Origin of the sequence: Candidatus Symbiopectobacterium sp. NZEC127 (assembly GCF_025962675.1) — a bacterium.
GTDB lineage: Bacteria > Pseudomonadota > Gammaproteobacteria > Enterobacterales > Enterobacteriaceae > Symbiopectobacterium.
Map to the genome: position 1 here is coordinate 346029 of NZ_JAGFPG010000003.1, position 57671 is coordinate 403699.

Annotated in this window: 54 protein-coding genes (2 of these 54 cut by a window edge); 28 read left to right on the top strand and 26 right to left on the bottom strand. The window is 54.4% G+C overall.

From position 1 onward, the window contains the following. The 5 genes from J5069_RS14945 to J5069_RS14965 all read left to right on the top strand — a co-directional run. Nucleotides 1-444: the 3' portion of an SDR family oxidoreductase gene (locus J5069_RS14945; protein WP_264644629.1), read on the top strand. The gene continues 267 nt to the left of window position 1, outside the view; only the last 444 of its 711 coding nucleotides appear in the window; its start codon lies beyond the left edge, outside the window; the stop codon is at nucleotides 442-444. 172 nt (nucleotides 445-616) lie between these two features. Beyond that, nucleotides 617-940 (top strand): Rieske (2Fe-2S) protein, encoded by a 324-nt coding sequence (locus tag J5069_RS14950; protein WP_264644773.1) that lies wholly within the window; start codon nucleotides 617-619, stop codon nucleotides 938-940. Further along, nucleotides 937-1245, top strand: coding sequence for a recombinase-like helix-turn-helix domain-containing protein (locus J5069_RS14955; RefSeq protein WP_264644630.1), 309 nt, complete (start codon nucleotides 937-939; stop codon nucleotides 1243-1245). The genes J5069_RS14950 and J5069_RS14955 overlap by 4 nt, the downstream gene beginning before the upstream one ends. 11 nt (nucleotides 1246-1256) lie before the next feature. Next, nucleotides 1257-2279, top strand: a complete 1023-nt coding sequence (locus tag J5069_RS14960) for an aromatic ring-hydroxylating oxygenase subunit alpha (RefSeq protein WP_264644631.1) — start codon at nucleotides 1257-1259, stop codon at nucleotides 2277-2279. 111 nt (nucleotides 2280-2390) lie between these two features. Further along, complete coding sequence (locus tag J5069_RS14965) at nucleotides 2391-2912, top strand: hypothetical protein (RefSeq protein ID WP_264644632.1); 522 nt, start codon at nucleotides 2391-2393, stop codon at nucleotides 2910-2912. 103 nt (nucleotides 2913-3015) lie between these two features. Here the strand turns inward: J5069_RS14965 and J5069_RS14970 are convergent, their stop codons facing one another. After that, a complete protein-coding gene (locus J5069_RS14970) occupies nucleotides 3016-3558 on the bottom strand; it encodes a single-stranded DNA-binding protein (protein WP_264644633.1) in 543 nt (180 codons plus the stop codon). A gap of 305 nt (nucleotides 3559-3863) precedes the next feature. Here J5069_RS14970 and uvrA point away from each other — a divergent pair, with 305 nt between their 5' ends. Together uvrA and J5069_RS14980 are read left to right on the top strand one after the other, a co-directional pair. Further along, the gene (gene uvrA, locus J5069_RS14975) at nucleotides 3864-6695 is read left to right on the top strand and encodes an excinuclease ABC subunit UvrA (RefSeq protein ID WP_264644634.1); all 2832 of its coding nucleotides are present in this window, start codon (nucleotides 3864-3866) and stop codon (nucleotides 6693-6695) included. A 654-nt stretch (nucleotides 6696-7349) separates the two neighbouring features. Continuing rightward, nucleotides 7350-9017 (top strand): methyl-accepting chemotaxis protein, encoded by a 1668-nt coding sequence (locus J5069_RS14980; protein ID WP_264644635.1) that lies wholly within the window; start codon nucleotides 7350-7352, stop codon nucleotides 9015-9017. 54 nt (nucleotides 9018-9071) lie between these two features. Here J5069_RS14980 and J5069_RS14985 read toward each other — a convergent pair whose 3' ends face one another. The 4 genes from J5069_RS14985 to J5069_RS15000 form a co-directional block, all read right to left on the bottom strand. Then, nucleotides 9072-10691 (bottom strand): sensor domain-containing diguanylate cyclase, encoded by a 1620-nt coding sequence (locus tag J5069_RS14985; RefSeq protein ID WP_264644636.1) that lies wholly within the window; start codon nucleotides 10689-10691, stop codon nucleotides 9072-9074. Between the two features lie 355 nt (nucleotides 10692-11046). Continuing rightward, a complete protein-coding gene (locus tag J5069_RS14990) occupies nucleotides 11047-12240 on the bottom strand; it encodes an aromatic amino acid transaminase (RefSeq protein ID WP_264644637.1) in 1194 nt (397 codons plus the stop codon). Nucleotides 12241-12336: 96 nt separating this feature from the next. Continuing rightward, on the bottom strand, nucleotides 12337-12951 hold the full coding sequence (locus tag J5069_RS14995; protein ID WP_264644638.1) for a YitT family protein: 615 nt from the start codon (nucleotides 12949-12951) through the stop codon (nucleotides 12337-12339). A gap of 263 nt (nucleotides 12952-13214) precedes the next feature. Next, the gene (locus J5069_RS15000; RefSeq protein WP_264644639.1) at nucleotides 13215-13679 is read right to left on the bottom strand and encodes an Lrp/AsnC family transcriptional regulator; all 465 of its coding nucleotides are present in this window, start codon (nucleotides 13677-13679) and stop codon (nucleotides 13215-13217) included. A gap of 360 nt (nucleotides 13680-14039) precedes the next feature. Here J5069_RS15000 and J5069_RS15005 point away from each other — a divergent pair, with 360 nt between their 5' ends. Next, on the top strand, nucleotides 14040-15422 hold the full coding sequence (locus tag J5069_RS15005; RefSeq protein WP_264644640.1) for an amino acid permease: 1383 nt from the start codon (nucleotides 14040-14042) through the stop codon (nucleotides 15420-15422). 45 nt (nucleotides 15423-15467) lie between these two features. On the opposite strand, the gene alr is transcribed toward J5069_RS15005, so the two are convergent. Both alr and dnaB read right to left on the bottom strand, forming a co-directional pair. Then, nucleotides 15468-16547 (bottom strand): alanine racemase, encoded by a 1080-nt coding sequence (gene alr / locus J5069_RS15010; RefSeq protein WP_264644641.1) that lies wholly within the window; start codon nucleotides 16545-16547, stop codon nucleotides 15468-15470. Between the two features lie 38 nt (nucleotides 16548-16585). After that, the gene (dnaB, locus tag J5069_RS15015) at nucleotides 16586-17992 is read right to left on the bottom strand and encodes a replicative DNA helicase (RefSeq protein ID WP_264644642.1); all 1407 of its coding nucleotides are present in this window, start codon (nucleotides 17990-17992) and stop codon (nucleotides 16586-16588) included. Between the two features lie 128 nt (nucleotides 17993-18120). Here dnaB and J5069_RS15020 point away from each other — a divergent pair, with 128 nt between their 5' ends. Next, nucleotides 18121-19110 carry a quinone oxidoreductase gene (locus tag J5069_RS15020; RefSeq protein WP_264644643.1) on the top strand — a complete coding sequence of 330 codons (990 nt, stop codon included), beginning with the start codon at nucleotides 18121-18123 and terminating at the stop codon, nucleotides 19108-19110. A gap of 393 nt (nucleotides 19111-19503) precedes the next feature. Here the strand turns inward: J5069_RS15020 and pspG are convergent, their stop codons facing one another. The 4 genes from pspG to J5069_RS15040 form a co-directional block, all read right to left on the bottom strand. Beyond that, the gene (pspG, locus tag J5069_RS15025) at nucleotides 19504-19725 is read right to left on the bottom strand and encodes an envelope stress response protein PspG (protein ID WP_264624700.1); all 222 of its coding nucleotides are present in this window, start codon (nucleotides 19723-19725) and stop codon (nucleotides 19504-19506) included. Nucleotides 19726-19887: 162 nt separating this feature from the next. Then, nucleotides 19888-20892: a tRNA dihydrouridine(20/20a) synthase DusA gene (dusA, locus tag J5069_RS15030; RefSeq protein WP_264644644.1), complete on the bottom strand. Its 1005-nt coding sequence runs from the start codon at nucleotides 20890-20892 to the stop codon at nucleotides 19888-19890. A 109-nt stretch (nucleotides 20893-21001) separates the two neighbouring features. Continuing rightward, a complete protein-coding gene (locus J5069_RS15035; RefSeq protein ID WP_264644645.1) occupies nucleotides 21002-21658 on the bottom strand; it encodes a DsbA family protein in 657 nt (218 codons plus the stop codon). Then, on the bottom strand, nucleotides 21646-22524 hold the full coding sequence (locus J5069_RS15040) for an MBL fold metallo-hydrolase (protein ID WP_264644646.1): 879 nt from the start codon (nucleotides 22522-22524) through the stop codon (nucleotides 21646-21648). Before J5069_RS15040 ends, J5069_RS15035 begins: the two co-directional genes overlap by 13 nt. Nucleotides 22525-22658: 134 nt before the next feature. Here J5069_RS15040 and J5069_RS15045 point away from each other — a divergent pair, with 134 nt between their 5' ends. Beyond that, nucleotides 22659-23570, top strand: a complete 912-nt coding sequence (locus tag J5069_RS15045; protein WP_264644647.1) for a LysR family transcriptional regulator — start codon at nucleotides 22659-22661, stop codon at nucleotides 23568-23570. Between the two features lie 8 nt (nucleotides 23571-23578). On the opposite strand, the gene J5069_RS15050 is transcribed toward J5069_RS15045, so the two are convergent. Together J5069_RS15050 and J5069_RS15055 are read right to left on the bottom strand one after the other, a co-directional pair. Then, entirely contained in the window at nucleotides 23579-24502 is a 924-nt protein-coding gene (locus J5069_RS15050; protein WP_264644648.1) for a LysR family transcriptional regulator, read from the bottom strand. A 220-nt stretch (nucleotides 24503-24722) separates the two neighbouring features. Beyond that, nucleotides 24723-24857 (bottom strand): hypothetical protein, encoded by a 135-nt coding sequence (locus J5069_RS15055; protein ID WP_264644649.1) that lies wholly within the window; start codon nucleotides 24855-24857, stop codon nucleotides 24723-24725. A 97-nt stretch (nucleotides 24858-24954) separates the two neighbouring features. On the opposite strand from J5069_RS15055, the gene J5069_RS15060 reads away from it, so the two are divergent. From J5069_RS15060 to J5069_RS15100, 9 genes are all read left to right on the top strand, one after another. After that, a complete protein-coding gene (locus J5069_RS15060) occupies nucleotides 24955-26025 on the top strand; it encodes an ABC transporter substrate-binding protein (protein ID WP_264644774.1) in 1071 nt (356 codons plus the stop codon). 85 nt (nucleotides 26026-26110) lie between these two features. Next, complete coding sequence (locus tag J5069_RS15065) at nucleotides 26111-26953, top strand: ABC transporter permease (RefSeq protein ID WP_264644650.1); 843 nt, start codon at nucleotides 26111-26113, stop codon at nucleotides 26951-26953. Nucleotides 26954-26973: 20 nt separating this feature from the next. Continuing rightward, a complete protein-coding gene (locus tag J5069_RS15070; protein ID WP_264644652.1) occupies nucleotides 26974-27759 on the top strand; it encodes an ABC transporter permease in 786 nt (261 codons plus the stop codon). A 1-nt stretch (nucleotide 27760) separates the two neighbouring features. Further along, nucleotides 27761-28753: an ABC transporter ATP-binding protein gene (locus J5069_RS15075; RefSeq protein WP_264644653.1), complete on the top strand. Its 993-nt coding sequence runs from the start codon at nucleotides 27761-27763 to the stop codon at nucleotides 28751-28753. A gap of 108 nt (nucleotides 28754-28861) precedes the next feature. Then, nucleotides 28862-30124 carry a diaminopimelate decarboxylase gene (gene lysA / locus J5069_RS15080; protein ID WP_264644654.1) on the top strand — a complete coding sequence of 421 codons (1263 nt, stop codon included), beginning with the start codon at nucleotides 28862-28864 and terminating at the stop codon, nucleotides 30122-30124. A gap of 495 nt (nucleotides 30125-30619) precedes the next feature. Beyond that, on the top strand, nucleotides 30620-31933 hold the full coding sequence (locus J5069_RS15085; RefSeq protein ID WP_264644655.1) for a GntP family permease: 1314 nt from the start codon (nucleotides 30620-30622) through the stop codon (nucleotides 31931-31933). Between the two features lie 16 nt (nucleotides 31934-31949). Beyond that, nucleotides 31950-33095: a glycerate kinase gene (locus tag J5069_RS15090; protein WP_264644656.1), complete on the top strand. Its 1146-nt coding sequence runs from the start codon at nucleotides 31950-31952 to the stop codon at nucleotides 33093-33095. Between the two features lie 30 nt (nucleotides 33096-33125). Beyond that, complete coding sequence (gene pyk / locus J5069_RS15095; protein ID WP_264644657.1) at nucleotides 33126-34568, top strand: pyruvate kinase; 1443 nt, start codon at nucleotides 33126-33128, stop codon at nucleotides 34566-34568. Nucleotides 34569-34862: 294 nt separating this feature from the next. Beyond that, the gene (locus J5069_RS15100) at nucleotides 34863-36017 is read left to right on the top strand and encodes a CdaR family transcriptional regulator (RefSeq protein ID WP_264644658.1); all 1155 of its coding nucleotides are present in this window, start codon (nucleotides 34863-34865) and stop codon (nucleotides 36015-36017) included. Between the two features lie 21 nt (nucleotides 36018-36038). On the opposite strand, the gene J5069_RS15105 is transcribed toward J5069_RS15100, so the two are convergent. Beyond that, complete coding sequence (locus J5069_RS15105; RefSeq protein WP_264644659.1) at nucleotides 36039-36359, bottom strand: PTS lactose/cellobiose transporter subunit IIA; 321 nt, start codon at nucleotides 36357-36359, stop codon at nucleotides 36039-36041. Nucleotides 36360-36572: 213 nt separating this feature from the next. Here J5069_RS15105 and J5069_RS15110 point away from each other — a divergent pair, with 213 nt between their 5' ends. From J5069_RS15110 to J5069_RS15130, 5 genes are all read left to right on the top strand, one after another. Continuing rightward, nucleotides 36573-37919 carry a PTS sugar transporter subunit IIC gene (locus tag J5069_RS15110; protein WP_264644660.1) on the top strand — a complete coding sequence of 449 codons (1347 nt, stop codon included), beginning with the start codon at nucleotides 36573-36575 and terminating at the stop codon, nucleotides 37917-37919. A gap of 20 nt (nucleotides 37920-37939) precedes the next feature. After that, the gene (locus J5069_RS15115; protein ID WP_264644661.1) at nucleotides 37940-39376 is read left to right on the top strand and encodes a glycoside hydrolase family 1 protein; all 1437 of its coding nucleotides are present in this window, start codon (nucleotides 37940-37942) and stop codon (nucleotides 39374-39376) included. 18 nt (nucleotides 39377-39394) lie between these two features. Further along, a complete protein-coding gene (locus J5069_RS15120) occupies nucleotides 39395-39712 on the top strand; it encodes a PTS sugar transporter subunit IIB (protein WP_264624717.1) in 318 nt (105 codons plus the stop codon). Nucleotides 39713-39837: 125 nt separating this feature from the next. Further along, nucleotides 39838-40605: an FCD domain-containing protein gene (locus J5069_RS15125; protein ID WP_264644662.1), complete on the top strand. Its 768-nt coding sequence runs from the start codon at nucleotides 39838-39840 to the stop codon at nucleotides 40603-40605. Between the two features lie 49 nt (nucleotides 40606-40654). Beyond that, on the top strand, nucleotides 40655-41110 hold the full coding sequence (locus J5069_RS15130) for a GNAT family N-acetyltransferase (RefSeq protein ID WP_264644663.1): 456 nt from the start codon (nucleotides 40655-40657) through the stop codon (nucleotides 41108-41110). Nucleotides 41111-41265: 155 nt separating this feature from the next. On the opposite strand, the gene J5069_RS15135 is transcribed toward J5069_RS15130, so the two are convergent. Next, nucleotides 41266-42933, bottom strand: coding sequence for a methyl-accepting chemotaxis protein (locus J5069_RS15135; RefSeq protein WP_264644664.1), 1668 nt, complete (start codon nucleotides 42931-42933; stop codon nucleotides 41266-41268). A 687-nt stretch (nucleotides 42934-43620) separates the two neighbouring features. Between J5069_RS15135 and aas the strand changes: the two genes are divergently transcribed. From aas to J5069_RS15150, 3 genes are read left to right on the top strand one after another with little or no spacing between them, the layout of a single operon-like run. Beyond that, on the top strand, nucleotides 43621-45777 hold the full coding sequence (gene aas / locus J5069_RS15140) for a bifunctional acyl-ACP--phospholipid O-acyltransferase/long-chain-fatty-acid--ACP ligase (protein ID WP_264644665.1): 2157 nt from the start codon (nucleotides 43621-43623) through the stop codon (nucleotides 45775-45777). Beyond that, nucleotides 45774-46994 carry a lysophospholipid transporter LplT gene (gene lplT, locus J5069_RS15145; protein ID WP_264644666.1) on the top strand — a complete coding sequence of 407 codons (1221 nt, stop codon included), beginning with the start codon at nucleotides 45774-45776 and terminating at the stop codon, nucleotides 46992-46994. The genes aas and lplT overlap by 4 nt, the downstream gene beginning before the upstream one ends. A gap of 32 nt (nucleotides 46995-47026) precedes the next feature. Continuing rightward, the gene (locus J5069_RS15150; RefSeq protein WP_264644775.1) at nucleotides 47027-47482 is read left to right on the top strand and encodes a GNAT family N-acetyltransferase; all 456 of its coding nucleotides are present in this window, start codon (nucleotides 47027-47029) and stop codon (nucleotides 47480-47482) included. A gap of 23 nt (nucleotides 47483-47505) precedes the next feature. Here J5069_RS15150 and J5069_RS15155 read toward each other — a convergent pair whose 3' ends face one another. The 8 genes from J5069_RS15155 to J5069_RS15190 all read right to left on the bottom strand — a co-directional run bounded on the left by J5069_RS15155 (nucleotide 47506) and on the right by J5069_RS15190 (nucleotide 53459). Further along, nucleotides 47506-48099 (bottom strand): hypothetical protein, encoded by a 594-nt coding sequence (locus J5069_RS15155; protein WP_264644667.1) that lies wholly within the window; start codon nucleotides 48097-48099, stop codon nucleotides 47506-47508. Between the two features lie 286 nt (nucleotides 48100-48385). Then, on the bottom strand, nucleotides 48386-48979 hold the full coding sequence (locus J5069_RS15160; RefSeq protein WP_264627891.1) for a hypothetical protein: 594 nt from the start codon (nucleotides 48977-48979) through the stop codon (nucleotides 48386-48388). Nucleotides 48980-49130: 151 nt separating this feature from the next. After that, entirely contained in the window at nucleotides 49131-50267 is a 1137-nt protein-coding gene (gene hemW, locus J5069_RS15165) for a radical SAM family heme chaperone HemW (RefSeq protein WP_264627893.1), read from the bottom strand. After that, complete coding sequence (rdgB, locus tag J5069_RS15170; protein WP_264644668.1) at nucleotides 50260-50865, bottom strand: RdgB/HAM1 family non-canonical purine NTP pyrophosphatase; 606 nt, start codon at nucleotides 50863-50865, stop codon at nucleotides 50260-50262. Before rdgB ends, hemW begins: the two co-directional genes overlap by 8 nt. Before the next feature lie 82 nt (nucleotides 50866-50947). Next, entirely contained in the window at nucleotides 50948-51241 is a 294-nt protein-coding gene (yggU, locus tag J5069_RS15175) for a DUF167 family protein YggU (RefSeq protein ID WP_264644669.1), read from the bottom strand. Beyond that, nucleotides 51238-51792 (bottom strand): YggT family protein, encoded by a 555-nt coding sequence (locus J5069_RS15180; RefSeq protein ID WP_222158092.1) that lies wholly within the window; start codon nucleotides 51790-51792, stop codon nucleotides 51238-51240. Before J5069_RS15180 ends, yggU begins: the two co-directional genes overlap by 4 nt. Nucleotides 51793-51836: 44 nt before the next feature. Further along, complete coding sequence (proC, locus tag J5069_RS15185; RefSeq protein ID WP_264644670.1) at nucleotides 51837-52658, bottom strand: pyrroline-5-carboxylate reductase; 822 nt, start codon at nucleotides 52656-52658, stop codon at nucleotides 51837-51839. 90 nt (nucleotides 52659-52748) lie between these two features. After that, the gene (locus J5069_RS15190) at nucleotides 52749-53459 is read right to left on the bottom strand and encodes a YggS family pyridoxal phosphate-dependent enzyme (protein WP_264644776.1); all 711 of its coding nucleotides are present in this window, start codon (nucleotides 53457-53459) and stop codon (nucleotides 52749-52751) included. 22 nt (nucleotides 53460-53481) lie between these two features. Between J5069_RS15190 and J5069_RS15195 the strand changes: the two genes are divergently transcribed. Then, complete coding sequence (locus tag J5069_RS15195; RefSeq protein ID WP_264644671.1) at nucleotides 53482-54528, top strand: type IV pilus twitching motility protein PilT; 1047 nt, start codon at nucleotides 53482-53484, stop codon at nucleotides 54526-54528. Nucleotides 54529-54589: 61 nt separating this feature from the next. Here the strand turns inward: J5069_RS15195 and J5069_RS15200 are convergent, their stop codons facing one another. The 3 genes from J5069_RS15200 to J5069_RS15210 all read right to left on the bottom strand — a co-directional run. Beyond that, the gene (locus tag J5069_RS15200) at nucleotides 54590-55705 is read right to left on the bottom strand and encodes a glycoside hydrolase family 105 protein (RefSeq protein ID WP_264644672.1); all 1116 of its coding nucleotides are present in this window, start codon (nucleotides 55703-55705) and stop codon (nucleotides 54590-54592) included. 102 nt (nucleotides 55706-55807) lie between these two features. Next, nucleotides 55808-57094: an ABC transporter substrate-binding protein gene (locus J5069_RS15205; protein WP_264644673.1), complete on the bottom strand. Its 1287-nt coding sequence runs from the start codon at nucleotides 57092-57094 to the stop codon at nucleotides 55808-55810. 58 nt (nucleotides 57095-57152) lie between these two features. Further along, a protein-coding gene (locus J5069_RS15210; RefSeq protein ID WP_264644674.1) for a zinc-binding alcohol dehydrogenase family protein crosses the window boundary here: on the bottom strand, nucleotides 57153-57671 show its 3' portion. The gene runs 495 nt beyond the window's last position; 519 of the gene's 1014 nt are visible here — the last part of the coding sequence; its start codon lies beyond the right edge, outside the window; the stop codon is at nucleotides 57153-57155.

A 57671-nucleotide genomic window follows, 5' to 3' on the forward strand; every position in this document is an offset into this window, starting at 1 on the left:
TTTCAGGAGGGGAGCATTGAGACCAGCGAAGCGCTGTTTCAGGCAAAATTTTGGGGGCAATATTGGGCGGTGTATGCCGCGTTGCCCTCGCTGTTGCCGGATGCGGCGGTGGTATTGATGTCGGGAGCCGCTTCTGCGCGTCCCCTTGGTGCGCCCGCTTATGCGGCGTGCAATGCCGCCCTGGAAGGATTGGCGCGCGGGCTGGCGGTTGAATTGGCGCCACGCAGGGTAAACTGTTTGTCTCCGGGCACCACCGACAGCACGCTGTGGCAGGGTCGTCCGGCGCAGGTGCGCGAGGCCGCTTACCAACAGTGGGGCAAACTCAACGTATTGCAACGTCCTGCAACGGTGGAAGAGCAGGCCGATGCGGCGCTGTTCCTGCTCGACAACACGCACATGACGGGCAACACGCTCTATTGCGACGGGGGATATACGTTGCGTTAGCATGAGGCAACGTCAATTTTTTGGCGTTGCCCTTGCAGTATCTGCTTTTCTCGCCTTTTAACAAATTCCACTCTTGATTTGCCGCCTTCCTTGACGATTTAAGCATCAATTTTATAGTTGTTCGAAGACGATAGCGTCTATTTCACTAATGAAACCGATGTCGGAGAGAGCGATGTGCTGGATTGGTGTCTGCGAGGCAGATCAGATACAGGAAAACAGGCCGTTTAGTGGCAGCGTGGAAAATAACGCCGTCGGTATTTACCTGCTTGATGGCAAGTACTACGCCCTTGAGGATATTTGCCCGCACGCTTATGCCTTGTTGAGTCAGGGATTTATTGAAGACGGTAGCGTTGAGTGCCCCTTACACGGCGCAGTGTTTGATATTAAAACCGGGCAATGTCTCGGCGGGCCGGGTGAGCGTGACCTGCATTGCTACCGGGTGCGGCGCGTTGAAAATCACATTCAAATCAGGCTAACGGAGGAGACCATCGCATGAAGGCCGATCAGGAATTTAATCCGGCGCTCGCAGCGCAGCTGCCGACTATCTCGTCCATTGGCGGCGGTAACGGCTGCATCCATGCTCCTGGTGGATACCGCAATCTGGTCTGGCAGAGTCGAAGCAGCGCGCCAACGCCCTGGACGCTGACCTTTATCGCCGGACTGGAAATCCTGTTTGATCAAGGTATCGATACCCTGCCCGCGTTGGTGGAAGGGTTGAATTCAGCAGCACTGTACGATCAGCAAGGTCAGCCCTGGCAGGAAGCAACGCTGCGGGCCTTTTTGCAAGAAAACGGCAAGTAAAGGAGGGCGCAATGGATTCAACGGTGCAGCAATACCTCGATCGCGGGTTACGGGGCTTATGGTATCCGGTACTGGCCAGTTGGGAAGTGCAGGCCAATCCTGTCGGCATCACGCGGTTGGGGGAGCAGATTGTGGTGTGGCGCGACAGCGACGGCCAGGTTCAGGCACTGGAAGACCGCTGCCCGCACCGGGGTGCTCGTCTATCGCTTGGCTGGAACCTTGGCGATCGCATCGCCTGCTGGTATCACGGCGTTGAGGTTGCGGGAGATGGTGTGGTCAAGGATGTACCCGCCGTTGAACGCTGCCCGTTAGTCGGGCAACGGGTGGTGGTGAGCTATCAGGTTAAAGAAGCCTATGGTGCCATTTTTCTTTGGTTCGGTATTACCGCCAACCAGGAAGCGGAGCCGTTGGTGTTTCCTGAAGAGCTGACCGACGGAGAAACTTTCAGTCATTTTCTCTGTACTGCCGCCTGGCGGTGTAACTACCAGTATGCGCTGGAAAATGTGATGGACCCGATGCACGGAACTTACCTGCATTCCGCGTCTCATTCCATGGCGCAGGGGGCGCGTAAAGCGGAGATGGTGCTCGATCCGACATCAAGCGGTTTTATCTTCAGGAAAAAAAATCAATCTGGGGTTAATTTTGATTGGGTGGAGTTAGGTATCAGCGGTGCTTACTGGATGCGGCTCTCGATCCCCTATCAAAAACGTTTCGGCCCCGGCGGCCCTTTCTGGATTGTCAGCATGGTGGTGCCGGAGGATAACGATAACTGCCGCGTTTTTTTCTGGCGCATTCGCCGTGTGGTCGGCTGGCAGCGTGATATGTGGCGTTTTATGTACCGAAACCGTTTGGAGAAATTGCATTGGGCCGTGCTGGAACAGGATCGCATCTTGCTGGAGAACCTGGCGCCGGACGCGAGCGCTTACGAATACCTCTACCAGCATGATGTGGGGCTCTCTCGCTTGCGCCGAATGATGCAAAAAACGGCAAAAACACAGGTGGCAGAGCGGGAAACACAGCCCGCGTTGCGCTGATCGGTGAAGATGCGGTGCCTTGCTCATATTGTGAACAATAAATGAAAGATTATACGTTTATCACCCTATAGCATTATCGCTGGATTTAATAACGGAAAGGTATCAGCGGTAATGATGAGTATTTCGGCAGTAAACAGTAATCAAATCAGTGCGGTGAATAGAGAGACGGTTACCAGTGCTAAAACTGTCCACATTAAAGATGTTTCCACACTAAAGGCAACGTTGAAAGATGTGAAGAACAGCATAGAGGATTTTTGTAAGGGTCTTGATAAACCAGGGATCTTTAAACCGGGTGAAGAGAGTTTTAAACGTCTAAGGGCCGCTTTGGAACGCGTGAACGAGGGCGCAACGACGTTGTTGAGTAAACTCGACGGCTCCTCATATCAGCATCATGCGTCGAAACGGACCAACCTGGAAAAAATAAATGTCGACGTTGATCTTTTGCTTAATAAGATCTGTTCTAAATTCAAGGGTTCACAGCAACAAGCGCAATTTAATCGAGAAAATGAAGACAGGTACAGAGCAAATCAAGCGGAACGCGCAAAAGCGAACTTTGAGCGTAAGCAACACGCCAATCAGATGATTAAAGCAGGAAGAGGCGATGAGCTGTATAACGGCGGTATGGTGAAATAACGGGCTGTTAGCGCAGTTGTACCCTTGAGAATATCTTGAACGTAACGCCCTGCTAAAGTAGGGCGTTACGTTTTGACTGGAGCTTGTTTTACCTACCCCAGGCTTAAAACGGAATATCGTCGTCAAAGTCCATCGGGGGTTCATTGCCGCCAGGCATCGGGGCATTGTTTTGCTGGCGCGGTGCTTGCTGTGCGCCACCGCTGAAGGCCTGACCGCCCTGAGGCTGCTGCGGTTGTCCCCAGCCACCCTGCGGTGCGCTGTTGCCTGCGTTGCCGCCTGCCGGTGCGCCACCGCCTTGACGGCCGCCCAGCATCTGCATGGAGCCGGAAATATCGACCACCACTTCTGTAGTGTAACGATCCTGTCCGCCCTGATCCTGCCATTTACGCGTGCGCAGTTGACCTTCGACATACACCTGTGAGCCTTTGCGCAGGTATTCTCCAGCCACTTCAGCCAGCTTTCCGTACAGCGTGACGCGGTGCCATTCTGTGCGCTCTTTCTGCTCGCCGGTCTGCTTGTCGCGCCAGGTATCTGACGTGGCCAGAGTCAGGTTAGCAACGGCACCACCGTTCGGCAGATAACGGACTTCCGGGTCTTGCCCCAGATTCCCGACAAGAATCACTTTATTAACGCCTCTGCTGGCCATGCTTGTGTCTCCTGATGAGTCAATACGTAAAGTCTAAGCCAGAAATCATAACATGCCAGCACAGTGCTGAGTACCCGCGATGTTGCATCCACACTTTTTTTATTGGTTACATTGTTGCATCAGAGTACTGGATATTTATTCAGTTTTTTGTTAGCGTATTTTTTCTGCTTGTCCCCCCACTGAGCCGCCGTCTGCGGTGCTAAAAAACGCAGCGGGTGATTTTTTGTGTCATAATTGCACGTTTCGTACCGGTTATCTCCGCCTGCGGGATGATGAAAATAGCGTTAACTCCGGGATGTATGTGAATGGATAAGATCGAAGTTCGTGGTGCCCGTACTCATAACCTCAAAAATATCAATCTGATAATTCCGCGCGATAAACTGATTGTGGTCACCGGGCTGTCGGGGTCCGGTAAGTCGTCGCTGGCGTTCGATACCCTGTACGCGGAAGGGCAGCGGCGCTACGTTGAATCGTTGTCTGCCTATGCGCGCCAGTTTCTCTCGTTAATGGAGAAACCGGACGTCGACCATATCGAAGGGTTGTCACCGGCGATTTCCATCGAGCAAAAATCCACGTCTCATAACCCGCGCTCAACCGTGGGCACCATCACCGAGATTCACGACTATTTGCGTCTGCTCTTTGCCCGCGTGGGTGAGCCGCGCTGTCCGGATCACGATGTGCCGCTGGCGGCGCAGACGGTTAGCCAGATGGTGGATAACGTGCTGGCGCAGCCGGAAGGTACTCGCCTGATGCTGCTTGCGCCCATTGTTAAAGATCGCAAAGGGGAGCACACCAAGACGCTGGAAAACCTGGCGACACAAGGCTATATCCGCGCCCGTATCGACGGCGAAGTGTGCGATCTTTCCGATCCGCCCAAGCTGGAATTGCAGAAGAAACACACCATTGAAGTGGTGGTCGATCGTTTCAAAGTGCGTGAAGATTTGGCACAGCGTCTGGCGGAATCGTTTGAAACCGCGCTGGAGCTTTCCGGCGGTAGCGCTATCGTGGCGGATATGGATGACAGCAAGCTGCCTGAACTGCTGTTCTCCGCCAACTTTGCTTGCCCGCAGTGTGGCTACAGCATGCATGAGCTCGAGCCGCGTATGTTCTCCTTTAACAATCCGGCAGGCGCGTGCCCGAGCTGTGATGGGTTGGGCGTGCAGCAGTTCTTCGATCCGGCGCGCGTGGTGCAAAACGGTGAGCTGTCACTGGCGGGCGGTGCGATTCGTGGCTGGGATCGACGTAACTTTTACTATTTTCAGATGCTGCGCTCCCTGGCGGAGCATTACCGCTTTGATGTCGAGGCACCTTACGACAGCCTGAGTGAAAAAATTCGTCACGTCATTCTTTACGGCTCTGGTAAAGACACCATCGAATTCAAATACATCAACGATCGTGGCGATACGTCCGTGCGACGCCATCCCTTCGAGGGCGTGTTGAATAACATGGAGCGGCGTTACAAGGAAACCGAATCAAGCGCAGTGCGCGAAGAGCTGGCCAAGTTCATCAGCAACCGCCCTTGTGCCAGTTGCAGCGGCACGCGTCTGCGTAAGGAAGCGCGCCATGTGTTTGTCGAACAGACCACGCTGCCGCAGATTTCCGACATGAGCATCGGCCATGCGATGACGTTCTTCCAAAACATGAAGCTGAGTGGGCAGCGCGCGCAGATTGCCGAGAAAGTGTTGAAGGAGATCGGCGATCGCTTGAAGTTCCTGGTGAACGTCGGGTTGAACTACCTGTCGCTGTCGCGTTCTGCCGAAACGCTTTCCGGCGGTGAAGCGCAGCGTATCCGACTGGCGAGCCAAATTGGTGCCGGGCTGGTCGGGGTGATGTACGTACTGGACGAACCTTCCATTGGTCTGCATCAGCGGGATAATGAACGCCTGCTGGAGACATTGATCCATCTGCGCAATCTGGGCAACACGGTGATTGTGGTGGAGCATGATGAAGACGCCATTCGCGCGGCGGATCATGTGATTGATATCGGACCGGGCGCGGGGGTGCACGGCGGTCAGGTGGTGGCAGAAGGCTCGGTAGAACAGATTATGGCGGTGCCAGAATCATTGACCGGCCAGTACCTGAGCGGTGAGCGGAAAATCTCAGTGCCGTCGCAACGTGTGCCTGCCGATCCGACCAAAGTGTTGAAGCTGGTGGGCGCAAAGGGCAACAACCTGAAAGATGTCACGCTGACGCTGCCCGTCGGACTGTTCACCTGTATCACTGGTGTCTCCGGTTCCGGTAAATCGACGCTGATTAACGACACGCTGTTTCCGCTGGCGCAACGTCAGCTCAATGGCGCAACGCTGGCGGAACCGGCAGCGTACCGTGAGATTCATGGCCTTGAACATTTTGATAAGGTGATCGATATCGATCAAAGCCCGATTGGGCGCACACCGCGTTCCAACCCGGCGACCTACACCGGCGTATTTACTCCTATCCGTGAACTGTTTGCCGGTGTGCCAGAGGCGAGAAGCCGCGGATACAACCCCGGGCGTTTCAGTTTTAACGTGCGCGGTGGGCGCTGTGAGGCCTGTCAGGGCGATGGCGTCATCAAAGTGGAGATGCACTTCCTGCCGGATATCTATGTGCCTTGCGATCAGTGCAAAGGCAAACGCTACAACCGTGAAACGCTGGAAATCAAATACAAAGGTAAAAGCATTCACGAAGTGCTGGAAATGACCATTGAAGAGGCGCGTGATTTCTTTGATGCCATTCCTGCGTTGGCGCGTAAGCTGCAAACCCTTATCGACGTGGGGCTTTCCTATATCCGTCTTGGCCAGTCGGCGACCACGCTCTCCGGCGGTGAAGCCCAACGTGTGAAACTCTCCCGCGAGTTGTCCAAGCGAGGAACGGGTCAGACCCTGTATATTCTTGACGAGCCGACCACCGGGCTGCATTTTGCCGATATTCAGCAACTGCTGGACGTGTTGCACCAGTTGCGCGATCAGGGCAACACCATTGTGGTGATTGAGCACAATCTGGATGTGATTAAAACCGCAGACTGGATTGTGGACCTGGGGCCGGAAGGGGGCAGCGGTGGCGGTCAAATACTGGTATCCGGCACCCCGGAGACGGTAGCCAATTGCGAAGCGTCGCACACTGCCCGTTTCCTCAAGCCGATATTGGCACGCAAGTAGCGCTGTTCACGACGCCCGGTGTTGCGCCGGGCGTCGTGATTATAAAGGGGGCCACGTTTACTTTTTATTTCGATAAGCACCGCTTTCGCTGTCATGCGCTTATTTCACGCTATTCCTCTCAGCAATAAATATCCTTTCGAACAGAATCACACGAGAATTATTTTCTATTTTCTCTGTGTATGACGCGCCACTTATCCTATTAAAAAATAGCCGCAGAGGTATCTTTTACTTATTGCATGATTCTGTCGATCGATCCACTCATATTGATAGGTTTTGACTTTTATTTGTTAATTTTTAAGTGATTAAAACGATCAATGGTGTAAAGATGATATGCTTACTGCCGATAAACCTAGAGACATCAGGGGTAATCTGGGGCGAAACGAAGCAGACAACAACATCAGCAACGTATTATGACGGCGATTGCTGGGTAACATTAAGCCGCAATTCTTAGCGTCAGATTTTATTTTTTCGATGATAGCACTGAATAATGGGTGAGGGGATGCTATTTCCCTAACATCGACAAAACAGCCATTTATATTGCTTAGTGTTAACGCGAGACAGGCTTCGCCAGCAACAGATCATCACTCATTCTGATGGGATTTAACAATGGAAGAATAACCTGGCTGTGATACGCAATATGGGAAGGAGTGAAGAATGAATATCGCTAACTGGCGCATCGGTTATCGTCTCGGCAGTGGATTTGCTTTTCTGGTACTGATGCTGTTTGTGGTCAATGCGTTCTCAATCTCGAAACTATCGTTGTTTCATGAAGATGCGAAGCTGATTGTCACGCGGGTTTATCCTGATACGGTGACAACCACCGATCTTATCGATGTGGTGAACAGCACGCTGGTTGCCTACCAGCGACTGCTGCTGGTTACCGATCCGGCTCAAGTGAAAAGCACGCTGGAGATGCTGGGCGATCTGCGCAAACGTGGCGGCCAGCTGCTGGATAAATTGGTCGCCAGTAATAGCCCCGAGGCGTCGCAACAGATTATTCGGGATATCCAACAGATTCGCCCACAGTTTCTGGCATCTGGCGATAAGATTATCGCGTCATTGAACGCCGGGGATCGTGAGGCGGGTGTGCGTGAATTCACTACTGCCATGAATGACATACAGCGCAACTACCGCGAGCAAGTGCGCAAACTGGTCGCCTTTCAAAACGGCACCATGTCCAAAACCCTCGACACCATGACGGCCACATACAATCAAACGCGTTTGCTGCTGGTGCTGATCTGCCTGGCGGCGGCAGCGGCGGGCGGTATGATCGCCTGGCTGATTACGCGCAGCGTGACCCGCCCGATTCATCAGGCGCTGGAGTTGGCCGATCGCGTAGCGCAGGGCGATCTTACTTACCACGTACAGGCTGTCCATCAGGATGAAACCGGTTTGCTGCTCAAGGCATTGGATAACATGAACAGCAGCTTGCGTCATATTGTGGGTCAAGTGCGCGACGGCGCCGAGGCGATTTCTACTGCGGCTTCGCAGATTGCCGCCGGTAATCAGGATCTCTCGGCGCGTACCGAAGAGCAGGCCAGCTCGCTGGAGCAAACCGCCTCCTCCATGGAAGAGCTGACTTCAACCATCAAGAACACCGCCGATAACACCCGTCAGGCAACGTCGGTTTCGCATCAGGCATCGGATGCGGCCAAAAACAGCAGTGAAGTGATGCTCTCGGTGACGCAAAAAATGCGCGGTATTCAATCGTCATCGCAGCGCATGGCTGAGATTATCGGCGTTATCGACAGCATTGCGTTTCAAACCAATATTCTGGCGCTCAATGCGGCGGTTGAAGCGGCGCGCGCGGGTGAGCAAGGACGCGGTTTTGCCGTGGTTGCCAGCGAAGTGCGTTCACTGGCGCAGCGCAGCGCGACGGCGGCCAAGGAGATTAAGACGTTGATCGATGATTCCGTCAGCAACATTCAGGACGGGATGAATCTGGTAGACAGTGCCGATGAAACCCTGGGTCGTTTGACCAACCATGTGCAGGATGTTAACGCGATCATTGCGGAGATTTCCCAAGCCAGCCAAGAGCAGAGCGATGGCGTCAGCCAGATTAACGTCGCCGTTGGACAGATTGATACCACGACTCAGCAGAATGCTGCGTTGGTGGAAGAGTCAGCCGCGGCGGCGATGTCGCTGCAATCCCAGGCGTCGGCATTAACCCATACGGTGAGCGCATTCAAACTTAACGCCGGGGAGACGGTTGCCACACCGTTGACCGCGCGGGAATCAACGGTTACCCGGCCTGCCAAGCCTACGCTGGCGTTAGCTACAGGCACCTCCGCGCAGAATAATCAGGACTGGACCTCGTTTTGATCTCTCTTCTGGGCGCAGCATTGGCAGCGCCCAGTTTTTCTTTCCCCTCCAGCACTAATCATTTTGCTGCTTATGCAGCATCAGCGCCAAATCCTCAGGGATATCCTGCACGATCACTTTATTGCGCCCAGCCTTTTTAGCGCGATACAGCGCGTTATCAGCGGTTTTTAGTGCGGCATCGATAGGCACTTCTTTCGGCAGGAAGGAGGTTACGCCAATCGAAATGGTGATGTGTTGGCAGATGGGAAAACTCATTTCTGCGACATTTTTGCGAAGCCGCTCGGCGATGACCACGGCCAGATGGATATCAATGCCGGGCAGCAGCATCAAAAACTCTTCACCGCCGGTTCGGCACACCAGATCCGTTTTGCGCGAGTTGGTTTTAAGATGCCGTCCCAGCATTTTAATCACTTCATCACCCACATCGTGCCCGTAGGTGTCATTCACATTTTTAAAGTGATCAATGTCGATAACAATCACTGAAACGACGCTGTTGTTGAGCAGCGACATTTCAATGTTTTCATGCAATCCACGCCGATTGAGCAGGCCGGTGAGCGGGTCGGTGTGAGCCTGCGAGCTGAGTTTTCCAATACGTTTGTGCAGCAGAATAGTGCCCCACAGGATAACGCGCTTTAGGTGCTCAACTTCGAAATACCAGGAGGATACTGCGCGAATCTTGCTGATGACATCGGGATCGTCCATACGGCTGGCTGCCAATCCCAGCATGCGCAGCGGTTTGGCGATATAGATGGTCAGCAAGGTAATCATAAATAAAGTGATGAGCAGCACCGGAGCGCTTTTCTTGGTCACATCAATCATTACGTTATTTAATGCCTGAGTGACAATATCTTCGGTTTGTAGCGTAAGAATAATCCAATCCGCGCGTTTAACTTTGGCAAACCCGGCTAAAAATGTTGCGCCTTGTGAATCTGTCAGACGAAAATTGCCTTTATTCCCTAATAGCGCCATCTGTTTTAAAGAGTTGTCGTCTATTTTTTGCCCAATTCGATTTTTATCATGATGATAAATAATTGTGCCATCTTTATTGAGGACAAAGGTATCGTAATTATCGTCATCAAACTGCGAATTCATAAATTCATTTGTAGCATTGCGGTTGTTGAGATAAATAGAACCGCCAACGTACCCTAACTGTTCACCTTCGGCATTGTGGATAGGAACAGAAATATAGACAATCAGGTTGCCAATCAGAGAAACATAGGGCTGGCTGATAAAAAAGGTGTTGGCCTGAATGGCGGCTGCATGGGAAGGGGATGTCAGCCGCGCATCAATGACCCCTGGTTGTAATGGCGAGAACGCGCGAACATAGCCCTGTTTATCAATGACCGACACGGAGTTGAAGCGATGGCCAATCTGCCGAATTCGCTCGATCTCATTTTGCAGCGTGTCGGCATTTTTCATGTTATCGGCGAGCAGTTGGGCGCTAAAACTGAGCTGTGACTGGGAAGAGGAAAAAAAAGTTTCGACGGTATTTGCGAGTTTTAATGAATAGTTAAGGTTTATTTTAAAAAACTGATCGGTCAATAATTTTTTTTGCGTGTCGTAGAAGGCGAAATAGCTATTTACAAAAATAACTGACATACCGGAAAGTGCGATGAATAGAATGAGACGTCGTAAATTGACTTGAAGAATAAAATGCTTCTGAAATGATTTCATCTATTATTTTTCTGCTTATTATTGTTGTCGCAAATCAGCGAGCGATCGGCTGTTCAACATCATGATGTAAGTTAATGATTAAGAAAGTGAATGTGAAAAATACCCTTTCTCTTTCACTGTAGGGGGAGACTGGCTCCCGTACACCTCAGACTCAGCTGAGGACTGCGCCCTATCCATCGAAATCTGTTGGGTAATAAAATATGGGATATGTCTTAAGTAGTAGTTCAGCGCAAGCGGGGTGTCAATGTCGCGCTATATAAAAATTTCTTATGAATCACAGTGAAAGGAGAGTGGTTGGAGGAGTGGGACGGCAAAAAGGAAAGGCTTAACGCGGGCGTTAAGCCTTTGATATGCGTTATTGAACCGCCGCGAACGCTTTGGCGACGCGTGCGACGTTGCCCGAATTCAGGCCCGCAACACACATTCTGCCGCTGGCGATCAGATAAACACCAAATTCGTCGCGCAGGCGATCTACCTGTAGCGGGCTAAAGCCGGTGTAACTGAACATGCCGCGCTGTGTCAGCAGGTAGTCAAAATTACGCGTTGGCAGTTCTGCTTTCAGGGCATCCACCAGCGCTTTACGCATGGCGAGAATACGTGAACGCATTTCTTCGACTTCTGCTTTCCACTCCGCATTGCGCGCTGCATCATTTAACACGTTAGAAACCACCTGAGCACCGTAATTCGGCGGTGTCGAGTAGTTACGGCGCACCGTGGCTTTCAACTGCCCCAACACGCGCTGCGCGCTGTCGGCGTCTTCACACACCACGGAAAGCCCGCCAACGCGTTCACTATACAGAGAAAAAATCTTGGAGAAGGAGTTGGCAATCAAGGCCGGAACGCCCGCGCTGGCAACGGCGCGCAGTGCGTAAGCATCGGCGTCAATGCCGCCGCCAAAGCCCTGATAGGCGATATCCATAAACGGAATCAGTTCGTGTTTGATCACCGTTTCAATAATGCGATCCCACTGCGCATTGGTCAGATCGGAGCCGGTCGGGTTATGGCAGCACGGGTGCAGCAGTACGATGCTGCGCGCTGGCAGGCTTTCGAGCGTGGCAATCATGGCATCGAAATTTACCCCCAGCGTTTGCGCATCGAAATAGGGGTAAGTGTGTACCTTGAATCCGGCACCGGCAAAAATAGCGATGTGGTTTTCCCAGGTCGGATCGCTGACCCACACCTCGGATTCCGGGAAATAGTGTTTAAGGAAATCGGCACCTACTTTCAGCGCGCCGGAACCGCCCAGCGTCTGGATAGTGGCGATGCGGTTAGCGGCCAGCGCCGGGTGCTCTGCGCCAAACAGCAGCGTCTGGATTGCGGAACGATAGGGTTGGAAGCCTTCCATGGGCAAATAGGAGGACGCCGCTTTAGGCTGCGCTTCAAGCACATCAACGGCATCGCTCACGGCGCGCAGTTGCGGGATGATGTTCTGTTCGTTGTAATAGAGCCCGATACTGAGATTGATCTTATCTGCGCGTGGATCCTGCTTGTATTTTTCCATCAGGGACAGGATGGGATCGCCGGCATAGGCGTCGACATGTTGGAACACGGTTATTCTCCTGAAATAATCATTTGCTGCGCTTAACGCGCGGCGGGGTATCGGGTAAATCATTATTATCGCTGGCGCGCTTATCCCGGACGCCGTTTAGACCGTATAACGCCCCGGGCGGTGATTCATCGCAATGATTAAGTTAAGAATCACGGCTCCTAATACGGAAACCACCAGCATAGGTATGCTTACCACAAACAGTGAAGCCAGCACAATCACCACATCAAGCGCCATTTGAAATTTGCCAGCGCGTATGCCGTAGTGATCCTGAAGGTAGAGCGCCAAAATATTCACGCCACCCAGACTGGCCTTGTGGCGAAACAGCACGATAAAACCCAACCCAATGATAATGTTGCCAAACAGCGTGGCATAGAAAGGCTGAAGTTTATCGAAGTGAACAAACAGCGGATGTACGTCTGACAGCAGAGAAACCAGCCCGACGGCACAGAAGGTCTTGATGGTGAAATGCCAGCCCATGCGGCGCACGGCCAGATAATAAAACGGCAGGTTGATCAGAAAGAAAATGGTGCCGAACGAGATATGCGTAATGTAGTGCAGCAGGAACGCCATCCCTGCCGTGCCGCCGGTGAGCGCGCCAGATTGGCGTAACAAGATAATGCCAAAAGACACCATCAGTGAGCCAATCAACAGCGCCAGAACATCCTCCAGCAGCGTGTGTTTTAGATTTTCAGTTGCAACAACGTTATCCATGGTGTGCTCAATGGCAGAAAAAATCAAAATGTGACGCAACCAAAGCAAAAAGTGCACCAAAAATGGCGCTGACAGCGGAGTAGCTGGCGCAGTAACACCGATAATAACTATAAGTTATTGAAATACTGCAATTACGCTTTGCACAAAAAATGCATAAAACTTAATTTTTTGCGTGATTCACGCATGATTGGAAGGTTATGCGCGTGTTCTTGTTCTTTTCATGCACTAAAAGGAAGCGCATTGCCCTAATAGGGTGCAAACCTTCAGTTAGGCAACATGAGCCCATTCTCTTTCAGGCGATTCAGTACCACCGAGGTCTTCAGGTGAGAGACGCTTTTATTCTGCGACAAAATGCGACTGATCAGATCGCTCAGCCCTTGCAGATCGGCTACTGCAACTTTCAGTAAATAGTCGGCATCGCCGGTGGTCTTATAGGCATCAATGATCGCATCCACCTCTCCCAGCATCTGGTGAAAGCGCTCCACGTAGTCGGCGGTATGGTTGATCAGGCGCACTTCGATCAAACCGAGACACTCCAGGCCGATGGCATTGGGTGCCAGGCGGGCGTGATAGCCCAGGATTTGCCGAGCCTGCTCAAGCGCAATGCGACGGCGAGAACACTGCGATGCGGATAACCCGATCAGTTCGCTTAGCTCCTGATTGGTCAAGCGAGCGTTGGTTTGCAGTAAGGTCAGCATTTTCAAATCATAATCGTCTATCTGGTACATGGTGCTTTATCCGCATGATGTATCGGGAGATAAAACAGACTAGCAGCTTTTTGTCAGCGCGTGCCGCTTCTTTTCACATCCCGGTTCTCGGGGCGATTGCACAACAAATGGGCATGCACCGTGTTGGCGCAATATCGTGCGTGGAGTGATGCAATTAAGGGCATTTCGTGCATTACGTTGCCTGTTTATGCATCAATCTGTTTTTTACTGCCATGCACTATCATGCGTAGTGATAATAAAAATAATGAATATATTCATGGTATTAGTTTCATTTATGGCAGGCGCTCGTCGTGGCATTGCTGAGGCTGGCCTGATTGTTGCTATGAGATTGCCAACACAACATCTTGTTCGGGGAATGTCATGGATACACCGCAGACAACGGATCAACTGAAAAGAGGGTTAAAAAACCGCCATATCCAGTTGATCGCATTAGGGGGCGCGGTGGGAACCGGGCTGTTTTTGGGGATTGCACAAACCATCAAAATGGCCGGGCCATCGGTACTGTTGGGCTATGCGATTGCCGGGATTATCGCCTTTTTCATTATGCGTCAGTTAGGGGAAATGGTGGTGGAGGAGCCCGTAGCCGGTTCCTTTAGCCATTTCGCCAATAAATACTGGGGCAACTTTGCCGGTTTTATGTCCGGCTGGAACTACTGGGTGCTCTATGTGCTGGTCAGCATGGCAGAGCTTTCCGCCGTCGGTATTTACATTCAATACTGGTTTCCCGATGTGCCAACCTGGGTTTCTGCGGCCGTTTTCTTCCTGCTGATTAACGCCATCAATCTCACTAACGTGAAGGTGTACGGCGAAATGGAATTCTGGTTTGCCATCATTAAAGTGGCGGCGATTATCGGCATGATCGCGTTCGGGTGTTATCTACTGATGAGCGGTCGCGGTGGGCCGGAAGCCAGCGTAGCCAACCTGTGGCAATACGGTGGTTTTTTCCCCAATGGTTTTGGCGGTATGGTGATGGCAATGGCGGTCATCATGTTCTCTTTTGGCGGTCTTGAACTGGTAGGGATCACGGCCGCCGAGGCTGACCAGCCGGAAAAAAGTATTCCGCGCGCCACTAATCAGGTTATTTATCGCATCCTGCTGTTTTATGTGGGCGCGTTGGCGGTGCTGCTGTCGCTGTACCCGTGGCAGAAAGTGGTGGAAGGCGGCAGTCCGTTTGTGCTGATTTTCCACGCGCTGGATAGCAACGTGGTGGCGACCGTGCTCAATCTGGTGGTGCTCTCTGCGGCGCTCTCGGTGTACAACAGCTGCGTCTACTGCAACAGCCGCATGCTGTTTGGCCTGGCGAAACAGGGCAACGCACCACGGGCACTGTTAAGCATCAACAAACGCGGCATTCCGCTGAATGCGCTGGGCGTATCGGCGCTGGCAACCGGGCTGTGCGTGGTGTTGAACTACGTGATGCCGGGCAAAGCGTTTGAGCTGCTGATGGCGCTGGTGGTGTCCGCGTTGGTGATCAACTGGGCGATGATTTGCATTACACACCTCAAGTTCCGCCATGCGATGCAAGCAGCTGCAAAAGAAACGCGTTTCAAAAGCTGGGGCTACCCGGTAACCAACGTGATTTGCCTGCTGTTTCTGGCGGGGATTCTGGTGATCATGGCGATTACTCCCGGTATCCAGATCTCGGTATGGCTGATTCCGGTGTGGCTGGTAGCAATGGCGGTGGCTTACCGAGTGAAGAACCGTAATCGCACGCCAGTAGATATCGCGGTCAGTGACGTGTAATTGGTGAAAAGGGCGTACCCTGCGGTACGCCTTTATGCGTAAACGTTAATCGTCGAGGTACTCCAGCACCAGGCGCTGTGTCACGCGGGTAATCAGTTCGTAAGCGCTGATCTTGGTATGTGCGGCGATCCGCTCTACCGGCAGCGCATCTCCCCACAATATCACCTCATCGCCCACCTGCTCCTGCGCATCCGGCCCCAGATCGACCGTCAACATATCCATCGATACGCGTCCAACCAACGGCACTTCACGGCCATTGACCAGCACTGGCGTACCAAACGGTGCTGAGCGCGGGTAGCCATCGCCATAACCCATCGCGACCACGCCGAGCAGGGTATCGCGCTCGCTGGTCCAGGTACAGCCGTACCCTTCGGCTTCACCCGCTTTGTGCTCGCGCACCGCGATCAGGTGTGAGGTCAGCGTCATCGCCGGTTGCAGCCCAAAATGCGTGGCGGTTTCCGTGGCTAGCGGTGATACGCCGTAGAGAATAATCCCCGGTCGTACCTGATTGCGGTGCGCCTGTGGCCACAGCAGAATGCCGCCGGAAGCCGCGATAGATTGCGCGCCGGGTTTCCCCTCGGTAAAGGCATCAAAGCAGGCGATCTGTTTCAGGGTGGTATTGAACTCAGGCTCATCGGCGCGGCAAAAATGGCTCATGATATTCACCGGTTGCACCACATTGCGGCACTGCGTCAGTCGCTGATAGAACGCCTCAGCATGGTCAGGGCGCACACCCAGACGGTGCATACCCGTATCCAGTTTCATCCACACGGTCAGAGGATGCGGCAAATCGGCCTGCTCCAGTGCCGTCAATTGTTCGACGCTGTGCACCGCGGTTTCCAATTGATGCTGCGCCAGGAGAGGAAGGTCATCGGCAGAGAAAAACCCTTCCAGCAACAGGATGGGTTTGGTGATGCCAGCTTGGCGCAGTGCCAGCGCCTCCGAGAGTCGGGCGACGCCGAAGCAGTCTGCCTCCCCAAGCGTCGTGGCGCATTCCACTGCGCCGTGACCGTATGCATTGGCCTTGACGACGGCGACCAGCCGACTGTTAGGCGCTAACTGACGCACGCGTTGCATATTGTGACGCAATGCGCGGCGACTGATGACGGCGGTTGCCGTTTTCATTTCTACTGTCCTTAACGCAGCCCGCTCAGGTGCGCTATTTATTCATCATCGTATTGTGGACCGGCGTAATTATCAAAACGCGACCACTGCCCGTTGAAGGTCAACCGAACGGTACCGATAGGGCCGTTACGCTGTTTCCCCAAGATAATCTCAGCGATGCCTTTCAAATCGCTGTTTTCATGATAAACCTCATCACGATAGATAAACATAATCAGGTCGGCATCCTGCTCGATGGAGCCAGATTCACGCAAATCGGAGTTGATTGGCCGTTTATCCGCTCGCTGTTCCAAACCGCGGTTAAGCTGAGAGAGCGCGACCACAGGCACCTGCAATTCTTTTGCCAATGCTTTGAGTGAACGAGAGATTTCTGCAATTTCCAACGTTCGGTTATCAGACAAGGAGGGCACCCGCATCAGTTGCAGGTAATCGATCATGATCAGGCTCAGACCATCGTGTTCGCGGAAAACGCGGCGCGCACGGGAGCGCACTTCCGTGGGCGTCAGGCCGGAAGAGTCATCGATATACATGTTCTTCTTCTCAAGCAGAATGCCCATGGTGCTAGAGATACGCGCCCAGTCCTCATCATCTAACTGCCCGGTACGGATACGGGTTTGATCGACGCGCGACAGCGAGGCCAACATACGCATCATGATCTGTTCGCCGGGCATTTCCAGACTGAAGATCAGCACCGGCTTCTCTTGCATCATGGCGGCGTTTTCGCACAGGTTCATGGCAAAGGTGGTTTTTCCCATGGAGGGGCGCGCCGCGACGATAATCAAATCGGATTTTTGCAGTCCGGCGGTTTTTTTATCCAGATCCTGATACCCGCTGGAAACCCCGGTCACCCCGTCGTGCGGGCGTTGGTACAACTGCTCGATGCGTGAGACGGTATTTTCCAGAATACGGTCGATGCTTTTCGGGCCTTCATCCTTGCTGGCGCGGTTTTCGGCGATCTGAAACACGCGCGACTCCGCCAGATCCAGCAGATCTTCACTGCTGCGGCCCTGCGGATCGTAGCCCGCATCGGCGATTTCATGGGCAACGGCGATCATCTCACGCACCACTGCCCGTTCGCGCACGATATCGGCGTAGGCACTGATGTTGGCGGCGCTGGGGGTGTTCTTCGCCAACTCTGCCAGATAAGCAAAACCGCCGACCGTATCCAGCTCGCCTTTTTGCTCCAGCGACTCGGACAGGGTGATGAGATCGATGGGCTTGTTCAATTCCAACAGGCGCTGCATTTCGCTGAACATCAGACGGTGGGCGCGGTTGTAGAAATCGTTAGCGACGACGCGTTCTGCGACGTTATCCCAGCGTTCGTTGTCGAGCATCAAACCGCCCAGAACCGACTGTTCCGCTTCCAGCGAGTGCGGTGGAAGCTTTAACCCTTCCACCTGTCGGTCGCGGGGCTGTTTCGATGGGGGTGCGGTGCGCTTTTCTGCCATGGGATTACGTTCTTTATTGGTTGATTTGTCATTCCATAAGGAGGCATTGTATACGAAACTGACGTGATAAAAACCGTTCTACACTTGCGCCCGCGTGTTTATCGCACCGGATGGCATCAGGAGAAAACATGGCAAAACGCATTCAATTCAGCGCCCACGGCGGCCCTGAGGTACTGGAGTACGTTGATTTTACCCCGCGTGAACCGGCTGCGGGTGAAGTACAAATTGAAAATCGTGCTGTTGGGATCAACTTTATCGATACCTATGTGCGCAGTGGACTGTACCCGGTGCAAACCTTCCCGTCTGGGCTGGGCACGGAGGCGGCGGGTGTGGTGGCGAAAATCGGCGCGGGCGTTAACGGCTTTCAGGTCGGCGATCGCGTGGTGTATGCGCAAGCGGGGCTGGGCGCTTACAGTGCGGTGCACAATGTGGTGGCGGATCGCGTAGCGCACCTGCCGGAGGCTATCAGCTTTGAGCAGGGCGCGGCGTCGTTCCTGAAAGGGCTGACGGTGTACTACCTGTTGCGTGAAACCTATGAGATTAAGCCCGGCGAGACATTCCTGTTCCACGCGGCCGCCGGTGGTGTTGGCCTGATCGCCTGCCAGTGGGCCAAGGCGCTGGGAGCAAACCTGATCGGCACGGTCGGGTCAGATGACAAGGCGGCGCTGGCTCGTCAGGCGGGAGCCTGGGCGACCATCAACTATCGCAGCGAGAACATCGCGCAGCGGGTGCTGGAATTAACTGAGGGGCAGAAGGTGCCCGTGGTGTACGACTCGGTGGGCAAAGACACCTGGGAAGCCTCGCTCGACAGCCTGCAACGTCGCGGTTTGATGGTCAGCTTCGGTAACGCTTCCGGCCCGGTGACCGGCGTGAATCTCGGCATTCTGAACCAGAAAGGGTCGCTTTACGTGACGCGCCCATCGCTGTTTGGCTACGTGACCAACCGCGCAGAGCTGGATAAAGCAAGCCGCGAGCTGTTTTCGCTGATTGCCAGCGGTGCTATCAACGTGGATGTTTCTGCCAACCAGATCTTCGGACTGTCGGAAGCGCAAAAGGCGCATCGCGCACTGGAGAGTCGCCAGACGCACGGTTCCTGCCTGCTGATCCCGGGACGATAAGCGAACCGCGGTAGTAGGTCGTTAGGTGGTAAGTATAAAAAGTAAGGGCCCCAAACGGGGCCCTTGTTGCTGCATTATTTTCGATATTTCATCATGCTGTATGTAGGGTACAGCGTGGCGAACGTCAGCGCATCGAGGCGTAATTTTTTTGGATGATGATGCTCTGACGCGGATGAAATCATTTTTTATTGACTCGCGCAGGCCGCGTGTCCTGTGCGTGTTGCCGGTTACGCAAACCGCCTTGCTACATGGAGGCAGTCATAGTGACCAAGAGCCGCCATCCTAACAGCGGCTTAGGGGAAAAAATATCTGCTGGCGCACAAAATTGGCGTAAATTACCGGGGCCGTGGTGCTCAGAAGCGGTATTTGTTGCTGCCGTCACAACGCGCGGTGTCAGCGGTAATCACGCAGCGGTTTTTGCTGCCAGTAACGCCACAGCCAGACGATCGCCACCGCCAGCAGCAGCCAGGGCAGCACTTTGATGGCGGTGACAATCAATCCACCCACCAGCATCACCACCGCGGCAATGACCAGCGCGCCTAGTACGCCAATCAGTGAAATTCCGGTGACCATTAACATCACAAAAAAGCCCACAACGAACAAAAATTCCAGCATGATTCCTCTCCTCAGTCAGGTGTGCCGTGCTAACGGCAATCGCTACGGGGGTATTACAAGAAGCATGCCAACCTTTCCCCTCTGATAACGTATTGATTTATCAGAAGGGAATGTTGATGCGGACGGCAGGTTGTGGTTATTTTGACTAACTGTTAGTGTTTTTTATGCTACGCGATCGCGCACCAGCGCCAGCGCCGCTTCCACCACCGGGATGCCTGCGCCGGGTTTGTGGGCATTTTCACTTAAGTGTCTACGCCATTGGCGCGCGCCGGGAATACTTTGGAACAAGCCCAGCATATGGCGGGTGATATGGCCCAAATAGGTTCCGTTCGTCAGTTCACGCTCAATGTAAGGGTACATCGCTTCCACCACGCTAAACGGGCTGACGGCGGGCGCATCAATACCGAACAGTTGCGAATCGACATCCAGCAGCAAGCCGGGATTTTGATAGGCTTCGCGCCCCATCATCACCCCATCGAGCTGCGCCAAATGGGTTTTTGCCTCTTCCAGCGTTTTTACCCCGCCGTTAATGGCGATGGTCAATGCCGGAAAATCGCGCTTGAGCTGATAGACGCGCGGATAATCCAGCGGCGGGATCTCGCGATTCTCTTTCGGACTCAGGCCAGAAAGCCAGGCTTTGCGCGCATGGATAATAAAGGTATCGCACTGGCCGCGCTCTGCTACGGTCTGAACAAAATCGCACAGGAAAGCGTAGCTATCCTGATCGTCGATGCCGATACGGGTTTTCACCGTAACGGGGATCGACACCCGATCGCGCATCGCTTTGATGCAATCCGCCACCAGTTCGGCTTCTGCCATCAGGCAGGCACCAAAGCGTCCATTTTGCACGCGATCCGAAGGGCAACCGACGTTGAGATTGATCTCATCGTAGCCGCGTTGCTCTGCCAACTGCGCACACTGCGCCAGTGCGGCAGGATCGCTGCCGCCCAACTGCAACGACACCGGATGCTCGGTATCACTGTAAGCCAGATAATCGCCCTTGCCGTGAATAATGGCACCGGTCGTGACCATCTCGGTGTACAGCAGCGTTTGACGCGTCAATTGACGATGGAAATAGCGGCAATGACGATCGGTCCAATCGAGCATCGGCGCGATGGAGAAGCGTTGTGCGGGAAAGTGGTGCTGAGTATCAGAAGATGGGTGCATACGTCTTACTGTGTCTGGTCAATCGTGATCCCAATACAGGGAAACCTGAGCACAGTGTATCATTGAAAGCCGGCATCATCGACACCGGCTTACGGGTAGTGAATACCGCTTACGCAGCAAATCCACCGATCTTAACCTGCAAAAAGGCGCGCCACGCATCCATATTGCCCAGAAATTCGACCGTCTGGACAATCTCTCTACTGCCGTCGGCGGTTTCCAGCACGAAGGTGGGAAAACCATGTCCACCCACGTTCGCCAGCAATGCACGGCTTTCCTTGAAATGTTGCTCCAGGCCATCAGCGGTAACGAAGGCATACTCATTGGCAAAAGCAACGGGGTCCAATCCGATCTCACTGGCGCACTGTGCCAATACGGCGGCATCAGCGATTTTTCTGCCCTGTTCGTAATGCGCTCGTTGCACATGGTGCAGCATCTCATAGCCCTTGTGGGCCATGCGCTCTGCTGCGATAACGGCTGCCGTCGGCGGCGCGGAATCCAGTATTACGCTGGTGTCGCGCAGCAGCTTATCGAAGTAAGGTCGGCCAAAAGGCTGGCCGGTCAGCTCTGCGATTCGCTGATCGTGAGGCAGTACGTAGTCATGCCACTGCGGCGTGACCTGACGGCGGTTGCTGCCCGTCATCATGCCGCCGCCGTGCAGCACCACATTGACGCCTGACATTGCATGTGCGGCCTGCGCCAGTGGCGCGGCACCGTAGCACCAGCCACACAGCGGGTCATAAATATAGTGCAGGGTTACTGCGGCCATTTCATTTCACCTTTAAGCACTTTGGCACTCAGTTCCAGACTGGACTCTTCGTGCAGGTCGGGGTACTGCTTTTTCATGGTGTCGATCAACGCGGCTGAATCTTTACTGGTAGCCAGCGCTTTTTCCAACGTGTTCAGGTATTGCAGGCTGAACGTGACGCTGCTCAGGCTGTAATCCATCGGCGGCAGGAAGTGACCCGGCACCACTTGTTTCGGTTTCAACTGCTCAATCTGTTGTAACGTCTGACGCCAGTCTGCGCGAGATTGCGGCGTTTGGGTATCGGCAATCCACAGGTGGATATTGGCGGAAACCGGAATCCCCCCTACCACGGTGCTCAGCGACGGGATCCAGACGAAAGTGCGATCCGGCGTCGGTCCTGTCAGGCCTTTCACTTCCAGTTTCTGACCGTCAACAGTGAAGCTATCGCCCTTCAACGGGGTTGGCACAATGATCTTTTGCGGCGCATTTTCTTTCATGATCGGGCCCCAGTAGGCCACTTTACCTGCCTGACTGGCTTCGATCGCCGCGATGGTTGCCGGAGTGGCAATCACTTTCGCGTCCGGGAAGGCGGCCTTGATCACATCCAGACCAAAGTAATAATCCGGATCGGAATGACTGATATAAATGGTTTTCAGCGGCTTGCCGGTGGCTTTAATGCGACCCAACAGGGTTTGCGCATCGTTACGCTGGAACTGGGCGTCAATCAGCGCGACTTCATGTTCACCGACAACCAGTGCAGAAGACACCGGGAAGATACTGGCTTCGCCAGGGTTAAAGACTTCAAGCTTCAACGGGGAGGCGGCGTGGGCCACGGTAGTCATACTCAGGACGGCGGCGGCAACCAGCGTTAAGGTCGATTTTTTCATAGCAGGAACTCCATTCGTTATTCGTTAAAAATTCGATTTGTTTAAAAGTACGCAACGGGGTCTATCTTAAGTTGCAATTATCGGAATAAAAATGGCTAAATGGTGGCTTCTCTGTTGCATAAATCGAGCTAATCATGGATCGCATTACTGCTGCTGAAGTGTTTGTCGCTATTGTTGAACGGGGGAGCATGAGCGCTGCCGCCGAGGTATTGGACATGTCGCGCGCCATGGTGAGCCGCTACCTGAATGAAATGGAAACCTGGGCGCAGGCACGCCTGCTGCATCGCACCACGCGTAAATTGAGTTTAACCGATGCGGGTGAAAAAACCTTACAACGCTGTCGTGAGATGCTGGCGCTGGCGGGAGATATGCGGGTGGAAAACGCCTCGGATGTGGATGCTATCGGCGGGCTGTTGCGTGTCAGCTGCTCCCAATCGCTGGGGCAAACGGCGCTGGGCGTGGCGGTTACGGCATTTTTGCAACGCCACCCGGGTGTGGCGGTGGATATGCAGATGAATAACCGTGCGATCAATTTGGTGGAAGATCGTATCGATCTGGCACTGCGCATCACCAATGCGCTCGACCCCAACCTGATCGCGCGCCCGCTCGGCCAATGTGCGTCCGTGCTGTGCGCCGCGCCTGCTTATCTGGCAAAACAGGGGATGCCGCGTCAACTGAGCGATCTTTCGCTGCACAACTGCCTGACTTACACCTACTTTGGCAAAAGTCTGTGGAATTTTACCCATGATAATGAGCCGGTTACCGTACCCGTCAGCGGCAATCTGAGCGGCAATGAATCGCTGGTGTTGTTATCCAGCGCGCTGGAGGGTGCAGGCATTTCGCTGCAACCGCGCTATTCGGTTCAGCGCCATCTTGCCAGCGGTGCGCTGGTGCCGCTGCTGACAGAGTATCGAGCGCAGGATATGGGCATTTACGGTATTTACGCCTCTCGTCAGCATATGCCGCCTGCGCTGCGTGCGCTGCTGGATTTTTTAGTGCACTGGTTCGCGCATGAGCCGCGCTGGCTGGCGCTGCAAGCGGAATAATGAGCGACTCAGCGCACCAGCACCGCGTCCAGTTGCTCGGCAATGCCTGCCGTATAGTGCGTTAGATGGGTAATCACGGTGTCGACCAGCGCGGAGGCCGGGCGGTGCAGCGGGCGAATCAGACTGACGGTAAAAGGCACCGCGATGCTAAATGGGCGCACCACTACGCCGGAGGCGGCGTAGTCCAACGCGGTGAGCGGGTTGACGATAGAAATGCCGACGCCGGCGCGCACCATGGCGCACACCGATGCCGCACTGTGGGTTTCCAGCACCATATCACGCGCTATTCCTGCGTTATCAAACAGTTTGTCCAGCAGTTGGCGATAGCTGTCGCTGCTTGAAAGGCTGATAAATCGCTCGTGGCGAAAATCTTCTGGTGTCAGTATCTGGCGCGCGGCTAAACGGTGCTGTGCGGGCAACACACACACTTCGTTCAACGTGAGTAGGGTATGTCGCTCGGTGCCTGCGGGCGTCACGCTGTTCTCTGTCAGCCCGAGATCGTGGCGCTGTGCTGACAGCCACTCTTCCAACAGTGGCGACTCCTGAGGAATGACGTTCAGGCTGAGCGAGGGATAGCTGTCCAGCAGCGGTTTGCACACGTTAGGGAGCAAGGACTGAGAAAACACCGGCAGGCAGGCGATAGAAAGCTGTGCCTGTTCAAAGCGCCGAATGTCGCGCGCGGCATTGATGATGCGATCCAACCCGTAGTAGGAACGTTGCACCTCTTCGAACAGCTGTAGCCCCTGTGCCGTAGGGTGCAGGCGTCCGCGTACCCGCTCGAACAACGCCATGTGTACCAGATGCTCGAAGCGCGCCAGCTCGCGGCTGACGGTGGGTTGCGAGGTATTGAGCAACGCGGCGGCCTCGGTGAGATTACCGGTGGTCATGACGGCATGAAAAATTTCAATGTGGCGCAGTGAAATGGTCGGCATCGTGGCCTCAGTCGTGGTTGCCTCGCTGACCGATATCATAAATGAATAGCTTGGCCGGGATTTATTTATTTTTTCACCAAATGCGGAGGAAATCGCGCTTGATGGCTGCTCAATCAATGGCTAAGCATATTTTCTGCGGTTAATGTCACATGACGGTAATGTTATCACTGTGTTCACGGCCTCTGAATGGATGAAGCCATGAGGCTGAACTATCATCGGGTTACTGCACTTCATGCAGGGGCATTTCACCAGAGTCAAACATCGATATCGCGCAATGTTCACCATGACCGGGAATGTCGTGCGTCACCCGTTGGGTACGCTCTGTTCCCAGCTTGCGCTGACATACGGTTGTCATACACCCGACATATAACTTTCATCCCGCTGTGCTGAATTGGCGTAGTCATTGCTGGCTAGGACCAGCGTCGCGAACCTATGAAATCAGGAGCATCATGATGAAGAAATTGTTGTCTTCCGTGTTAATCAGTAGCGCACTGTTCTCCTCAATCGCTTTTGTTTCCGCCCCGGTGTTGGCGCAGGATCTGGCTGTGCTGGAAAAAGCCGCGCGGGCTGAAGGCGCGGTAAACAGCGTAGGGATGCCGGACAGCTGGGCCAACTGGAAAGATACCTGGCAGGATCTCTCTGCCCACTATGGTTTGAAGCACAGTGATACCGATATGTCTTCCGCGCAGGAAATCGCCAAGTTTGCGGCTGAAAAACAGAATGCCAGCGCCGATATCGGCGACGTGGGTGCCGCGTTCGGCCCGATTGCGGTGCAAAAAGGCGTAACCCAGCCCTATAAACCGACCACCTGGGAACAGGTGCCTGACTGGGCTAAAGATAAAGACGGGCATTGGGCGCTGGCTTATACCGGATCTATCGCCTTTATTATCGATAAACAGCAGGTGAAAGAGATCCCACACAGCTGGGCCGACCTGCTCAAAGGCAACTACGTGGTGACCATCGGTGACGTTAACTCGGCGTCGCAGGCGGTAAGCGGGGTGCTGGCCGCCAACTTTGCGCTGGGCGGTGACGAGAAAAACCTGAAACCGGCGTTGGAGTTCTTCGGCAAGCTGGCGAAGGCGGGCCGTCTTGGCGTGACCGATCCGGTGATCTCGAATATCGAAAAAGGGGAGGTGCAGGTTGGCGTGGTGTGGGATTTCAACGGCCTGAACTACCGCGATAAAATCAACAAAGATCGCTTTGAAGTGCTGATCCCTTCCGATGGTTCGGTGATCTCCGGTTACACCACTATCATCAATAAATATGCCAAAAACCCCAATGCGGCCAAGCTGGCACGTGAGTACATCTTCTCTGATGCCGGGCAGATCAATCTGGCGCGCGGCTATGCGCGCCCGATCCGCGCGCAGTACATCACGCTGCCGGACGATGTGAAGGCTAAACTGTTGCCGGAAGAACAGTACAAAAGCGTGCGTCCAATCGCTGACGGCGAAGCCTGGGATAAAACCGTGAAAACGCTGCCGCGTCAGTGGCAAGAGCACGTGATTATCAATATGAAACAGTAAGGCCTGCTCCTGTGCGCACCCTGTCCGTGCCCGGATAGGAGGCGTGCAGGACGTATTGATCCACGCCGCAGAGGGAGGATAACGCGTGAAAAAAAACTGGCTGGTCGCAGGGATCCTGTTGCCGTTTTTTGCCGTCTTTTTTGCGTTCCAGATAGCGCCGCTTATCTGGATCCTGGTGAACAGTTTTTACAGCCAAACCGAAGAGGCGTGGGGGCTGGCGAACTATAGCGATATCCTTTCCTCGCCGTTTTACCTTCAGGCGATCCGTTTTTCGCTGGATATCTCGTTTTGGTCCAGCTTCTACGGCGTGATCATCGCTCTGATTGGCGGCTACTCGCTGCGCCAGTTGGGGACGGGGCGTTTGCAGCGCTTCGTGTTGTCATTTGCCAATATGACCAGCAACTTCGCGGGCGTTCCGCTGGCCTTTGCCTTCGTGATTATGGTGGGGCTGAACGGTTTTTTTACCTTATTACTGAAAAAATATGGCGTGATCGACGGGTTCAACATCTACTCCCGCGACGGCTTGATCCTGATATATACCTATTTTCAAATCCCGCTGGGAATATTGCTGCTCTATCCCGCTTTTGACGGGCTGCGCACGGAGTGGCAAGAGTCGGCGGCGCTGCTGGGCGCACCGCGCTGGCGCTTCTGGCTGCACATCGGCATTCCGGTGCTGATGCCCGCGTTGCTCGGTACCTTTGTTATCCTGCTTGCCAATGCGCTCGGGGCTTACGCCACCATTTACGCGCTCACCACGGGTAACTTCAACGTGGTGCCGATACGTATTGCCGCGCTGGTTGCCGGGGACATCACCCTCGATCCCAATCTTGGCAGCGCGCTTTCCGTGCTGCTGGTGCTGCTGATGGCGCTGATCACCGTTGTGCATCAGTGGTTGTTGCGTCGGAGCTATCTCCATGCCGCGCCCTAATCCCCTGACCGGAGGCTGCCATGTCATCCATTGAACGGCGCTACCATCAGACGGTGGTCTTACTGGTGCTGCTGATTCTGCTGCTGCCGCTGCTCGCGACCTTGGGCTATGCGCTGGCGACAGAGTGGGGAGCCACCATTTTGCCCAACGGCGTGACGCTGAAGTGGTTTATTGCCCTGTGGGGCGATAGCCGGTTTTTGGTGGCGCTGGGCCATTCGCTGCTGATTTGCTTTGGCGCACTGCTGTTTTCGCTGCTGCTGGTGTTACCCGCGATGTTTGTCATCGCCTGGCGGTTTCCGCGTTTGGATGGAGTCATGAACGTGCTGATTTTGCTGCCGTTCTCGGTGCCCCCGGTGGTCTCTTCCGTGGGATTGTTGCAGCTCTATTCCTCTGGTCCGCTCGCCATTACCGGCACGCCCTGGATTCTGATCGGCTGTTACTTTGCTATCGCGCTACCCTTTATCTATCGCGCCATCTCCAACAACATTCAGGCGATTAACCTCAAAGAGCTGCTCGATGCGGCGCATTTGCTGGGTGCCAGCACCTGGCAGGCGGCGCTGTGGGTGGTGCTGCCTAATCTGCGTAAAGGCGTGATGATCGCGGTGTTGCTCTCGTTTTCTTTCCTGATTGGCGAGTTCGTGTTTGCCAACCTGCTGGTTGGCACCCGCTTTGAAACGTTGCAGGTGTATCTCTACAACAAGCGTAATGACAGCGGGCACTTTACCAGTGCGCTGGTGATCTCCTATTTCTTCGTCGTGCTGCTGGTGACCTGGCTGGCTAATTTTCTTAACCGGGAGAAATCCTGATATGTCCTATCTTGATGTCAAACAGCTCAATAAACACTACGGGCCGACCAAGGTGTTCCACAATATCGATTTCTCGGCGTCGGAAGGGGAGTTCGTTACCCTGTTGGGGCCGAGTGGCTGCGGCAAATCGACGCTGTTGCGTTGTCTGGCAGGCCTGACGCCCGTGGACAGCGGGCAGATCCTGCTACAGGGACAGGATATCGTGCCGGTGTCTCCACAAAAGCGCGGCATTGGCATGGTGTTCCAGAACTATGCGCTGTTCCCCAACATGACGGCAGAAGGTAACGTGGCTTTCGGGTTAAAGATGCAAAAACTTGGTGCGGGGGAAATTCGCCAGCGGGTGGCCGAGGTGCTGGCGCTGGTCGAGCTGAATGAGTTTGCCCACCGTTATCCGCACCAGCTTTCCGGCGGCCAGTGTCAGCGCGTGGCGCTGGCGCGCTCGTTGGTCACGCGACCGCGTTTGCTGTTACTGGATGAGCCGCTCTCCGCGTTGGATGCGCGTATTCGCCGCCACCTGCGCGAACAAATCCGTCGCATTCAGCGTGAGTTGAACCTGACGGCGATTTTTGTTACCCACGATCAGGAAGAGGCGCTGACGCTCTCCGATCGTATCGTGCTGATGAACAACGGGGAGATCGTGCAGGATGGCGATGCGGTATCGCTGTATACCCAGCCTGCCAACCTGTTTGCCGCCAGCTTTATCGGTAGCTATAACCTGCTGAGTGCCGCGCAGGCGCAACAGTTGACGGGAGAACACTTCACCGGTCAGGTGGCACTTCGCCCTGAATCCATCACGCTGGGTGCGCCTGAACAGGGCATCACCGGGGAGATCCTTAACCACAGCCTGCTAGGTAACGTGGTGCGATACCGGGTAGTGGTTAACGGCGTAGAGCTGGCTGTGGATGTACTCAACCGTGCACCGAGCGATCTGTACCGCACGGGCAGTGTGGTGGGGGTGCATATTACCGCCGATGCGCTGCGTGAGGTGGCCTAGCTAATCCATATCATGGATGAATAGGATATGCGAAAACCGATATTTGTTTAAATCGTTGCTGCCCGTTACCGTGTGGTCATTGCTCCCCTTTTGTTGCACGGAAACCCTATGCCGCACGATCTGAATGACCTCACCCACGCGCTTAACGCACATAGCCTGCGCGAATTACCCGCTCGTTTTGGATGCCCGGTGTGGGCCTATGATGCGCACACCATCGTGGCGCGTATCGCACAACTGCGTCAGTTTGACACCATCCGTTTCGCGCAGAAAGCCTGTTCCAACACCCATATTCTGCGTCTGATGCGCGCACAAGGTGTAAAGGTGGATTCGGTATCGCTGGGAGAAATTGAGCGCGCTTTGGTGGCGGGGTTTGTGCCGGGTACGGCAGATCACGAGATTGTGTTCACCGCTGACATGCTGGATGCGCCGACGCTGGCGCGTGTGGTGGAGCTGAATATTCCGGTTAATGCCGGTTCAGTGGATATGCTGGCGCAGTTGGGGGCAGCCCAGCCCGGTCACCCAGTGTGGTTGCGCGTCAATCCGGGATTTGGTCATGGCCACAGCCAGAAAACCAACACCGGCGGTGAGAACAGCAAACACGGCATCTGGTATGCCGATTTACCGCTGGCGCTGGCACACATCCAACGCTACTCCCTGAAGCTGGTTGGCATTCATATGCATATCGGTTCCGGCGTGGACTACGGCCATCTGGAGCAAGTGTGTGATGCCATGGTGCGTCAGGTGGTTGAGTTTGGTCAGGATGTTGAAGCCATTTCCGCAGGCGGCGGGCTTTCCATTCCCTATCGCGCGGGTGAACCGGTTATCGATACCGAGCACTACTTTGGCCTGTGGCACGGAGCGCGTCAGCGTATTGAGACGCACCTTGGTCACCCGGTGACGCTGGAAATCGAACCGGGACGTTTTCTGGTGGCGGAGTCTGGCGTGTTGGTTGCACAGGTGCGTGCCGTCAAAAACATGGGTAGCCGCCACTTCGTGTTGGTGGACGCCGGGTTTAACGACCTAATGCGCCCCGCCATGTACGGCAGCTATCACCATATCTCGCTGCTGCCAGCAGATGAGCGTTCTCTTGCTGGCGCACCGTTGCGCGATACCGTAGTGGCTGGGCCCTTGTGTGAATCCGGTGATGTGTTTACGCAACAGGCTGGCGGCGGTGTGGAAACGGTGGCGTTACCTGCGGTACAGGTCGGTGACTATCTGGTGTTCCACGACACCGGCGCTTACGGTGCCTCCATGTCCTCCAACTACAATAGCCGCCCGCTGCTGCCGGAAGTGCTGTTCGAAAACGGTGAAGCACGCCTGATTCGCCGCCGCCAAACCATCGAGGAATTGTTGGCGCTCGAGGCGCTGTAACCACGTGGTATTGAGGTCTCGATGACGCCACGCTAAGCCGCAGGAATGCGGCCCAGACCGCTGACGAAGTTCGTTGTTAGGTGAAGTGCGGCGATGGGGTCGTAGCGGCGTAAGCCGCCGGAGCGCCCCTCGTCGTGATTCGCCGGGAAACCCGGACATACCGAAAAGGAATTTCAGCCGCAGGAATGCGGCTCTTCTCCCCCCGCAATGTGATAAACCTCTCGCTTTCTTGTTCTGCAACACAAAAATATTTATACAAATGCCCAATTTTTTCGTGTTACGACACATAGGTTATTTTATTGCCAAGTCATAGAATAATTCTCAATCCATAAGAGCATGTGATAAGGAATTATTTATCGATTCTGATTTTTTTCGAAAGAAAGCTATTTAGAACGGCGTAATTTATTACCGCATCAAATAATGCAGATTCCACCAGGAATGTATTTGCATTAGCACCCTATTGTCGAAGACATATAAAATATAAGAGGTCTCATTATGCATACCATAGAACCCTTGGCATGGTACGGGGCGTTGATTGGTCTTTTTATTGCCATTGCGCTCATCCTGAAAAAAATTAATCCGGTGTACTCCTTGTTCCTCGGCGCCATTCTCGGTGCCATGATCGGCGGTGGCAATCTTGAGCAGACTATCGGGCTGCTGACGTCTGGCACGCAGAGCGTGATGGGTACGGTAATCCGCGTACTGGCCGCCGGTGTACTGGCTGGCGTGATGATGGAATCGGGCGCGGCGGAAACCATCGCCCAGGCCATTGTGAGGAAGATGGGGGAGAGCAAAGCGATTTTAGCGCTGGCGCTGGCTACCATGATCATTACCGCAGTGGGGGTATTTATTCCCGTCGCAGTATTAATTGTCGCACCCATTGCGTTATCAGTAGGTAATAAAATGGGGATTTCCAAACTGGCATTATTACTGGCGCTTTCCGGCGGCGGTAAAGCGGGGAATATTATATCGCCAAACCCCAATACCATTGCCGCAGCAAACGGCTTTCACCTCAATTTAAGCGACGTGATGATCGCCGGTTTTATTCCTGCCGTATTCGGTTTGATTATTACTGTGGTTGTCGCTTCGATGTTGAAAAATAAAGGGATCATGGTAAGTGGTGAAGAAGCTGCCGCTGCCTACGGCACCCAGAGCGCGAAAAATGACAAAACCTACCCAACGCTGGGCAAGGCCATCGTCGCGCCAGCGGTTGCCGTTATCTTACTGATGATTAACCCGATTGGTTCCATTTTCCACATTAGTGCGCTGACCGCGTTCAAGCTGGATGCCATGTATGTACTGCCGATCGCCGGTATCGTCGGGCTGATTGCCATGGGGCAAAAGCACAAGGTGATTGCCTACACCGCATCAGGTCTGGAAAAAATGACCGCTACCGTGCTGATCCTGATTGGTGCTGGTGCGATTGCGGGCCTGATTGCCGCATCCAACCTGTCGGCCCAGGTGGTGCAACTGATTAATGTCATGGGCATTTCTGGCACCTTCCTGGCACCTATCTCCGGCATTTTGATGGCGGCGGCCACGGCTTCCACCTCCACCGGGACCATTCTGGCGACCGGCACCTTCGGTAACGCCATCGCCACTATCGGCATCGCGCCGATTGCCTCTGCGGTGATGGTACACACCGGAGCCACCGTGATCGACTCCTTGCCGCAGGGCAACTATTTCCACGTCACAGCACAGAGCATGAACATGACCATCAGACAGCGTATGGGCTTGCTGCCTTACGAAGCGATTGTCGGCGGCACCATGACCCTTGTCGCTACCGTGCTGTACGGCTTTATTCTTTAGTTTGAGGCAACCCACAATGAAAAACGAAACGTTTGTATTAGCGCCCGATTCATTTAAAGAGAGCATGACGGCGAAAGAAGTGTGTAACGCGATGGAAAAAGGGTTGCGTAAGGTATTCCCCGAAGCGAATTTCGTGCACGTTCCGATGGCGGATGGCGGTGAAGGCACCACCCAGTCGCTGATTGATGCCACCGAAGGCTCGTTGTATGCGTTAAACGCGACCGGACCGTTGGGAGAAACGGTTGAAGCCAGCTACGGCATCATGGGTAACGGCGAGATTGCCGTGATTGAAATGGCCTCTGCCAGCGGTATTCAATTCGTTAACCTCGACACCAAAAACCCGTTGGTGACCACCACCTACGGCACCGGTGAACTGATTCGTGCCTGCCTGGACAAAGGCATCAAGAAAATCATTCTGGGCATCGGTGGCAGCGCAACCAATGATGGCGGCGCAGGTATGGCAGAAGCGCTGGGTGTGCGTTTTTATGATGAAGCGGGCAACACGCTGCCGCGCGGTGGCGGCGCGCTGGATCGTTTGCACCATATCGATCTTTCCGGGTTGGATAGCCGTCTGGCACAGGTGGATATTCAGGTGGCCTGTGATGTTACCAACCCACTGTGCGGCGAGCAGGGTGCATCAGCGATTTTTGGTCCGCAGAAAGGAGCAACGCCGGAGATGGTCGCACAGCTGGATAACAATCTGGCGCACTACGCGGCGGTAATCCGCAATCAGTTGGGCAAAGAGATTGCCACTGTGCCGGGTGCCGGTGCGGCGGGCGGTCTGGGCGCAGGGCTGATGGCTTTCACCCAATGCACACTGCGTCGAGGCATTGATATTGTCGTCGAATTCAGCGGGTTGAGTGACAAACTGGTCGGTGCGGATTTCTGCTTTACCGGTGAAGGGCGTATCGATTACCAAACCAAGTTCGGTAAAACCCCTTACGGCGTTGCCAGAACTGCCAAAGCGCAGGGCGTACCGGTTATCGCGGTATCCGGCTGCGTTGGCGAAGGCGTTGAAGCGCTGTACGGCGAAGGCATCGACACCATTTTCGGCATTATTCCGCGTGCAGACAATATTGAAGCGCTGCTGAAAGATGGCCCGATTAATATGGAACGTGCGTGCGAGAATATTGGCCGCCTGTTGAAAAAAGCGGCAGCATAATTAAGCGCCAGTAATAAAAAGGGAAAGAAAATGACTGAAACACTTCGGCGCACCAAGATTGTTGCGACTCTCGGTCCGGCAACCGATCGCGATAATAACCTGGAAAAAATAATAAGTGCGGGTGCCAACGTAGTCCGTTTTAATTTCTCGCACGGTGCGGCAGATGATCATATTGCTCGTGCGGAACAGGTTCGCGCTATTGCCCAACGTTTGGGTAAATCAGTGGCTATTTTGGGCGATCTGCAAGGGCCGAAAATTCGGGTATCAACCTTTAAAGAAGGTAAAGTATTTCTGCATGTCGGAGATAGCTTTATTCTGGATGCCTTATTGGAAAAAGGACTGGGCGATAATACCCAGGTGGGTATCGATTATAAGGCGCTACCGCGTGATGTGGTGCCGGGCGATATTCTGCTGCTGGACGATGGCCGTATTCAACTGCGCGTGGTGCGCATTGACGGCGAAAAAATCATCACGGCTGTCACCGTGGGCGGAACCCTCTCCAATAACAAAGGCGTCAACAAGCTCGGCGGCGGGCTTTCAGCCGAAGCGCTGACGGAAAAAGACAAGGCAGATATTCTGCTGGCAGCCAGAATGAAGGTAGATTTTCTGGCGGTGTCGTTTCCACGCACCGGGGACGATTTACGCTATGCGCGTCGCTTGGCGCGCGAAGCGGGCTGTCAGGCCGCCATTGTTGCCAAGGTAGAGCGCGCGGAAACCGTTGCCACGCCAGAAAACATGGATGACATGATCCTGGCTGCGGACGTCATCATGGTGGCGCGCGGCGATTTGGGCGTAGAAATTGGTGACGCCGCGCTGGTGGGTGTTCAGAAACGCCTGATTCAGCGCTCGCGCCAGTTGAACCGCGTGGTGATCACCGCGACGCAAATGATGGAATCGATGATTTCCAGCCCGATGCCGACGCGTGCTGAGGTGATGGACGTCGCCAATGCGGTGCTGGACGGCACCGATGCCGTGATGCTATCGGCTGAAACCGCCGCAGGCAGCTATCCGGCGCAAGCGGTAGCGGCGATGGCGAACGTGTGTCTCGGCGCGGAACGCAGCCCGAGCATTACCACCTCGAAACACCGCCTCGACGTGCAGTTTACCAACGTTGAAGAGATGGCGTCGATGTCAGCAATGTATGCGGCTAACCACTTGCAGGGCGTCAAAGCCGTGATTGCGATGACGGAGTCGGGCCGTACTGCCCGCATGATGTCTCGCATTAGCTCCCGTTTACCGATTTATGCGCTATCGCGTCATGCCGAAACGTTGAATCAGGTCGCACTGTATCGCGGCGTTACGCCTCTGCCGTTTAACGGCCGTGCCGAAGGGCTGGGCGCGGCGCAGGATGCCATCGCACTGCTGAAAGCACGCGGTGCGATTGCGACCGGTGACAGCGTCATTCTGACGCAGGGCGACAGCGTCGGGCAAATTGGCAGCACCAATACCTGTCGTATTTGCGTCGTGGAATAAGTACGTGACGATCATCGCCGTCTGTGGGCTATGGCGGCGATGTATCGCACTAATTTCCCGTACCGAAATTCATGATTTATTTTTTTATCGCTGTTGAAGTCTTTATTTTTAAACAGGAATAAAAGACAAGGCACGTTATGAAATAAAGGTATTCGCCTTTCCCTTTATAATAATCGGGTTAGTCTAAATAACTTTATTAAATTACAAAAAGCAGTGGTTATTGATGTGGCGTATTTTCCCGTGGGGTATTTCCTGCTGGCGAAATATTTTTGCGCTGCACCAGGGGAATAGTAAATGACAGATTATGATTTCGACGCGAAATTAGCTTATTCGATCGTTGAACGCACCATGAAAATTATTGACTGTAATATCAACGTCATGGATGCCAGAGGCCGTATTATTGGCAGCGGCGATCGCGAACGTATTGGTGAAATTCACGAAGGGGCGCTATTGGCGCTCAGTCAACAGCGAGTGGTATCGATTGATGATGCCTCTATGCATACGCTGCACGGTGTCAGGCCCGGCCTGAACCTGCCGCTGCGGTTAAATAACCACATCGTCGGCGTGATTGGCCTGACCGGCGATCCCGATGGGCTGCTGCAATTTGGCGAACTGGTGTGCATGACAGCGGAAATGATGCTGGAACAAGCGCATTTGCTGCAACTGCTGGCGCAAAACAGCCGTTTGCGTGAAGAGCTGGTGTTGAGCATGGTGCGCAATGACAACTACTCTTCCACCATGCAAGAGTGGGCGCAGCGTTTGGGGGTCGATCTGACATTGCCGCGCGTCGCCATGGTGGTGGAGTTGGACAGCGGGCAGCTCGGTGTCAGTACCGCGATGAGTGAATTGCAGCAGTTGCAATCGCTGCTGATGGAAACCGGTAAAGATGACCTGATGGCGATAGTTTCACTCACCGAAATGGTGGTGCTGAAACCCGCTTATCTGCACGCCGAACGTTGGGAGCCCGAAGAGCACAAGCGTCGCATGGTACAGCTTTATCAGCGCTTGCAACAGGGCAGCCCGCTTAAAGTACGCCTGGCGCTGGGTAACTTTTTCCCGCAGGAAGGGGGCGTGGTGCGCTCTTACCACACGGCGAAAACCACCATCAGCGTAGGCAAACAGCGGATGCCGGACGTGCACTGCTTCTGCTATCAGGACATCAAGCTGCCAGTACTGCTCGATAGCCTGCGCGATGGCTGGCAAGCGGCAGAACTGGTAAGCCCGTTGCAGCGGCTAAAAGCCAACGACGGCAACGGGGTGTTTCGAAAAACACTGCATACCTGGTTTCGCCATAACCAGCAGGCCGGTGAAACAGCCAAAGCGCTGTTTATTCACAAAAATACCCTCGAATACCGCCTGCGGCGCATTGCTGAACTGACCGGGCTGAATCTGGCGAATTTTGAGGATCGTTTTCTGCTCTACGTGGCCGCACAGCTGGATCAAGACTAGCGCCGCGTAACGCTATGCCGCTCAGGCGGCACCGGCGACTTCTTGACGCAGCAGCACAATCTCTTCAGCCAGATCGCGACACAGCATCGCCGTCATCAAATGATCCTGGGCGTGTACCAGGATCAGGTTGACCGGAATCTTTCCTTGCCCCTCATCTTCCCCAATCAACTGCGTCTGGATCAGATGCGCGGCTCGCACGGCCTCCTGCGACGCGGCTAATGACGCAGTGGCGAGTTCCCACTTCTTCTGGCGTGCTGCCTGAATAGCCATCATGGCCTGTGAGCGCGCTTCTCCGGCATTGATGATCAACTCCATCACGGTGGTTTCCATCTCGATCGTCATTTCTATCCCCTTATGGTATGCCAAATGTTGCATGGATCATCATATTGGAATTCCAATATTGGTTTATGGGAGTATTGTCACAGAAAAATAACGCATATTGGTCGAATTTTGGTATGCCAAACGCACATGCGCGATGAGCGGTATGCATTCTGCGCGTAACGGCTATCTGGGGCACTGTCCCGCACTACACAACCATTGTGATGAGGTGCTGTTATGTCATTCAAGGACCAAGTGATTGACGCATTGGGTTCTTTTGCCAATAAGTTCAATAGCCTGCGTTATATTATGGCCATCAAGGCCTCGTTTATTACCCTGATGCCCGTGATTATCGTCGGTGCCTTTTCCGTGCTGATCTCCAACATGGTGCTCGATCCGAAAAACGGTTTGGCCAGTTTCGCGATGTTTTCTTTTTTGGCACCGCTCAAGCCCATCATGAGCGGGATCAACTACGCGACGCTCAATTTTCTGACCATTGGTGCGGTGTTTCTGATCGGGATCGAACTGGGGCGCATTAACGGCTCACGCAGCCTTTTCCCCGGTCTGCTGGCGGTGATCTGCCTGATTTCGATCACGCCCACCACCATCGATATCGTGGTTAATGGGCAAACGGTACCGGTAAAAGACGTGCTGGCGCGGCAGTTCTCAGATACCAAAAGTCTGTTTCTCGGCATGTTTATCGCCATCCTCTCGGTGGAGATCTACAGCAAGCTGGAAAAAATAGACCGGTTGCGCATCAAAATGCCGGACAGCGTGCCGCCTAACGTCGCGGCATCGTTTTCGGCGTTGCTCCCCGGCATCATCACCGTGACGTTTATTGCCACCCTCGGTTTCACCTTCCACGCCATTACCGGTATGCACCTGTATGACGCCATTTACAAAGTGGTGCAGCAGCCGCTGGAATCGGTGGTGCAGAGTCTGCCGGGACTGCTGGTGCTGATGTTCGTCGCGCAACTGTTCTGGGTTATCGGTATCCACGGTAACCAGATGATCAAACCGATCCGCGAACCGCTGCTGCTGGGGGCGATCGCGGTTAACATGACTGCGTTTGAGCAAGGGCAGGAGATCCCCAATATCATCACCATGCCGTTTTGGGACGTCTATATGAGTATAGGGGGTTCCGGCCTGACCATCGGACTTTTGCTGGCGGTGATGATTGCCTCTAAACGGCGGGAAATGAAAGAGATCGCCAAGATCTCCTTTGGTCCCTGCGTGTTTAATATCAATGAGCCGGTGATTTTTGGTATGCCGATCATGCTGAATCCGATCCTGGCGATTCCCTTTATCATCACGCCGTTAGTCACCGGCACCATCGGTTACTTTGCCACCAGCATGGGCTTTGCCGGCAAAGCGGTGGTGATGGTGCCCTGGACCACGCCGCCCATCATCAACGCTTGGCTCTCTACCGCCGGTTCCATGGGCGCGGTAGTCACTCAGTTGGTGTGCATTCTGACTGCCACCCTGATCTATCTGCCCTTTGTGCAGGTGGCGTCGCGCCGTGCCGATCTGGCGCAGCGGGAAGCGGAGCAGGCGGCACAGCAGGCTAACGCGGCGGGCAAATAACCAGAGTGAGGAGCTGAACAATGAGTAACGTCACTGTCACCATTCCCAAGGATTTTATTCTGGGGGCCGCGGCATCCGCCTGGCAAACCGAAGGGTGGAGCGGAAAGCGCGCCGGGCAGGATTCCTATCTGGACCTGTGGTACAAGCAGGATCGTCAGGTGTGGCATAACGGTTATGGTCCGGCGCGTGCCACCGAGTTTTATCACCGCTATCGCGAAGACATTGCGCTGATGAAACAGTGCGGATTGACGCACTACCGCACCTCGATCAACTGGTCGCGCTTTATGCTCGATTATGAGCAGGGCATCGTCGATGAAACCTATGCCGCCTATGTGGATAGCGTGATCGATGAACTGCTGCGGCAGGGGATTACCCCAATGCTGTGTCTGGAACACTACGAGCTGCCCGCTATTCTGATGGAGAAGTATCAGGGCTGGGCATCGAAGCAGGTGGTGGAGTGGTTTGTCACCTATGCGCAAGCGGTGTTTGCCCGTTATGCACACAAGGTGAAGCGCTGGTTTGTGTTTAATGAGCCGATTGTGGTGCAAACCCGTGTCTATCTGGACGCTGAGCGTTATCCGTATGAGCAGAACACCGGCACCTGGATGCAGTGGAATCATCACAAAAATCTGGCTACAGCGAAAGTCATCGCCTGCTTTCGAGCCAACGGCCACCATCGGGACGGTGGGCGTATCGGCACCATTCTCAACCCGGAAGTGACCTACCCGCGCTCCCACGCCGCGCACGACGTTGAGGCGGCGCGCCTGTACGATCTGTTCTTCAACCGCGTGTTTCTCGATCCGGCGGTGAAGGGCGAATATCCGGCGGAGCTGCTGGCGCTGCTGGAAAAACACCAGGTGCAATGGGACTATAACGATGATGAGCTGGCGGTCATCCGGGATAATCGGGTGGATGAACTGGGCATCAACCTTTATTTCCCACACCGGGTGAAAGCGCCAGAGCGGGCATGGCATCCCGATACCCCGTTTCATCCCGCCTACTACTATGAGCATTTTGCCTTGCCGGGACGCCGCATGAACCCCTCCCGAGGGTGGGAAATTCAGCCCAAAATCATTTATGACATGGCGCAGCGCATGACCAAGGAATACGGCAATATTCCCTGGTTTGTGGCGGAAAACGGCATGGGGGTGGAGAACGAGGCGCGCTTTAAAAACAGCGACGGCGTGATTCAGGATCACTACCGTATCGATTTTATTGCCGAACACCTCTACTGGACGCTGAAAGCGCGCGAAGAGGGGGCAAACTGTCAGGGCTATATGCTGTGGGCCTTTACCGATAACGTCTCCCCGATGAATGCGTTTAAAAATCGCTATGGCCTGATCGAAATCGATCTTGAGCAGGAGCGGGCGCGCCGACCCAAAGCCTCGGCAGGGTGGTTCCGGCAACTGCGCGACACGCGCACGCTCAACCTGATGTTGGATGATGAAGACAAATAACACCCAAGGAGATTTGCCATGAAACGTATCGTATTGGCCTGCTCGGCGGGCATGTCCACCTCGCTGGTGGTGACAAAAATGGAGAAAGAAGCGACGGCGCGCGGCTTGGAGCTGAAAATTTACGCCATTCCTGAACAAAATCTGCGTGAGGAACTGCAAGATTACGGTCAGGATATCATCGCGGTATTGCTGGGGCCGCAGGTTCGCTTCAAACTGGCAGAAAATCAAAAGTTGACTGACAGCTATCAGGTGCCAATTGCCGTGATCGACTCCGTCGCCTATGGCACATTAAATGGTGCCAAAGTGCTCGATCAGGCGCTGAGTTTGGTAAACTAGCCGCAATATCCTGACGCGCGGCGTGCCGCGCGTTGTTGTTAACCGGCGTGTTGTCGTGGTTTGGCACGGTGGCATCCGGTCAACGTGCGCGTTATCTGTTGGGCTGCGGTAGCTAGGGTGAAAGTGTGGCGAAAGATGTGGTTCTGCAAGAAAAGAAACAGTATCAGGAGATCGGCAGCGATCTGCGCGTGAAAATCCAGCAGGGAAAATTCCCGGTCGGGTCGCGCCTGCCGCCGGAAAGAAACATTGCTGAAACCTACGGCGTTAGCCGCACCATTGTGCGTGAAGCGCTGCTGATGTTGGAACTGGAAGGCACCGTCGATATTCGTCAGGGATCGGGCGTCTACGTGCTCTGCATCCCTGATGAGGAAACCGAAGAGAGCCAGGCGCATCACCGCATTGGTGCCTTTGAAATGTTGCAGGCGCGCCAACTGCTGGAGAGTAACATTGCGGCGTTTGCCGCGCGCATGGCAACCCGTGCCGATATTGAAAACCTGCGTGTGACGTTGGAAAAAGAGCAGGCGGCGATCGCGGCAAACGACTACCGCAGTGATTACGACAAACTGTTTCACCTGCAAATTGCCGGGGCGACGCAAAACCAGATGCTGCTGGAATCGGTCAGTCATATCTGGACCTGCCGTGACGACAATCCCCTGTGGCAACAGCTTTATGTTCACGTTGGCAAACACGGTTATCGTCTGAAATGGCTGGCAGATCACCAGACCATTCTGGCGGCGCTGCGCCGACGCGACGTACCGGGTGCTTATCAGGCGATGTGGGAGCATCTGGAAAACGTCAAAAGCACGCTGATGGCGATATCCGATGCGGATGCGCCAGAATTTGATGGTTATCTTTTTGATTCAGTGCCGATTTTTCAGGGAAAACTGGTCTGACTATTTATAGTGGGTGCTCGCGTTGCGCCCGTATCAGGATTGCAGGGTTATGGTTGAAATTGTTCCTTTAGCCTCCCATCCGCACCATCAGGTGCAGGTAACGGACTGGCTGTGGCAGGCGTTTGATCGCCACAATGGCCGTGAATTTTTCGCCAGTATTGTACAAAGCAGTATGCGGCAAGAAGGATTGCCCCTGACCTTTATCGCGCTGGATGACGGGAAACTGGTGGGCACCGTAGGGCTGTGGCTGTGCGATCTGCAAAGTCGCCAGGATCTCTCTCCGTGGCTGGCAGCGCTCTATATTGATGAAAACTATCGGGATAGGGGACTGGGTAAAGCGTTGCAACAGCACGTGTTGACCTATAGTCTTCACGCCGGTTTTTCATCCCTCTATCTGTATGCCACCTTTAGCGGCTACTACGAGAAAATGGGCTGGCACTATATCGGTGATGGTTTGGAATACCCGGCCAAACCGGTACGGCTCTATCATCAGGCGTTGGTGTAAACCCCCTGTCATTCCCGCGCACGCGGGAATCTCCTACAGAATAAACGCAGTTCTTCTGTCAGAGGTCCCCGGCCTACGCCGAGGACGACGAGGGGGGATAGGTTTTGTTATCAGTCTGAGCTCGCCCCGAGAGGCGAGCTGAGCCATGCATCACATCAGAACGATGTCCAATCGCCTTCTTTGTCTGCACCAGGTTTGCTGACGCCGAGCGCTGGCTTGAGCAGAAGTGCACTCGGTGCCGCCGCAGGCAGCGGTTTAGCCGCTAACGCGGCGTTGGTTTCCCGGTTGCTCAGGCGGAAAATGCTGACAGTACGCGCCAACTGTGCCGCCTGCTGTTGCAGCGACTGCGTTGCCGCCGAAGCCTCATTCACCAGCGCGGCGTTCTGATGGGTGGTGGTTTCCATCTGGTTAACGGCCACGTTCACCTGCTCAATCCCCAGGGTTTGTTCCTGACTGGCGGAGCTGATTTCACCAACCAGATCGCTCACCTGCCGCACACCGTTAACGATCCCGACAATCGATTCGCCCGCCTGTTCCACCAGACGATTACCGGCTTCCACCGTTTGTACGGAATGGTCGATCAGTTCCTTGATCTCTTTGGCGGCACCGGCACTGCGCTGCGCCAGATTACGCACTTCGCTGGCAACCACGGCAAAACCGCGACCCTGTTCACCGGCGCGGGCCGCTTCTACCGCTGCGTTCAGTGCCAGAATGTTGGTTTGGAAGGCGATGCTGTCAATCACGCCAATGATATCAACGATTTTTTTCGATGATGCATCGATAGCGCCCATGGTTTTCACCACGTCCGTCACCAACTGCCCACCCGCTTGTGCCTGACCGGCGGTGGATTGCGCCAGGTGGTTAGCCTGTTTGGCGTTGTCGGCGTTTTGACGCACGGTGGAGGCCAGTTGTTCAATGGACGCTGCCGTCTCTTGCAACGCACTGGCTTGCTCTTCGGTACGGCTGGAGAGATCGATATTGCCCGCCGCCAGTTGCCCCGACGCCCCGGCAATCGATTCAGACCCTTCACGCACTTCACCCACGATGTTACGCAGACGCTGGGTCATGTTGTGCAGGGCGTGCAGCAGTTGCGCGGCTTCATCGCGCCCTTCCGGTCGGACGTCATGGGTTAAGTCGCCATCGGCTACCGCTTGTGTCGCCTGCACGGCACGCTCTAACGGATGCACAATACTGCGCGTTAATACCCAGGCAATCAGCACGCCGATCACGGCAATCAGCAGACCGATAACCCCGAGAAACAGATAGCCATTGCGTGCGCTGCTGTCGATGGCTTTCCCCATCTCATCGATAGCACTGCGTTGGTGCTCGCTCAACGCCTCTACGCTAGCCAGATAGCCGCGCGATGCGGACATAAATTCATTTTCGAACAGTTGCTTGGCCTGTTCCATATTACCGGCCTTTTTGGCGGCGGTGATGGCGTTACGTTTATCCAGATAGCGCTGACGGAATTCCCCGAGCTTATCGAACAGGGCTTTCTCTTCGGGCGTGGAAATCAGGCTGGCAAAGGCATCCTGACGTTTGGTGCTCTCTTTGCTCGCGGCGACATTCTCCGCCTCGAACAGTTTTGCCAGCGCCGGATCGTCACTCATCGCAACGGCCATACTACGCTGTACGCCTGCCACCAGCGCGCCGTGCCAGTCTGCGGCCAGACGCTCTTTCTGCAACGGTGCCTGCATCATCCATGCGGTACTGCTTGAGATTTGTTTCAGTTGGTATACCCCGGAGACCAACATGACCAGAGAAAAAAGGATCAGCAAGCCGAATCCCCCAGCAAGCCTGGTGCCAATCTTATAATTCTTCATTATTTTCCATAACCTTTATACGATTTCGTAAACTTGCCCGATGCAAGCGTGATTGATAGTAGCGCGTGAGTGGGAAACAATTCCGTTGAAAAAAGCGCCTAAATACACGTTATTTGTGTGGTTATTTGTTCCTGTAAAATGCAGTGCTGTTTTCCCTGACGAGGACAACTGCATCCAGAAATCCACCGAGCAACGCTAAATAGCTATCGGCAAGCAGGGCCGCTCAGCGTGAGATGTAGATCACGTTTCAGGCCGGAAGGGGATTTTTATCACAATATGGGAGGCTGACTTTACATGACTCGGCAGAAATTTACAGTTGGTTGCACTTAGAGCAGAACTCTTGCGATTGTCCACTGGCCTCATCAAGGGTGAGTCTCTAGAGTAGTCCATCCCAGAGGTATTGATTGGTGGTAAATCGATGGACTCTGTCGAGTGAATCGCAGAAGTACATTGAACCATGAAATTGCACCAACCTACGCGGATGCGTAGGTTTTTTTTTGCCTGTCGTTTGCTCCCCGCCTTTCCCATTTTCTCTCGTTATTTCTGCATCATGCGTGTGGCACTGTTGCCCTGACACTCGTCTGCTAGCTATAGTAGTTTGAATGTCCCGCCGTTTTTATGTGGTCGTTTAACTGTGAAGGGCCAGCCTGCTTCCGGCACGCTGATGGCCTGACTATGGGAGAAGGAATGATATACACCCTGCTGCGTTGGCTGTTCCAGCGCCTGTATCGCGTACGGATTGAAGGCGATAGTGCGGTATTTAAACAATCAAAACTGCTGATTACGCCAAATCACCAGTCATTTTTAGACGGTGTGCTGTTGGCGCTGTTTTTGCCGATTAAGCCGGTGTTTGCTGTCTATTCCAGCATCAGCGATCGCTGGTTTATGCGTTTCCTGAAACCCTATATCGATTTTGTGCCACTCGATCCCACCAAACCGTTGGCGATCAAAGGGCTTATCAAAGTGATTGAGCAGGGCCGCCCGGTGGTGGTGTTTCCCGAAGGGCGTATCACCGTGACCGGCTCCCTGATGAAAATCTACAGCGGTGCTGCCTTTGTCGCGGCAAAATCGGGCGCTACGCTGGTGCCGGTGCGCATTGAAGGCATTGCGTTCAGCCCGTTTGGTCGCCTTAAAGGTACGTTTAAGCAGCGCCTTTTCCCTCAGGTTACCCTCTCTTATTTGCCGCCGACCACATTACCGATGCCGGTAGCGGGCAGCGCGCGCGAACGGCGCGAGCTGGCGGGTGAGCACCTGCACCGCATCATGATGGCTGCGCGTATGGAAACGCGCCCGCGCCAGACGCTGTATCAGGCATTTCTCTGTGCCTGTCAGCGCTATGGCTACAGCTCGCCGTCCATCGCGGATATCGCCTTCAGTGAAGACAGTTATCAAGGGCTGCTGAAAAAATCCCTCGGCGTTGGCCGCATCCTGCAACGTTTTACCCGGGAGAAAGAGCACGTCGGCCTGCTGCTGCCCAATGCTACGGTGACGGCGGCGGCCATTCTTGGTGCCTCGCTGCGCGCTCGCGTGCCTGCCATGCTGAACTACACGGCGGGGGCAAAAGGGATTAAGAGCGCCATGCTGGCGGCGGAAATCAAAACCATCGTCACCTCGCGTCAGTTTCTGGAAAAAGGGAAACTGACCCACCTGCCGGAGCAGGTGAAAGAGGCCAACTGGGTGTATCTGGAAGATTTGAAGGGTACGGTGACCCTGGCCGACAAAGCGTGGATTTTATTCCACCTGCTGTTTCCGGTGCGCGCCATGGTGCCGCATCAGCCAGACGATGCCGCGATGATCCTGTTCACCTCCGGCTCCGAAGGCAACCCGAAAGGCGTGGTGCACTCTCACACCAGCCTGTTGGCGAACGTCGAGCAGATTCGCACCGTGGCGGATTTTACCCCGCGCGATCGCTTTATGTCGGCGCTGCCGCTGTTCCATGCCTTTGGCTTGACCGTGGGATTGTTTACGCCGCTGCTGACCGGCGCGCGCGTTTTCCTTTACCCCAGTCCGCTGCATTACCGCATCGTTCCTGAGCTGGTTTACGATCAGAATTGTACCGTGCTGTTTGGCACCTCCACCTTCCTTGGACACTACGCGCGCGTGGCGCATCCTTATGATTTTGCTCGCTTACGCTACGTGGTTGCCGGCGCTGAGAAGCTGTCTGAGAACGTGCGTAACGTCTGGCAGGATAAATTCGGTATCCGCATCCTTGAAGGCTATGGCGTTACCGAATGTGCGCCGGTGGTGGCGATTAACGTTCCGATGGCCGCAAAGGTGCATACCGTAGGGCGCTTGCTGCCAGAGATTGAATCCCGGTTGATTCCGGTGCCGGGCATCGAACGCGGTGGTCGGTTGCAATTGCGTGGCCCCAATGTGATGAAGGGATATCTGCGGGTAGAAAATCCCGGCGTGCTGGAGCGCCCGGTGGCGGAAAACGCCGACGGCGAGCGGCAAGAGGGATGGTATGACACCGGTGATATTGTCGATTTGGATGCGCAGGGCTTTTGTACCATCGTGGGCCGGGTGAAGCGCTTTGCCAAGCTGGCCGGAGAAATGGTGTCGCTGGAGAGCGTGGAGCAGTTGGCGCAGCAAGTCTCTGCGGATAAACAACACGCTGCCAGCGCGAAAAGCGACAGCAGCAAAGGGGAAGCGCTGGTGCTGTTTACCACTGACAGTACGCTGACGCGTGAGCGTTTGCTGGCGCAGGCGCGCAGCAGCGGCGTGCCGGAACTGGCGGTACCGCGTGATATTCGCGTGCTGAAAGCGCTGCCTCTGCTGGGCAGCGGCAAGCCGGATTTCGTCACGCTGCGCCAGATGGCAGAGCAACCGGAGGGCGCAGAATGAGTACGCCGGAAGGTGCCATGCCGCCGCTGCTGTCGCGCAGCATGAATGCGGTCATCGTTGCGCAGTTTTTCTCTGCGTTTGGTGATAATGCGCTGCTGTTTGCCACGCTGGCGCTGATCAAATCGTTGCTCTATCCCGAATGGAGCCAGCCGGTGCTGCAAATGGGATTTGTGGCGGCCTATATCGTACTGGCCCCTTTTGTCGGGCAAGTGGCCGACAGCTTTGCCAAAGGGCGGGTGATGATGTTCGCCAACGCCTTGAAGTTGTTAGGAGCCCTGGCAATCTGCGTGGGAGGCAATCCCTTTCTGGGCTACGCGTTGGTTGGCGTCGGGGCGGCGGCTTACTCACCGGCCAAATACGGCATTCTCGGCGAGATCACCCACGGCGATCAGTTGGTGAAAGCCAACGGACTGATGGAAGCCTCGACCATTGCGGCCATTCTCATTGGTTCGGTCGCTGGCGGTGTGTTGGCTGACTGGAATCTGTATCTGGCGTTGGGTGCCTGTGCGTTGGCCTATGGCATTGCGCTGGCGGCGAACCTGATGATCCCACGCCTGAACGCGGCGCGACCGGGCACCTCCTGGCACCCGAAGCGCATGGCGCAAGGCTTCTTCTCCGCGGCGATCACGCTGTGGCGTGACGGTGATGCCAGACTTTCTTTGATTGGCACCAGCCTGTTTTGGGGCGCAGGCGTGACGCTGCGCTTCCTGCTGGTGCTGTGGGTGCCACTGGCGCTCGGTATTACCGATAACGCTACGCCGACGCTACTCAATGCCATGGTGGCGGTGGGGATTGTGTTAGGTGCGGCGCTGGCGGCCAAATTGATTACGCTGAAAACCGTGCGCCGTTGCCTGCCTGCCGGGGTGCTGATCGGCGTCGCGGTGGTCTTTTTTACCTTGCAGACCAATTTGATTGGCGCCTATGGCCTGTTGGTGATTATCGGCGCGCTGGGGGGCTTTTTTATCGTGCCGCTTAATGCGCTGTTGCAGGAACGTGGACGTATCAGCGTCGGGGCCGGTAACGCTATTGCGGTACAAAATTTGGGTGAAAACACCGCGATGCTGCTGATGCTCGGCCTCTACTCGCTGGTGGTGAAACTGGGGGTTCCGGTGCTCGGCATTGGCGTTGGGTTTGGCGTATTATTTGCCTTAAGTATTGTGGTGCTGTGGGTGACGACGGCGCGTGCGCGACGTTTAATCGGTGGGGCGAAGGAATAGATAACATGGCGGTAATGGCACAGGAAATGAAAATGAACCTGATTTGGCACGATTGGTGTGCCAAGGATCTGAATCTGTATGCGCTGTATGACATTCTGGCGTTACGCAATCAGGTGTTTGTGGTTGAGCAGAACTGCCCGTATCAGGATATTGACGGACAAGATCTGGTGGACAGCCATCGCCATGTGGCCGCGTATCATCAAGGAAAAATGGTGGCCTACGCTCGGTTGCTGGCCCCCAAGACGGCAAAAGACAGCGTGAAGATTGGGCGCGTTATCGTTGCACCCAGCGCGCGCGGGCAGCATGTGGGACACCTGCTGATGGAGCATGTACTGGCGGTTTGCGCGCGTCACTGGGCTGACAAGCCGCAATTCCTCTCGGCGCAGGCCCACTTACAGCACTTTTACGGCAGCTTTGGCTTTACGCCTTGCAGTGAAGTGTACGATGAGGATGGGATCCCCCACATTGATATGCAATCGCCGCATTAAACTTCTTTTCTGCGAGCACAATATCAATGAATATCTACGGGCTTTGATGTTTCTAAACGAATTTTCCATAAGCCCGTAAATTGATCAATCATTACAGGATCAATATCGTTAAACTGACTGCGATAACCAATATCCAGAGCCTGTGCGTAATGTGTCACATCAATAGGCGATGATTCAGCAATGAAACCAGAAATAAATGCTTTTCCTCGATTATTGATGGCACTGTCTTTACCAATATCAATGGCTTTATCCCTTGGCGTGTTGTCACATATTTCGTTGACGATTTTTGCTGTCTGCATATCCACTGTTATTTTTTGGTGAGGATAGGCATTGTTAATCATATCAATGTTGGCAACGGTGGTCACCGCCATGCCGAGTGAGTGTAACCGATCATTTTGTAGGATGCTTTCTTTTAAAGAGGGTATGTCTTTTATATAATTATTCTTTATTGCCATCTGGAACAACCGCGTTTCCATTTCCCTGATGTTAAGTTCCAAGGGGACATTGGTTATGGCATGGCACGAATCCAAAAGCAAATGACCTTTTTTGGCGGTTTTATCTGTATCCAGGCCATGACATCCATTTGATGATGTGGTTGGTTGAATTGTTCCGAACATAAATATGATCCTTATATTTATTCAAGTACCATTGAGGGAAATAGTGTGAGATATTGAACGTTGTACGATATTAAACGTATAAAATATGAACGGCCATGGGTGTTAGCGTTTTATTTAATATTGATTAATCTACGGGGTAAAGTTTGGGCATAGTGCCATGTTTACTGAACTGAAATCGGTGCTCCGTGGGCAGTCCTCGTGGTCAATACTAAATAAACGTTTTTTTTGATATGCTTACCTGTGTTGTTGTGATGCAGGTAAGCTGACGTAGATAAGATAATCAACTCTAGTATTGCGCTAATTCATTACGAAGTTCCCAAACGGTTAAGAATTTATTCATTGATGTGTCGTTAATAGCGGTGGGGTTAGTGCTGTTTTTTCTCATTTTTTCCCCGAGATGCAACAATTGCGCATAACTTATCTTGTCGACTGATGTTTCCTGTGATGCAAGAAACTCAGAAATAAAGTTACTTCCACGCAAAAGATAAGCATCATCATGCGTGAAGTTTCTTTTTCTATCGACGGGGAGCGCTTCGCAGATGTTTTTTATTTTCTCTGTAAAAGCGAAACCCAACGTTGGGTTTTTCTCGGTAACGGGCGAAATTTTTTTGGTAACCTGCTCTAATGCTGTGACGGCAAATCCGATATTACGAAGGCGCTCCCTCTGATTTTTCTGGACGCCCGGTGTATTACATAAAACATCGTCGACAAGGAGGTCATACTTTATTGATATTTCTTTTGCTTTTGTTTTGATGTCATTGCTCGAGTTTTCGGTAAAGCTGATAGATCTATAGAGGCTATTTTCAGGTGCGGATTTCCTGGTTGCTTGATCTGTGGTATTTACGTTGATGATTGGTGGTGAGTAAATTTTTAAGATCATTGATAATGTCCTTCAGTGCCGTGCAGGGGCGTGAAATTATCATCTCAAGAGGGCGCTCACAATAAAAAAACAGGCATTATTCCTTTCTGGCGATGACAGGTGTCGATAAATGTTATCTCACCGGTCACCTGTGTTCTTAATACGGTAGAGGTTATTCCGCCAAAAAACCTTCCAGCAAAGAATTTAAAAACAGCTTGCCGTGTTCGGTAACCTGCCAGTGAGTAGCGGTTTCCGTCAGGTAACCTTGCGCCACCGCCCAGTCTATTTGTGGGCGCACCACGCTTTCTGCCAGGCCGGTGTAGCCACTGAACTCACTGCGCGGCGCGGGTTCCAGCAGTCGGAAGCGGTTCATAAAGAATTCGAACGGCAGATCTTCCGCTTGCACCGCATTGCGCTGGTCCAGGTAAGTGCCGCGCATATAGCCGCGCGGATGGCGGGTTTTGACGGTTCTCAGAATACTTCCGTCATCACGGGTGATCTTGCCATGCGCGCCACACCCTATCCCCAGATAATCGCCAAAACGCCAATAGTTGAGGTTGTGCTGACATTGATAGCCGGGTTTGGCGTAGGCAGAGGTTTCATACTGCTGATAGCCTGCGGCCGTGAGCAGCGCATGTCCCTGCGCGAAAATATCCCACAGCGCGTCATCATCGGGCAGCACCGGCGGGCGCGAACCGAACAGGGTATTCGGCTCAATCGTCAATTGATACCACGACAGATGCGGTGGATTGAGTGCTATCGCCTGACGCAAATCGTCCAGCGCTTCTTCCAGCGTCTGATCTGGCAGGCCGTGCATCAGGTCCAGATTGAAACTGCGCAGTCCAAGACCGGCCGCCAGATGCGCGGCCCGCTTGGCCTCTTCCGGGCCGTGGATGCGCCCGAGACGCGTCAGTTTTTCCGGACTGAAGCTTTGCACGCCAATCGAAATACGATTAATTCCCGCGCGCTGGTAGCCGCTGAAGCGATCGGCTTCTACCGTGCCGGGGTTGGCTTCCATGGTGATCTCGGCATCAGCGCTAAGCGGCAGACGGGCGCGCACGCCATCGAGCAGCGCCTGCATGCCTTCAGCGCTCAGCAGGCTGGGCGTGCCGCCGCCAATAAAGATTGAACTGAGAGCCCGGTTGCCGCTCAGTGGCAGATCCGCATCCAGATCGGCCAATAAGTGATCCACATATTCCTGATGCGGCACCTCGCCCTTGAGAGCGTGGGAGTTAAAATCGCAGTACGGGCATTTTTGCACACACCAGGGAATGTGAATGTAAAGGCTGAGCGGCGGTAGTTTATGCATGACGCAGCGCATCCAGCAGCAAACGCAGCGCCTGACCACGGTGCGACAGCGCATTTTTCTCATCGCGCGTCATTTCTGCGGCGGTTTTGCCGGCGCCCGGCACGTAGAAGATAGGATCATAGCCGAAGCCGCCTTCACCCACTGCTGCACGCGTCAGCACGCCCTGCCAACGGCCGTGGCAGACCAGCGGCGTCGGATCATCGGCGTGGCGCAGGTAGACCAGCACGCAGTGGAAGCTGGCACCGCGTTGTTCGTCAGGCACATCCTTGATGGCATCGAGCAGTTTGTCCAGATTGGCTTGATCGCTGGCGTCAACCCCGGCGTAGCGCGCGGAATAAATGCCCGGCGCGCCGCCCAACGCATCAACCGCAAGACCTGAGTCATCAGCAACCGCAGGCAACCCGGTGATCTGTGCCGCGTGGCGCGCTTTGAGCAGTGCATTTTCGATAAAGGTCAGCCCGGTCTCTTCGGCAGAATCAACGCCCAGCTCGGTTTGTGCGACGATATTCATACCAAAATCCGCCAGCAGATCGGCGAGTTCGCGAACTTTCCCGGGGTTGCCGGTGGCTAAAACGACGTTTTGCCTCGTGGTATCCATGCGTGTGTCCTGCATTCTGTTAATGCCATCGTAGGGAATGGCGGGGGGTTATCTGTTGCGATGCGCAGCACCCTGCGGTGGGTTACTGCGAGATCAATGCGGCGATTTCCGTAGGAATGTGCTGCGGGTTAGCAATTCTAATCTGTTTATGGCGGCCCAGCTCGCCTTTTTCAATGCTCACCGCGCCTTTAGCCACCCGGAACTGCTTGGCAAGGTATTTGACCAAATGCGCGTTGGCCTGACCATCGACCGGCGGTGCCGTGATGGCGACTTTCAGCTCATCACCGTGCAGGCCAACTATCTGGTCACGGCTGGCCTTCGGCTGAATATAGAGCCGAATGACCAACCCGTCGGGCAGCAGAGCGATAGCACTCACAGCAGGAACCAGAATTCCGGGAACAGATCCATGCCGAGGTAGTTCAGGAGATACAGGATCAAAATCACTGCCATCGCCGAGAAATCGATACCGCCCATGGCCGGAATAATACGGCGAATCGGTGCCATAAAGGGCTCGGTGAGCTGGAACAGCAGGTAATCTACCGGGCTGCGTCCCTGACTTACCCAACTCATCAGCGCACGGATGATCACCACCCAGAACACCAGATAGCCCGCGGATTTTAGCAGGGCCAACAAACCCACCAGCAGGTTCACCGGGCTTATCGCGAAAGCGCCTACCTGAATAAGCATCAGCAGCGGGTATTTCAGCGTGGTCAGCAGAAACGCCAACAGCAGCGATGCGCTATCAATAGGGCCGAGTGCAGGCAGAATACGGCGCAGCGGCCTGACGATAGGCTGCGTGATTTTTACTACGAATTGCGACAGCGGGTTATAAAAATCACTGCGTGACCATTGCATCCAAATGCGTAACAGCAGCACCATTACATACAGGTCGACCAGTGTCTTGACCAGAAACGTCAGGGTTAGCATAGAAACATCGATTCCTTATCAGCTATATAGAGAATAACGGTGCGTTAAAACAGTTTTTCCATTTCCTGTGCGCGATGCACGGCAGCCTGCATGGCATCGGCGACAGTTTGTGTCAGTTGGCGTTCGTTAAACACCCGCAGAGCCTCTGCGGTGGTGCCGCCTTTGGACGTCACATTCTCACGCAGCGTCGCAAGCGGCGTGTCCGGGCTGGCTTCGACCAGTGCGGCTGCACCCAGTGCGGCCTGCTGCACCAACTGGCGCGCGCTTTCCGGTGTAAATCCCTGGCGAATCGCCTCTTGCTGCATCGCTTCCATAAACAGGAAAAAGTAGGCCGGTGCGCTGCCTGCGGCGGCGATAACGCCGTTAATGCCGCTCTCTTGCTCAACCCAGCATACTTTACCCACGCTTTGCATCAGCGCAGCGCTAAAGGCACGATCCTCCGCCGATACGTTGGCGGGTGCATAAAGGCCGCTCATGCCTTTACCCACCAGCGACGGTGTGTTCGGCATAATGCGTACCAGCGTTAACGGCTCTCCTAACAGCGCTTGAAAACGCGCCACGCTGACGCCAGCCGCAATGGACAGCACCAACTTGCCCGGCACGTTCAGTATGCCGCGCAGCGGCTCGCACACGCTTGCCATCAGTTGCGGTTTCACCGCCAGCACCACGACATCGGCGTCCTGCGCGCCCGCCAGATTGTCGTCGCTGCTGATAACGCCATAGCGCTGGGCCAGCGCATCCCGGCGTGCGGCGCTCGGAGCACAGACGAGGATACGATCGGCGGGATAACCGCCGTTAACCAGCCCTGCGATAATGGCCTGCGCCATGTTTCCGGCACCAATAAAGGTAAGCTTGCGGTGTTGCATCTTTATGTTCTCTCGTTTTCGTCAACCGGCCAGTAGCAGGGTTCAGCCCCGACGGGGATTATCCACGCTGAGGCTTATACATGCTAAGGCTTACCCATGCTGATGATAATCACGCGCGCCGAAAATGGCGGTGCCGATACGTACCAGTGTGCTGCCTGCCGCAATCGCGGCGCTCATATCATCCGTCATCCCCATGGAGAGGGTATCCACCTGAGGATAATGCAATTTTAACTGCGCAAACAGGTCATTCATCGATTGAAATACCGCTAACTGCTGTGCGTAGTCGCTTTCCGGTGCCGGAATCGCCATCAGACCCCGCAGTGTCAGATGCGGCAGTGCCGCGACGCTGGCGGCCAAGGCAGGAAGATCTGCCGGTGCAATCCCCGATTTGCTGGCCTCACCGCTGATATTCACTTGTAATAATACGTTCAACGGCGCTAACGCCGCCGGACGCTGTTCGCTCAGGCGTTGGGCGATTTTAGGGCGATCGACGGTGTGGCACCAGTCAAAATGTTCGGCAACCAGGCGGCTCTTATTGGATTGCAGTGGTCCGATAAAGTGCCATTGTAATTCCACCTGAGGCAGGGCCTCACGGAAATAAAGCACCTTGTCCACGCCTTCCTGTACATAATTTTCCCCAAAACCTCGCTGCCCGCAGGCAATCGCTTCTTCGATCGCCGCCACAGGTTTGGTTTTACTGACGGCAAGCAAGGTCACCGCGTGCGGGTCGCGTCCACATGCGGTGGCGGCGGTGGCGATCTTCTCTCTGACGTTCTGTAGATTCTGCTCAATCGGGTTCATGGTCATGCTAAGGATGGGATCTATGGATATCAATGAGTGGATAACCTGTAGTGTAAAACAGAATGCCTCCGATCTGCACCTGTGTAGCGGATATCCGCCGATGTGGCGTATTGATGGCGAGCTACAACCGGTACAGGCCAGCGCCTGTTGCAGCGCTGCGCAACTGGAACGTTGGGGCGAAAGTTGGATGACGGCCCTTCAGCGCCAGCAATTACACACCGAGGGGCAGGCGGATGGCGCGTTGACCACACCCGACGGCATTCGGCTGCGCGCGCATCTGTTTCGCCAGCATGCCGGGCTTTCCGTTGCGTTGCGCACCATTGCAACAACGGCGCACGCGTTGGAAACACTGCATGCGCCGCCAATTCTTTCATCGTTAATAACGCGACCCGCCGGGTTGGTTCTGGTGACAGGCGCAACCGGCAGTGGAAAATCCACCACATTGGTAGCGATGGTGAATGCGCTCAGGCAGCAGCGGGCTTGTCATATTATTACCTTGGAAGACCCTATTGAATTTGTCTACTCCTCCGCGCTTTCCGCAAATCGCGGCCTGATTCAACAGCGTGAAATCGGCGTGCACTGCCCGTCGTTTGCCCACGGCTTGCGCGGCGCGCTGCGTGAAGATCCTGATGTGATCCTGCTGGGGGAATTACGCGACGGCGAAACCATTCGCTTGGCGTTAACGGCGGCAGAAACCGGGCACTTGGTGTTGGCGACGCTGCATACGCGCGGTGCCGCACAGGCGGTAGAACGTCTGCTGGATGTGTTTTCCGCACAGGAGAAGGATTTTGTGCGCAGCCAACTGGCGCTGTGTCTGCAAGGTGTGGTGGCGCAGCAACTGGTGCTACGACGCGGTGGCGGGCGCGTTGCCCTGTATGAAGTGTTGCTGGCAAATACGGCGGTAGCCAACCTGATTCGTGAGGGGAAAAGCCATCAACTGCCTGGCCTGTTGCAAATGGGCGGCCAAAGCGGGATGCAAACCTTTGCGCACAGCTGGCAGCAGCGCTGGAACGCGGGATTGTTGCCACCGGATGCGGAGCAGGCCTTTACGCCACACACGGCGCAGTAAACAACGCTGAAAAAAGCCCCGCGACGGCCCGATACGCCACGGAGCTGCCAGAATTTCGAAGCTACTTCAGCCCGGCCAATGCCTCTGTCAACGCCAGCATGGTAAGCGACTGACCATACGCGCGCTGTTTGATGGCAATCTTGCGATAGTGGTCGAGATCGTGCCCGACCGAGGTTCCTGCGGAGACATCCGCCACTTCGCCCTGTGGACTGATGCGGCTCAGCAGGGCATTGACGCCTTTCCAGGCGGCATCGTGATAGCGTTCATCGAGCAGACCGAGACGAATGCCTTTCAACAGCGCGTAGGTGAAACCGGCGGTGCCGGAGGCCTCCAGGTAGCTGTCAGGCTGGTTAAGCAGGGTGCGCCACATACCGCTGGCATCCTGATAGCGCACGGCCGCATCGGCCTGACGGCGGAAGGTGTTGAGGATCATCTGGTGGCTGGCATCTTGATGGTCCAGCATCTCGAGGAAATCGACGGTGCTGATGGCGGCCCAACCGTTGCCGCGTCCCCACAATGCTTTGCCGTAGTTGCCGTTGCCGCTGAAGTTCCAGCCGTGCATCCACAGCCCAGTATCTCTGTCGATCAGGTATTTGATGTGCAACAGGAACTGATAGCTGACCTCGTCCAGATAGGAAGGACGATTGAGATAGGCGCTGGCACGGGCGTAGAACAGACCGCTCATAAACAGCGTATCGACCCAGAGCTGCTCTTCATTGAGGTGATCGCTGGTGCAGTGGGTGAACCCATTCTCCTGGGTGCGCAGCAGTTCATGTTCAATCCAGTGTGCGTATTCCTCGATCAGCGCTTGATGCTCGCGGCTCTCCTGGGCGATCCCCATGGTGGTGAGCGTCAGCATCGGTGCCATACGGTTGATATTTTTCTCCGGCAACCCTTCTGCCAGGCGGCGTTGATACCATGCCAGCACATAGTCCAGATAACGCTGTTCGCCCGTGACCTGATAAAGACGCCAGATACCGTAGATCCCCACGCCTTGCGACCAGTCCCAGTTTTCGATCGAGAGATCTGAAGCGATCACCTTCAGCTTCTTCAATGCGGCATCGTCCGTGCGAACGGTAATGATCTCATTGAACAGCAGCTCAAGTTTTTGATAAATCGCGTCGTAGCGGCTTGCGGCTGCCGCGGTGTCCGTGTGCGCAGTGTCAAAGGCGTTCATAGTTTTCTCGCATGTTTACAAATATCGTAGTGACAGAATAAAACGGTTTACCCATTACTGATAGCGCCTACGCCACACGGATGCGTAGCGTAGGTGTTGGTATTACATGATTTTTTTCAGGATACGCTGCCCCGATTTGGGGAACGACTGTGCCATCTCTTCCAGCGTCATCTGGCCGTAATCGTATTTTTGCAGGTGTTCCAGGAACGAGGCCAGCAACTGTGGGTTCTCCATATAGGGTGACGGCGCAATATTGCCGTACAGCGATTCCACCTGCTTCAGCCCCTGCACGGGCAACTGCGTGGCATTGAGCGTACCCGCATCCATCAACTGTTTGCTGGCAACCTGACTCAGCGGCACGCCGCGTTGCAGCCCCATGGCGCTGACCCCTTCCGGCGCATTCAGCAGGAAATTGATCAACTGGGCAGACTCCTGCGGATAGCGGGTATTTTTGCCGATGGAGAGCATCATGGCCGGTTTGTAGAACATGCCGCTGTCTTTGGCGCCCGGCAATGTTGGATAAGGCCCCACTTCCAGCGTAGCCGGTGCTTTCAGGCTACCGGAGAAGGTGTTGTCGGTGCTCCAGGTGTGGACTCCGCCAATCTTGCCTTCCAGCCAGTTGGGAATTTCCCAGGCGTTGGTTTTGCCGTAGGCGGCGAAAAATTTCATGTTGGGGATGACGTGCCCGTCCACCAGCTTTTTATACATCCCGAAGTAGTCCAGCCACTCCTGCGGGGTAAAGGTGAAGGATTGGGTTTTATCATCGATCATGGTTTTATTGTATTTCTGAATCATGTACGAGTTCAGAAACGTCATGATGGTAGTGTCGTGGTTAGCCAGCACGAACGGGTAGTGATCGTCGCCCAGTTTCTGTTTAAAAACCGGACCGGCAGCCAGCATGTCATCCCAGGTTTGTGGGTAGCTCAACCCCGCTTTTTGCCACAGCACCGGGTTGTAATACATGGAGCGCCCCGTCATGGCGACAGGAATAGCGTTAAGCTTGTTGTCCACGCTGGTCATTTTGAGCGCCTGCGGGGAGAACTGCGTCAAGTCTATCCCTTTGGCATTGTTGAGGTTATAGAAACCGTTGCCGTCCTTGGAGAACAGCACCAGCCAGTTCCAGTTGGTTTGCATCACGTCCGGTTCGGTGTTGCCTGCCAACTGCGTGGTTAATTTGGAGAGGTAGCCATCCCACCCGGCGGGCTCTGCTTTCACCTTGACGTCCGGGTGCGCTTTTTCAAACGCGGCAATGGCAGCGAGCGTGGCCTGGTGGCGCTGGTTGCCCCCCCACCAGGAAAAGCGCAGTTCTTTGGTTTGCGCCTGTGCGCCAGCGATTCCTGTTACGGCAAAACTCACAGCAAAACATAAGGGCAGTAATTTTATTTTCATAGCAACCTCATTATTTTTGTAGGGTAAGGCATTCGTCCGATGATTCCGCAGAGTGAGATTAAAACTCCACGACCGCCTTCAACAGATTTTTATTATTGACTATTTCAGTTTCATAAATCGCAGCGAGAGACGAAAAGTCAAACCGATGGCTTAACATCATTTCCGCACTGATTTTCCCTTCACTCATCAATGTCGCCACTTTGGCAAAATCCTCATGGGTGGCATTTCGGCTTCCTTTCATGGTCGTCTCCTTTTTATGAAAATCAGGATCGGAAAATGAGAGATTTCCTTTAAATAAACCAACGAAAATAATTTGTCCACCGTGACGAATAAGATTGACGCTGTTATTCATCGCGATTTCATTTCCGGTGGCATCGATCACTTTGTTAGGCAGTTCTCCCTGGAAGGTGGCACGGAGTTGTTGTTCAAACTGAGGGGATGCCGGGTCCAGCACCGGTATGCCTAGCAGATTATGGGTATGCGCTCGCCGCTCTGCCTGGGTATCGGCCAGCGCGATATTCAGGCCGTCCGCCAGGCCGATGGCCGCGACGCCCAGCCCAATCGGGCCGCCGCCCAC

Coding starts and splice junctions, on each gene's coding strand:
- J5069_RS14950 (WP_264644773.1), top strand. CDS start 617: ATGTGCTGGATTGGTGTCTGCGAGGCAGATCAGATACAGGAAAACAGG.
- J5069_RS14955 (WP_264644630.1), top strand. CDS start 937: ATGAAGGCCGATCAGGAATTTAATCCGGCGCTCGCAGCGCAGCTGCCG.
- J5069_RS14960 (WP_264644631.1), top strand. CDS start 1,257: ATGGATTCAACGGTGCAGCAATACCTCGATCGCGGGTTACGGGGCTTA.
- J5069_RS14965 (WP_264644632.1), top strand. CDS start 2,391: ATGATGAGTATTTCGGCAGTAAACAGTAATCAAATCAGTGCGGTGAAT.
- J5069_RS14970 (WP_264644633.1), bottom strand. CDS start 3,558: ATGGCCAGCAGAGGCGTTAATAAAGTGATTCTTGTCGGGAATCTGGGG.
- uvrA (WP_264644634.1), top strand. CDS start 3,864: ATGGATAAGATCGAAGTTCGTGGTGCCCGTACTCATAACCTCAAAAAT.
- J5069_RS14980 (WP_264644635.1), top strand. CDS start 7,350: ATGAATATCGCTAACTGGCGCATCGGTTATCGTCTCGGCAGTGGATTT.
- J5069_RS14985 (WP_264644636.1), bottom strand. CDS start 10,691: ATGAAATCATTTCAGAAGCATTTTATTCTTCAAGTCAATTTACGACGT.
- J5069_RS14995 (WP_264644638.1), bottom strand. CDS start 12,951: ATGGATAACGTTGTTGCAACTGAAAATCTAAAACACACGCTGCTGGAG.
- J5069_RS15000 (WP_264644639.1), bottom strand. CDS start 13,679: ATGTACCAGATAGACGATTATGATTTGAAAATGCTGACCTTACTGCAA.
- J5069_RS15005 (WP_264644640.1), top strand. CDS start 14,040: ATGGATACACCGCAGACAACGGATCAACTGAAAAGAGGGTTAAAAAAC.
- alr (WP_264644641.1), bottom strand. CDS start 16,547: ATGAAAACGGCAACCGCCGTCATCAGTCGCCGCGCATTGCGTCACAAT.
- dnaB (WP_264644642.1), bottom strand. CDS start 17,992: ATGGCAGAAAAGCGCACCGCACCCCCATCGAAACAGCCCCGCGACCGA.
- J5069_RS15020 (WP_264644643.1), top strand. CDS start 18,121: ATGGCAAAACGCATTCAATTCAGCGCCCACGGCGGCCCTGAGGTACTG.
- pspG (WP_264624700.1), bottom strand. CDS start 19,725: ATGCTGGAATTTTTGTTCGTTGTGGGCTTTTTTGTGATGTTAATGGTC.
- dusA (WP_264644644.1), bottom strand. CDS start 20,892: ATGCACCCATCTTCTGATACTCAGCACCACTTTCCCGCACAACGCTTC.
- J5069_RS15035 (WP_264644645.1), bottom strand. CDS start 21,658: ATGGCCGCAGTAACCCTGCACTATATTTATGACCCGCTGTGTGGCTGG.
- J5069_RS15040 (WP_264644646.1), bottom strand. CDS start 22,524: ATGAAAAAATCGACCTTAACGCTGGTTGCCGCCGCCGTCCTGAGTATG.
- J5069_RS15045 (WP_264644647.1), top strand. CDS start 22,659: ATGGATCGCATTACTGCTGCTGAAGTGTTTGTCGCTATTGTTGAACGG.
- J5069_RS15050 (WP_264644648.1), bottom strand. CDS start 24,502: ATGCCGACCATTTCACTGCGCCACATTGAAATTTTTCATGCCGTCATG.
- J5069_RS15055 (WP_264644649.1), bottom strand. CDS start 24,857: ATGACAACCGTATGTCAGCGCAAGCTGGGAACAGAGCGTACCCAACGG.
- J5069_RS15060 (WP_264644774.1), top strand. CDS start 24,955: ATGAAGAAATTGTTGTCTTCCGTGTTAATCAGTAGCGCACTGTTCTCC.
- J5069_RS15070 (WP_264644652.1), top strand. CDS start 26,974: ATGTCATCCATTGAACGGCGCTACCATCAGACGGTGGTCTTACTGGTG.
- J5069_RS15075 (WP_264644653.1), top strand. CDS start 27,761: ATGTCCTATCTTGATGTCAAACAGCTCAATAAACACTACGGGCCGACC.
- lysA (WP_264644654.1), top strand. CDS start 28,862: ATGCCGCACGATCTGAATGACCTCACCCACGCGCTTAACGCACATAGC.
- J5069_RS15085 (WP_264644655.1), top strand. CDS start 30,620: ATGCATACCATAGAACCCTTGGCATGGTACGGGGCGTTGATTGGTCTT.
- J5069_RS15090 (WP_264644656.1), top strand. CDS start 31,950: ATGAAAAACGAAACGTTTGTATTAGCGCCCGATTCATTTAAAGAGAGC.
- pyk (WP_264644657.1), top strand. CDS start 33,126: ATGACTGAAACACTTCGGCGCACCAAGATTGTTGCGACTCTCGGTCCG.
- J5069_RS15100 (WP_264644658.1), top strand. CDS start 34,863: ATGACAGATTATGATTTCGACGCGAAATTAGCTTATTCGATCGTTGAA.
- J5069_RS15105 (WP_264644659.1), bottom strand. CDS start 36,359: ATGACGATCGAGATGGAAACCACCGTGATGGAGTTGATCATCAATGCC.
- J5069_RS15110 (WP_264644660.1), top strand. CDS start 36,573: ATGTCATTCAAGGACCAAGTGATTGACGCATTGGGTTCTTTTGCCAAT.
- J5069_RS15115 (WP_264644661.1), top strand. CDS start 37,940: ATGAGTAACGTCACTGTCACCATTCCCAAGGATTTTATTCTGGGGGCC.
- J5069_RS15120 (WP_264624717.1), top strand. CDS start 39,395: ATGAAACGTATCGTATTGGCCTGCTCGGCGGGCATGTCCACCTCGCTG.
- J5069_RS15130 (WP_264644663.1), top strand. CDS start 40,655: ATGGTTGAAATTGTTCCTTTAGCCTCCCATCCGCACCATCAGGTGCAG.
- J5069_RS15135 (WP_264644664.1), bottom strand. CDS start 42,933: ATGAAGAATTATAAGATTGGCACCAGGCTTGCTGGGGGATTCGGCTTG.
- aas (WP_264644665.1), top strand. CDS start 43,621: ATGATATACACCCTGCTGCGTTGGCTGTTCCAGCGCCTGTATCGCGTA.
- lplT (WP_264644666.1), top strand. CDS start 45,774: ATGAGTACGCCGGAAGGTGCCATGCCGCCGCTGCTGTCGCGCAGCATG.
- J5069_RS15150 (WP_264644775.1), top strand. CDS start 47,027: ATGAACCTGATTTGGCACGATTGGTGTGCCAAGGATCTGAATCTGTAT.
- J5069_RS15155 (WP_264644667.1), bottom strand. CDS start 48,099: ATGTTCGGAACAATTCAACCAACCACATCATCAAATGGATGTCATGGC.
- J5069_RS15160 (WP_264627891.1), bottom strand. CDS start 48,979: ATGATCTTAAAAATTTACTCACCACCAATCATCAACGTAAATACCACA.
- hemW (WP_264627893.1), bottom strand. CDS start 50,267: ATGCATAAACTACCGCCGCTCAGCCTTTACATTCACATTCCCTGGTGT.
- rdgB (WP_264644668.1), bottom strand. CDS start 50,865: ATGGATACCACGAGGCAAAACGTCGTTTTAGCCACCGGCAACCCCGGG.
- J5069_RS15180 (WP_222158092.1), bottom strand. CDS start 51,792: ATGCTAACCCTGACGTTTCTGGTCAAGACACTGGTCGACCTGTATGTA.
- proC (WP_264644670.1), bottom strand. CDS start 52,658: ATGCAACACCGCAAGCTTACCTTTATTGGTGCCGGAAACATGGCGCAG.
- J5069_RS15190 (WP_264644776.1), bottom strand. CDS start 53,459: ATGAACCCGATTGAGCAGAATCTACAGAACGTCAGAGAGAAGATCGCC.
- J5069_RS15195 (WP_264644671.1), top strand. CDS start 53,482: ATGGATATCAATGAGTGGATAACCTGTAGTGTAAAACAGAATGCCTCC.
- J5069_RS15200 (WP_264644672.1), bottom strand. CDS start 55,705: ATGAACGCCTTTGACACTGCGCACACGGACACCGCGGCAGCCGCAAGC.
- J5069_RS15205 (WP_264644673.1), bottom strand. CDS start 57,094: ATGAAAATAAAATTACTGCCCTTATGTTTTGCTGTGAGTTTTGCCGTA.